The sequence below is a fragment of the Pseudomonas sp. TE12508 genome (assembly GCF_056279485.1).
This window is the reverse complement of the sequence record NZ_JBWCCN010000017.1, coordinates 1-57671: the sequence shown is the minus strand read 5'-3', so window position 1 is coordinate 57671 and position 57671 is coordinate 1. Positions and strand designations below refer to the sequence as shown.

Here is a 57671-nt window from a genome sequence, read left to right as displayed (position 1 = left end):
ACGTGAAGGTGCCGTCCTGCTTGCCTGCCAGGTTGAAGATGTACAGATAGCCGACGGTTTTTTTCCCGGCGGAGCACTCGGTCAGGTTGCCGGTATCAAAAGCACAGACAGGGGTGCGGGTGCCGTCCACCTCGAAACCGTCCAGTGCGACATGGGCTGCACGGCCGTAGCCGACCTCCAGCACATACACCTTGATGTTTGGCCCTTTGTGGTCGCAACGGGTTTGCGCCTGGCCGTCCGCAATACTTTCAAATCCACAGGATGGCGATTCGACCTTGAGCACCTTCACCTGGCTCAACGGTTGAGCCATGGCTGCAGAGGCTGTTTGCGCTCCGATGAAACAGCTGAGCAGCAATCCAAATGCCGCAATCACACGCTTATTAATGCAATACATATCTACCCCCCTCCCTCCCCCAAAAAAACAGCGCGCAGTATGGCGCAGTTCCCTTTTGTGCAAAACATCGACGACGATCGCAGCCATAAGCAGCCATAGCCCCACGCTGCTGGTATGATGCGCGGCTTTTTCCGACCCACAGAAAATACCCAGGCGCCTGCAGCGGCCTGTGCTTTGCTGTTGAGGTCGATACATTCACGGCGCCGGGCGCGCCACGGGGAGCAGACATGCTGGAAAGGCTGTTTCAACTCAAGGCACACAACACCAACGTGCGGACCGAGATTCTGGCGGGCGTTACGACTTTTTTGGCCATGGCCTACATTCTGTTCGTCAACCCGAGCATCCTCGGCGAGACCGGCATGGACAAAGGTGCGGTGTTTGTCGCCACCTGTCTGGCAGCCGCCATCGGCTCGGCGACCATGGGCCTGATCGCCAACTACCCGATCGCCCTCGCGCCGGGCATGGGCCTGAATGCCTTCTTCACCTACACCGTGGTCCTGCACATGGGCCACACCTGGCAAGTGGCGTTGGGCGCGGTGTTCATCTCGGCGGTGATGTTTTTCCTGCTGTCGATCTTCCGCATCCGTGAATGGATCATCAACAGCATCCCGCTGGCGCTACGCTCGGCGATTGCCGCCGGTATCGGCCTGTTCCTGGCCCTGATCGCCCTGCACAACGCCGGCATCGTGGTCAGCAACCCGGCGACCATGGTCGGCCTCGGCGACTTGAAGCAACCGGCACCGATTCTCGCGACCCTTGGTTTTGCCCTGATCGTTGCCCTCGAAGCCCTGAAAGTGCGCGGTGCTGTGCTGATCGGCATTCTGTCGGTGACCATTGTCTCCATCCTGTTGGGCTTCACCCCGTTCGGTGGCGTGATGTCGATGCCGCCGTCGCTGGCGCCGACCTTCCTGCAACTGGACATCAAAGGTGCTCTGGACATCGGTCTGGTCAGCGTGATCTTCGCCTTCCTGTTCGTCGACCTGTTCGACAACTCCGGCACCCTGATCGGCGTCGCCAAGCGCGCCGGCCTGATGGGCAAGGACGGCCACATGCCGAAAATGGGCCGCGCCCTGATCGCCGACAGCACCGCGGCCATGGCCGGTTCCTTGCTGGGTACGTCGACCACCACCAGTTACATCGAATCCGCAGCCGGCGTGAGTGCCGGTGGCCGCACCGGCCTGACCGCCATCGTGGTCGCTATTCTGTTCCTGCTGGCGCTGTTCTTCTCGCCATTGGCGGCCAGCGTTCCAGCCTTCGCCACCGCACCTGCGTTGCTGTTCGTCGCCGTACTGATGACATCCGGCCTGGCGGAAATAGACTGGGACGACATCACCGTCGCCGCACCGGTCGTGGTCACCGCCCTGGCCATGCCATTCACTTATTCCATCGCCAACGGCATCGCCTTCGGTTTCATCTCCTGGACAGCCATCAAGTTGCTGTCCGGTCGCGGCCGTGAGTTGAATTCGGCGCTGGTGATTCTGTCGATTCTGTTCGTGATCAAGTTGGGTTGGTTCAACGCATGACTTTTGATTCCCAGGCCTACGCCGTTCAGCTCGAAGAAAAGGTCACGCGCCTGCGTGATCTGCTGGCTCCGTTCGATGCACCCGAACCTGCGGTGTTCGATTCGCCGCTGAAAAACTTTCGCCTGCGTGCCGAGTTCCGCCTGTGGCGCGAAGCCGGTGAGCGCCACTACGCAATGTTTTCCCAGGAAGACAAACGCACGCCGATCCTGATCGAAGAATTCCCGATCGCAAGCCTGCGCATCAACCAGTTGATGCCGCAACTCAAGGCGGCGTGGCAAGCGAGTGCGGCCCTGAGCCACAAGTTGTTTCAGGTGGAGTTCCTCACCACCCTGGCTGGCGATGCGATGATTACTCTGTGCTATCACCGCCCGCTGGACGAGCACTGGCACGCAGCGGCGTCGAAACTGGCAGCCGACCTGAATGTCAGCATCATCGGTCGCTCGAAAGGCAAACGCGAAGTGATCGGTCACGATTACGTGGTCGAGAAACTCGAAGTAGGCGGCCGCACCTTCAGCTATCGCCAGCCGGAAGGCGCGTTCACCCAACCCAACGGCACGGTGAACCAGAAGATGCTCAACTGGGCGTATGACGCCCTCGGCGATCGCTCCGACGATTTGCTGGAGCTGTATTGCGGTAACGGCAACTTCACCCTGCCGCTTGCGACCCGCGTGCGCAAAGTGCTGGCCACCGAAATCAGCAAGACCTCGGTCAATGCAGCGCTCAGCAACCTGAGCGAAAACGCAGTGGATAACGTCACGCTGGTGCGTTTGTCTGCCGAAGAACTGACCGAAGCACTGAACGAAGTTCGTCCGTTCCGCCGCCTGCACGGCATCGACCTCAAGAGCTACGAATTCGGTAGCGTGTTCGTCGACCCGCCCCGCGCCGGCATGGACCCGGACACTTGCGAACTGACCCGACGCTTCGACAATATCCTCTACATTTCCTGCAACCCGGAAACCCTCGCGGCAAACATCGCCCAACTGCACGACACCCACCGCATTACCCAATGCGCGATGTTCGACCAGTTTCCGTGGACCCATCACATGGAATCCGGGGTGTTGTTGACCCGTCGTTGATCGCAGCCTCCATATACAAATCAGCCGTCCACTGGACGGCTTTTTTGTGGGCGATCAAAGCGCCGCATCGCCTGGCCGGTGCTGAACTCGGCACTGGCAGGTGAAACACCCTGTATTTATGTGCCCTCATTTGATAAACATAGCCTTCAAACACTTCATTTGATTCCCGGTGTAATCAATCATGCAGCGACATTTCGACGATCTTCAATTAGGCAGCATCGAACTGTTTTGCCTGGCCGCCGAAGCCGGCAGCTTTACCGCAGCAGCTCTAGTGGCGGGTGTGACGCCGGCCGCGGTCAGTCGCTCGGTGTCGCGCATGGAAGAACGCTTGGGCGTGCGGCTGTTTGCGCGTACCACCCGCAGCGTCAAGCTGACCGACAGTGGCCGGCGTTACTTCGAGGAATGTCGCGAGGCTCTCGCACAACTGGTCGAGGCCCAGCGCGAGGTGATGGGGCAGCAGCAAGAACCTTCTGGCACTTTGCGCATCAGCATTCCCACGACCTATGCCCATCATCGAATCCTGCCCTTGCTGCCTGCGTTTCGGACGCGCTTTCCCGCCGTGAAAGTCGAGGCACACATCAGCAATCGCAACATCGATTTCGTCGGCGAAGGCTATGACATGGCAATCCGTGTGCGGGCCATTCCCGACTCCGGGCTGATTGCACGGCCGTTGGAGGACGCCGCGCTGGTGATGATTGCCAGCCCTGATTACCTGAAGCGCGCCGGCACCCCGCAGACCCTGGATGACTTGGCTCAGCACGAATGCATCCAGTACGAACTGCCCAGCAGTGGACGGCGGATTGCCTGGCTGTTCAACGACAACGATATGTCGCTGGAGATTCTTGCCGAGGGCAACTACTGCTGTTCCGATGACGTATTGGGCGGCGTGACGCTGGCAAAAAGCGGTGCCGGAATCTTTCAAACCTATCGCTTCATCGTCGAAAAGGAACTGGCGGACGGTTCGCTGGTGGAAGTGCTCAAGCCCTATGGCGGACGCTCCCGCCCTTTCACTCTGCTGTATCCGCAAAGCCGCCATGTGCCGTTGCGGCTAAGAGCGTTTATCGATTTTCTGGTTGAGCATCTGCCTCGCTGAAAAGATCGCACCTGCAGGAGCTGCCGAAGGCTGCGATCTTTTTGCGCATGTCCGATCACCGCCCAAATAATCCAGGTCCGACGTCCTCTTCAATTGACCTTATTAACCAGTTAGTACAATTTCTCCTCACAGGCTGAAACCCTCGGCCAATGCCAAAAATAATATGTGGAGAGACCCGATGTCCCCTATCGTTCTGGTGCTCAACGGCCCGAACCTGAACCTGCTGGGCACCCGTGAACCGGCGACTTACGGCCACGAAACCCTGGCGGACATTTCAGCGCTGTGCGGTCGCGCTGCCGAAGAGTTCGGCCTGACAGTGGAGTTTCGCCAGACCAACCATGAAGGCGAACTGCTCGACTGGATTCACGCCGCCCGTGGCCGCTGCGCCGGGATCGTCATCAACCCGGCCGCCTGGACTCACACCTCGGTCGCCATTCGTGACGCCCTGGTCGCCAGCGAACTGCCGGTGATCGAAGTGCATCTGTCCAACGTCCATGCCCGTGAACCCTTCCGGCATCACTCCTTTGTTTCGTCCATCGCCACTGCGGTCATGTGCGGTTTCGGCAGCCACGGCTATCGTTTGGCGCTGGAGCATTTCAGCCATCGTTTGGAAGGTTAAGCGTCATGACACAGAACACCGTGGTATTGGCCGGGCTGATCGGTGCCGGCATCCAGGCTTCCCGCACTCCCGCGCTGCACGAGCATGAAGGTGACGCTCAGGGTTTGCGTTACCTGTATCGGTTGATCGATCTGGATCAATTGAAGCTCGACAGCAGTGCCCTGCCCGACCTGCTGATGGCCGCCGAACGGATGAATTTCACCGGGCTGAACATCACCTTCCCGTGCAAGCAGACGATCATTCCGTTGCTGGACGAATTGTCGCCGGAAGCCCGCGGTATTGGCGCGGTGAACACGGTGGTACTGAAGGACGGTAAACGCATCGGCCACAACACCGATTGCCTGGGTTTTGCCGAAGGCTTTCGCCGTGGCTTGCAGGGCGTTGCTCTTGAGCGCGTCGTACAAATGGGCGCTGGTGGCGCAGGCGCGGCAGTGGCCCACGCGCTATTGAGCGAAGGCGTACAGCTGCTGAGCATTTTCGATGTGGATCAAAGTCGCGCTCAGTCGTTGGCGAACAACCTCAATCAGCATTTTGGTTTTGGTCGCGCCGTGGCTGGTCATGACTTGCCAGGCACGTTGGGTCAGGCAGACGGCTTGGTGAATACCACGCCGATGGGCATGAAAAAACTGCCGGGCATGCCAGTACCGGTAGAGCTGCTTCGGGCGCAGTTGTGGGTTGCGGAGATCGTCTACTTCCCGCTGGAAACCGAACTGCTGCGCAACGCTCGCGCGCTGGGTTGCCGAACTCTGGATGGCGGCAACATGGCGGTGTTTCAGGCGGTGAAGGCGTTTGAACTGTTCAGCGGCGTGGTGCCGGATGCTCAGCGGATGCTGGCGCATTTTCAGAGCATGAATGGTTGAGGAAATTGAGGGCTGCTTCGCAGCCCAACGGGGCGATGCGGCGTTCCGACAAGCCCCCTCGCCACAGCTCAGGCCTGCAGATATCGCAAAACCGACTCGCAAATCATCTCCCGATGACGCTGCTTGATGCTTTCGTCCGGCAAGTCGATCTGAAAGATCTCACCAAAGGTATGACGATTCGATACGCGATAGAAGCAAAACGAGCTGATCAGCAGATGCACATCCAATGGATCGAGGTCGGTGCGGAATACACCTTCTTCGCAGCCGCGACGCAAAATCTCGCCCAGTGAATCGAGGATGGTGTTGTTCATCGCCTTGATCGCATCGGAGCGCTTCACATACTCGGCGTTGTGAATGTTCTCGATGCTGACGATACGCACGAAATCGACGTTGCGATCATGATGATCGAAGGTGAACTCCACCAACCGTCGAATCGCTTCCACCGGCGCCAGTTCGGCCAGGTGCAGACGGTTCTCGGTGCTGCGGATATCCCCGTAGAGTTTCTCCAGCACCTCGACGTAGAGCTGTTCCTTACTGCCAAAGTAGTAATAGATCATGCGTTTTGAGGTGTGGATGCGTTCGGCAATTGCATCGACGCGCGCACCGGAAAGCCCCTGCTGAACGAACTCGACAATGGCCTCTTGAAGAATGTTCTCGCGGGTCTTTTCCGGGTTGTTCTTGCGACTCTTGCGAGGCTCGGCAATTGGCGTTTCGGGCGCTACGGAGAGTTCTGTAATTATTGTCATTGCGGGCTCACGGCCATCACTGCACAAGCTGGCGATTATGGGCTGCCGCGCACAGTGAAGGAAGCCGCGAGGCAGCAGTTATGTATCCGTGTTTACGATTTTCCTACAACTTTGCCTGACGTACGCCACCACTTCGCGATTTAGCCATCGCCGCCAGTCGCACCGCGACGTTGGCCGCGCCGTAACCCGCGTAGCCATTTTTGCGCTGGATGATTTCAAAGAAGAAACGCCCTTCGAACGGCTCGGTGTACACATGAAACAGCTCGCCGCCCTGAGCATCGCGGTCGTAAAGCACGTTGAAATAGGCCAGTTCGCTGAGGAACTCATCGTCGAAATCGAACCGCGCGGCGAGGTCATCGTAGTAGTTGAGCGGGATATCCAGCAGCGGTACGCCCGCCTCCTTGGCGCGGCTGACTTCGGCAAAGATGTCGTCGCAATCGAAAGCGATGTGATGCACGCCGGAACCGCGATAACTCGACAGCGCGTGTGAGATGGCGGTGTTGCGGTTCTCGGAAATGTTCAGCGGCAGGCGGATCGAACTGCAACGGCTGCGCAATGCGCGGCTCTTCACCAAACCATACGGATCAGGCAGCACCACTTCATCGTCGGCTTCGAAATCCAGCAGGCTTTTATAGAACAGCACCCAACTGTCGAGGCTGTCGGCGGGCAGCGCCATCGCCATGTGATCGATACGCCTGAGGCCACCGCTGGCCACGGCCGTCGGTTGCAGGTTGAAGTCGGTGCCGTAGACGTCAGCGTTCTGGTCCACCAGGTAAATCAGACTGCCGTCCGGCGCTCGCACCGCTGCCAGTTCCAGCTCATTGGGGCCAACGAGGCCGCGATAGGGCTGGCCTTTGTAAGCCACAGCACGGGCCAGCGCACTGGCGCTGTCCTTGACCCGCACGGCGGTGGCGCACAGCGACGGACCATGGGACTCGAAAAAACTGTGAGCGAAAGAATAAGGCTCGGAGTTGAGGATCAGGTTGATATCGCCCTGACGCAACAGGCTGACACTCTTGGAACGGTGCTGCCCGGCCTTGACGAAACCCAGCCGCTCCAGCCAATGGGTCAGCTTGGCGCCGAGGCTTTCGTCCACGGCGAACTCAAGAAACTCGATGCCGTTGTATTCGCTGGCGCTTGGGGTGTCGAACAGAATGTCGCGATTGGCCGCTGGCGTATATTCCTGCTCCAGACGCTGCCGGGTTTTCTCTTCCAGGTACAGCAACGAACGCAAACCGTCGGCGGCGTTGGCCCGTGGCGGTGCGGCACGGAAGCCGTCGTTGAAGATCTCCAGCGACAGCGGGCCGGTGTAGCCACTTTTGATGATCGGCGCGAGAAAGCCCGGCAGATCGAATTCGCCCTGGCCCGGGAAGCAACGGAAATGTCGGCTCCACTCCAGCACGTCCATGGCCAGGATCGGCGCGTCGGCCATTTGCACGAAGAAGATTTTGTCACCGGGAATCTCGGCGATGGCGCTCGGATCGCCCTTGAGCGACAACGTATGAAAACTGTCCAGCAATACGCCGAGGCTCGGATGATCGGCCTGGCGCACGATCTTCCACACCTGCTGATACGTGTTCACGTGTCGGCCCCACGCCAGCGCTTCGTAGCCGATCCGCAAACCACGAGCGCCGGCCCGTTCGGCGAGCAGGCGCAAGTCATCGACCAGGATCTGCTCATCACCGATGGAGTCGGCCGAGGCGTTGCTGCACACCAGCACCAGGTCGGTGCCCAGTTCCTGCATCAAATCGAACTTGCGCTCGGCCCGTTCCAGATTGCGCGGCAGGCGATCGCGGCGGCAACCTTCGAAATCCCGAAAGGGTTGAAACAGCGTGATGGCGATCCCGAGATCGGCGCACATCTGCCTGATTTCCCGAGGGCTGCCGTCGTAGTAGAGAAGGTCGTTTTCGAAAATTTCCACCCCGTCAAAACCGGCGGCGGCGATGGCTTCAAGTTTTTCCGGCAGGGTACCGCTCAAGGAAACGGTGGCAATGGAACGCTGCATGTGTCGACTCCCGGTGGTGGGGACATTCTTGTTGGGTAAATTATTGGCTTGACGAATCCACACAGCAATTCAAAGTGTACTACCCAGTTAGTTTTGCGGGCGATTATCGAACACAATGGCGGTTGGCGAATTGACGATTTTTCGTCCACTGCGCAACATCGACTACACATTGAGTCCGGTCACGACCCATGGACTCGGTTACCAAAGACCCTGAACACCACATAAAAATTTCAAAAAACGGGTACACGCTCATGCGCTCATTCAACGCCTTGTTTGCTTGCTCCACCGCCCTCGCACCTCGCCTGGCATCCATCCGAAGCTTGCGCCCCCTCGGCCGAACCGTGCCGCTCGCTGAATAAAACGTTGTCGTCACCTGACGAGAACACCTCAGCCGATCAATCTCACCCGCGCCCGTCGCCATCGATTGATCACGCGCCCTTGAAGTCCCGACAAGCCTCGCTTGTCAGTCATTGAACGGATGGCATACATGTTTCCTTCTCAAAGCTCTCGCGTGGCTTCGGCCCAAAGCGTCGCCACTGGCGGCATCGGCGACAAAATCCGCGGCGCCATGGCCGTCGGCAAAACCCGTTGGGGAATGCTGGCACTGGTATTTTTCGCCACCACCCTGAACTACATCGACCGCGCCGCCCTGGGCGTGATGCAACCGATCCTGGCCAAGGAAATGAGCTGGACGGCGATGGACTACGCCAACATCAACTTCTGGTTTCAGGTCGGCTACGCCATCGGCTTTGTGCTGCAGGGCCGGTTGATCGACCGGGTCGGCGTGAAACGCGTGTTCTTCTGCGCGGTGCTGCTCTGGAGCCTGGCCACCGGTGCTCACGGGCTGGCCACTTCGGCGGTGGGCTTTATGGTCTGCCGGTTCATTCTCGGCCTGACTGAGGCGGCGAATTACCCGGCCTGCGTGAAAACCACCCGGTTGTGGTTCCCCGCTGGCGAGCGCGCCGTGGCCACCGGCATCTTCAACGCCGGGACCAACGTCGGTGCGATGTTCACGCCGATGCTGCTGCCGCTGATCCTCCACGCCTGGGGCTGGCAAGCCGCGTTTCTGTGCATGGCGGCACTGGGCGGCATCTGGTTGCTGTTCTGGGGTCTGAAGTACTTCAACCCGGAAGATCATCCGAGCGTCAAGCAATCGGAACTGGACTACATCCAGAAGGAAGTCGAGCCGGAACAATCCCGCGTACCGTTCTCGCGAATCCTGCGCATGCGTGGCACCTGGGCCTTCGCCCTCGCCTACTCGATCACCGCGCCGGTGTTCTGGTTCTACCTGTACTGGCTGCCGCCGTTCCTCAATCAGCAATACAACCTGGGGATCAACGTGACCCAGATGGGTATCCCGCTGATCATCATCTACCTCACGGCTGACTTCGGCAGTGTCGGCGGCGGGATTCTGTCCTCGTTCCTGATCGGTCGCGGGATCAACCCGATCAAGGCGCGATTGATGTCCATGTTCCTGTTCGCCTGCTGCATTATCGGCGTGGTCATGGCCGCCGGCTCAAGCAACCTGTGGCTCGCGGTGTTCGCCATCTCCCTGGCCATCGGTGCGCACCAGGCCTGGACCGCGAATATCTGGAGCCTGGTAATGGACTACACGCCCAAGCACATGATGAGCACGGTTTTCGGCTTCGGCGGGATGTGCGCGGCAATCGGCGGGATGTTCATGACCCAGTTGGTCGGCCACATTCTGACGGTCACCAACAACAACTACACCGTACTGTTCACCATAATTCCGGCGATGTACTTCATCGCGCTGACCTGGATGTACTTCATGGCACCGCGCAAAATCCCTACCGTCACCGCGTAAACTCCCTTCCCCCGGCAGGCCTGATTCCAGGCCTGCCGCCCTCCTCTTGTCGACGCCGTTGTTGCCACGCCGCTGCCAACCCGCTGCAGCAAATCACCACGATCCCGATCACCGTAGTCAGGGTCGGCGTGTGGGAAAACAGCCACCAGCCCAGCAAACCTGCAAAGACAATCTGGCAATAGCCGAACGGCGCCAACAACGCGGGCGCGGCGTGACGGAAAGCCTGGGTCAGAAACAGATGCGCCGTCATTCCACACGCCCCCAGCGCCACCATCAAAAACCCATGCCCCACGCTTGGGACTTGCCAAAAGAACGGCACCAGCGCACTCATCACCAACGTATTGCAGAGCCCGGCGAAAAAATTGCTGGTGGTCGGACTATCGATTTCACTGAGCTTGCGGGTGAGCAATTGATAGAAGCAGAAAAACAGCGCTGAGCAGAACGGCAGCAACACCGCAGGCGTGAACAGTTCGCCGCCGGGATGGACGATGATCAACACCCCGATGAACCCGCAAATCACCGCCAGCCATTGCCCGCGCGTCACCTGTTCACCGAGCAGTGGCACCGACAATGCCGTCACCAATACCGGTGCAAGAAAATTCACAGCCGTGGCTTCGGCCAACGGGATGAACAACAGCGCACCGGTAAACAGCAGGCTGGTTCCCAATAAGCACAACGCCCGCATCAACTGCAGCAACGGCCGTTTGGTGCGCAGGACGCGCAACCCGGATTGCGGGAGAAAAATCCCGGCCATCAACAAGGTGTGAATCACGTAGCGAGCCCAGACCACCATAAAGACCGGATAAAACCCGCAGAGGTACTTCGACAAGGCGTCATGGCTGGAAAACAGAAAGGTGGCGACCACCACCAGCAGGATGCCTTTGAAAGGATGATTGACGCCGCAGAGCGGGGTGCTGATAGACGACGTCAAGGCGAGGTTCTCTTCTGGCGGGATAATTCCAATAATTTAGAACCCGGTTCCAGATTCTTATAGTCACACCGACTGAAAGTGTGCGAACAGCGCACGGTTTTTTATCGACTTCCGGATCGATGGGGCAAGCGCTATCAGCTAAAGAGCTCCGACGCCTGACTCGCTGCCGAAAGCTCTTGGGCAAACGCCAACAACGTCGGTGCCAATTCATGCAGTCGCGCTCCCGGCATCCGCGCGCTCGGTCCGGCAATGCTGAGCACGCCGATCACTCGCCCCTGCAATGGATGACGGATAACCGCAGCAATCGCCGACGTGCCTACCGCCGAACTTTCCTCGACCCAGGCATAGCCCTGCTCCCGCGCCAGGCGCAGCCGCTCCAGCAGTTCGATGTTGGAGCGTGGCGCATTGGGCCCCAGGCCCTCGGGCTTCTCGATTGCCTGGCGCTCAACCAGCGACAACGCTTCGGCATCGCTCATGCAGGCCAGCCACGCATGCCCGGAAGCGGTATAGAACAGCGGCGCATCGCGCCCCATGTCCGGGTCGTAACGCAGGCCGGAACGGGCTCCCTGGGATTTGGCGATCCAGGTCTGGCGCTCGCCTTCGATCACCCCCAGACGCACCAGCTCGCCGGTCTCCCGGGCCAGCCTATCCAGCACTGGCTGGACAATGTCCGCACCACTGCCGGACAAGTATCGAAAGCCCATGGCGACCAGTTTGGTCGATAAGTGATAACGCAGGTTTTGCGGATTCTGCCGCACATACCCCAGACGAATCAGCTCGGCGAGCAGACGGTGGGTCGCGCTCTTGGGAATGTCCAGTTGCTCGGCCAGGGTCTGCATCGGCAAACCTTGAGGTTCACCGGTAAGGCTTTCCAGCACGCTGAAAACACGTTCGATCTGACTGCCTGCCATGGGGGATTCCAAAACGAAATTTGACTGATTCTAAAAGACAACTCGAAGGAAGCAAAATCTGGAACCTGTCCGGCAGCAGTCTTGACCGAACCTGCAGTACCCGTCCGTCCATGAAACCGCTAATGTCGTCACTTAGGAGAACCCCTGACGCCAAGGGCTGTCAGACGACCGGACTGGCGCCATACCTACTCACCGGCAACACTCATCACCATGCGCCTTCATCAGGTAAAAAAGAGGATCCCCCATGCTTTGGAAAAAAGGCCGACGCAGCGACAACGTGGTCGATGCCCGTGGCGATGATGTCGGTGGTGGGGGCGGTGGAATGCGCTTCGGTGGAGGCAAGGGCCTGAGCCTGACGGCAATCCTGTTGATCGTCGGGATTGGCTGGATCACCGGCCAGGACCCGCTGCAGATCCTCGGCCAACTGACCGGACAAATGAGCGAACAGTCAGCCCCGGCCCCCACCCAAACCCGCAAGGCGCCACCGGCCAATGATGAAGGGGCCGAATTCGTGCGCTCGATCCTCGGCGATACCGAAGACACCTGGCGCCAGATTTTCCAGCAGGCCGATCGGCAATATAAAGACCCGACCCTGGTGCTGTTCAGCAACCGCGTCAACTCGGCCTGCGGCCTGGCGACTTCAGCAACCGGTCCCTTCTATTGCCCGGCTGACCAGAAGGTCTACTTGGACATGAGTTTCTTTCAGGAGATGTCCCAGCGCTTTTCCGCCGCTGGCGACTTCGCCCAGGCCTACGTAATCGCTCACGAAATCGGACACCACGTGCAGACCCTGCTCGGCGTTTCAGCGAAAATCCAGACCGCTCGCCAACAGGGCCGGCAGATGGAAGGCGACAATGGTTTGCTGGTGCGTCAGGAACTGCAGGCCGATTGTCTGGCCGGCGTCTGGGCCAACAATGCGCAAAAACGTCTGAACTGGCTGGAACCCGGTGACATCGAAGAAGCCTTGAACGCCGCCAACGCCATCGGCGACGATCGCTTGCAACAGCAAGGTCAGGGCCGCGTGGTGCCGGATTCCTTCACCCACGGCACTTCGGCCCAGCGAGTGCGCTGGTTCAAGGCCGGATTCGCACAGGGCCAGGTCAGCCAGTGCGACACCTTTGCCGCGAAGAATCTGTGATGCGTAAGTGGCTGCTGGTTCTGTTAATCACCTGCGCAAGCACCCAGGCTGCCGAGCAAGGGGTCAAGGCGATCAGTTCCGGGCGCTTGCTGTTGAGCGCCGGGGAAATCGCGGTGAGCATGGGCCCGACACCGGAAAAAATCGAACGTGTGGTGATCATCGTCCATGGTCGATTACGCGATGCTGAAACCTATCGCCAAAGCGCCGAACGCGCTACCGAGCAGGCCGGGCAAAGCGCGAACACCTTGGTACTCGCCCCGCAGTTTCTCAACGAAACCGACGTCGCGAGCCATGCGGTACCTGACAGCGTTTTACGCTGGCAAGGCAATGACTGGATGGCCGGCGGTTTATCCACCGCGCCGTTTACGCTGAGCGCCTATGCGGCGCTCGACGAAATCATCGCTCGCTTGGGTGATCGGCGACAGTTTCCGGACGTGAAGCAAATCGTCATCGCCGGTCACTCCGGCGGCGCTCAGGTGGTTCAGCGTTATGCCTTGCTGGGTCACCCTCAGCCAGCCCTCGACGCGGAGGGCGTGAAAGTGCGCTATGTGATCGCCAATCCTTCGTCGTATGCCTACTTCAATGAGCAACGGCCAGTGGCGTTCAGTCACGCGGGGTGTCCGAATTTCAATCGCTGGAAGTACGGGCTGGCCGATCTTCCCGCCTATGCCGATGGGCAAACACCTGCGCAACTTGAAGAAAACTATGTCAAACGTGACATCGTTTACTTACTCGGGCAGCAGGACGTCGACCCGAATCATCCGGCGCTGGATAAAAGTTGCGAGGCCAAAGCCCAGGGTGCTTCTCGATTGATTCGTGGGCGCAACTATTTCAATTATCTGAAACGGCGCCATCCGCAAGGGTTGAGTCAGCAGCTCATTGAAGTGCCTGGGGTCGGGCACAATGGGGATGGGATGTTTACCTCGCCTGAGGGGCAGAAGGTGTTGTTCGGACAGTGAGTTTTGCGGTGTCTGATCTGACGCCATCGCGAGCAGGCTCGCTCCCACAGTGGATCTGCGTCGGATGCAAATCAAAATGTGGGAGCGAGCCTGCTCGCGATGGGGCCTTCAAGCCAACAACATTTCTCGTAACACCACGCAATCGGCAGCATGCCAATCAGCCAATTCCGGCCAAGGATTATCCGGCAGATTCACCAACACCGTCCGCGTTCCCGCCGCCCGGCCGCAATCCAGATCGAAGCGGTAATCACCAACCATCACCATTTCGCTCGCCGGCACCTTCCAGGCTTCGGCCAGTTTCAGCAACCCACCAGGATGCGGCTTGGGCGGTGCTTCATCGCGGCCCAGTACATCCTCTTCCGCAAAGCAGTCGGCCAGGCCGATAGCCTCTAGCGTGACATGCGCCAGCTCACGAGCATTGCGCGTGAGAATGCCCAGGCGATAACCGCGCCCGGCCAACTCACGCACCAGTTCCACCGCGCCCGGCGCCGGTTTCGAACCCAACGCCAGATCCCGCTCGTGCTCCAGCAGCCACGCGTGTTTGGCCGCTGCTTCATCGGCCGGCAGCGCAGCGAGGTGGGTCAGGATGTCGTGTTCGGCGGGAATCGCCAACGCCACGCGAATCGCCGCGAAGTCATGCACCGCCACCGTCAGGGTGCCGTCCATGTCGAACACCCAGTGCCGCACCTCAGCCAGGCTCATGCCCAATCCTTGCGATGACGAATCAAGCCTTCCTGAGTGACCGAAGCTACCAGTTGCCCGGCACGGTTGAACACGCTGCCCCGGGAGAATCCGCGCGAGTTGCCGGCCCACGGGCTGTCCATGGCGTACAGCAACCAGTCATCGGCGCGCAGGTCGGCATGGAACCACAAGGCGTGATCGAGGCTGGCGACCTGCATGTCTTTCTGCCAGACCGATTTGCCGTGGGGCAGCATCGAGGTGGTCAGCAGACCGAAGTCCGACGCGTAGGCCAGCAGGTATTTGTGCAGCGCCGGGGTGTCAGCCAACGCACCGTCGGCGCGGAACCAGACGTATTTGACAGGATCGGCAGGCTGCGGGTTGTAGGGGTCTTTTTCGGTCACCGGCCGGACTTCGATCGGTTTCGGGCACAGCAGTTTTTCGCGCATGTGTTCAGGGATCAGGTGCGCGCGCTGTTGGGTGAGTTCCAGCTCCGACGGCAAGTTTTCCGGGCCGACCACTTGCGGCATCTCAGTCTGGTGCTGGAAGCCTTCTTCGTCGTACTGGAACGAGGCACTGCAGGTGAAAATCGGATTGCCCTTCTGGATCGCCGTCACCCGGCGTGTGCTGAAACTGCCGCCATCGCGCACCCGATCGACCTGATACACCACCGGCAATTTGGCATCGCCCGGGCGCAGAAAATAACCGTGCATCGAATGCACATGGCGCGCCGGCTCGACTGTCTGACTGGCCGCCGACAGGGACTGGCCGAGTACCTGACCGCCGAACAACTGACGAAACCCCAGGTCCTGGCTGCGGCCACGGAACAGGTTTTCTTCAATCGGTTCCAGGGTCAGCAGGTCTACCAGATCTTCCAACACTTGGCTCATTCAGACTCTCCTCACACAACGCAATGCCGCGCAGTCTTGGCTGCGGCGGTCGATTCAGTTTATGGCCCGCTTCAACATGAGGGCCATTGTAAACGTCCGCGCCTGCTTATCCATGCAAGGTTTGCAGCCATTGCTCACGGGTGATGCGGTACAGCACGTGCGGGCGCAGCGGATGATCGGCTGCAAGCCGCGGGTGCTCGAAGTCATCGGCGGGGGCATGGTGCATGCCGATCGCTTGCATGACTTTCTCGGATGGCAGATTGGTCTTGGTGGTGAATGCCACGACCTCTTGCAGCGCCAACCGATCAAACCCGCAGCGCAGAGCGGTCCACGCCGCTTCACCGGCATAGCCCAGGCCCCAATGCTCGCGCGCCAGACGCCAGCCGATTTCGATGGCCGGCGTAAATGGCGCATCGAAGCCGACCACACCCAGCCCGGTAAACCCGATGAACGCCCCGGTGTCCTTGCGCTCCAGTGCCCAGAGGCCGAAACCATGCTCGGCAAAATGCCCGCGAATCCGCCCGATCAACGAGGCACTTTCCAGTCGACTCAAGGGTGCCGGAAAATAACGCATCACTTGTGGATCGGCGCACATCGCCGCAAACGCCGGCAAATCCTCATCACGCCACTGCCGTAACAACAGTCGTGCGCTTTCGAGTTCCAGTATCGGCTCCATCGTGCCTCCTCCCCCGTTTCCATGCCGCAAGTCTACATCGCTGGTAGGATCGTTCACTCATTCCTACATGCCTTCCTGTATAAATCCGCCATGCCCCTGCCACTGATCTACCACGAAGACTACAGCCCCGAGTTCCCGGCGGATCACCGCTTCCCCATGGACAAGTTTCGCCTGCTGCGCGATCACCTGGTGGACAGTGGGCTGACCCGCGACACTGATTTGCTGCGCCCGGACCTCTGCCCGCCAGAGATTCTCGCCCTCGCCCATGACCCTGCGTATATCGAACGCTACATGGGCGGCGAATTGTCCCGCGAAGATCAACGACGCCTCGGCTTGCCCTGGAGCGAAGCACTGGCCCGGCGCACGGTGCGAGCGGTCGGCGGTTCGCTGCTGGCGGCCGAACAGGCACTGGAACATGGTTTGGCTTGTCACTTGGCCGGCGGCACTCACCACGCGCATTACGATCATCCCGCCGGGTTATGCGATTATGCTGACAAAATATGTAAACAAACCCAATTAGAAGAGAGGAAATAGCACCCTCAGAGAGTCAAGGTTTCGAAAAGCGGAAATAAACGCTCGAAACGCGCCGAGATGTTTACAAAAATGCACCACACCAAGCATTCAGGCAGTTGAATTTATGTTGATACCGCTGGCGGATGGGGTGGGCTTACTAGTCTTTTGCAAGACCCATCGCATCGGATTGGACCTGCATGCTTTGTTACAAAGATCGGCCATATCCAAAGCTTACTGAATCGCGTCACATCACTAGTCGTAATAGGCGATTGAACGATACGATTATTGGGATGGTGCCACCTAAAAATGCACGCCAGCGCCATTGGTTTCCAAGCCGGTAAAGGATGGCCAACAAGGAGAGAATATGAATCAGGCTTGGCCCTTCGTCGGCGCCCGCTGGTGGAAGTTCGATTTCCACACCCACACCCCGGCATCAAAGGATACGAATGCTTGGCAAGCCGCGATTGGGACTCCCGATGAATTGACGCCGCAGAAATGGCTACTCAAGTACATGGCTGCAGGAATCGATTGTGTGGCAGTCACTGATCACAATAGTGGCGAGTGGGTTGACCGACTCAAGGCCGCATACGCCGAAATGAAGCGTCAGGCCGATGCTGATAACGCGCCTGATGGTTTTCGCGAACTCCACGTATTCCCTGGTGTAGAGATCTCCGTTCAGGGCGGCTTCCATCTGCTGGCCATCTTCGATCCGTCTGCTTCCAGCCAAACTATCAGTGATTTGCTCGCAAAAGTGGATTATGCGGGTACCCGTGGCGACAGTGATGGCGTAACACGCGAGGGTGCAGCCAAGGTGATCGAACGTGTTATCGCAGAAGGTGGGATAGCGATTCCTGCCCATGTGGAAGGTGACAAAGGGCTGCTGCAAGTCGAGTCGGGTACACGCAAATGTCTGCTGGATACCAATACCGTCAAGCAGGTTCTACAGGAGCCGGGCATCCTAGCGTTGGAATGGACAGCGGGAAGCACCTCGTATCCCATAGTGCTAGAAGAACTGAAGCTTCGCTTTGCCAGTGTGGTTGGAAGTGACTGCCATAGCTTCAAAGGCTCAGCGGTTCCTGGCTCGCGCTTTACTTGGATCAAGATGGCCAAACCTACTGTCGAAGGACTGCGCCTGGCGCTACTGGACGGGCAGGAGGTTTCGGTTCGCCGTAACGACCAAAGCAATGGATTCGCACCCTTTAATACGCCCGAGCATTTCATAGAATCTATTGAGATTCGTAATGCTCGGTATATGGGGCGCGGCAAAGCGGGCGCCTGCTTGCCACTCAACCCCTATTTCAATGCACTAATCGGTGGTCGGGGTACAGGAAAATCCACCATCGTGCATGCCCTTCGCTTGGCATACCGAAGGGAAAAGGAACTGTCTCTGGCATCGGAGGCCGGACAGACCTTTAACAAATTCAACGCTGTCGCCAAGACCAAAAATGATAATGGCGGTTTACTTGACGATACGGTTGTACATGTAAAGATTCATCGGAGCGGTTCGCCGTATCGCCTCACGTGGCGCAAAGACGATCACGAGATCAGGGTGGAAGAATGGAATGTACTTACTTGCGATTTCACTCCCTCGGACAGTCAGGTTGTTAATGAGCAGCGGTTCCCGGTAAGACTCTTTAGTCAGGGACAAATCGCTGCGCTAGCTGGGGACAGTCAGCAAGCTTTGCTAAAGGTCATCGATGATGCTGCTGACATCCGTCTGCAGCGAACAGGACTTGATGAAGCAAAAAGCGCGTTTCTCGCGTCTCGAGCACGGATGCGAGAACTGGAGGGAAGGCTATCTAGCCTTGAATCTGTGACGCTCGCATTGCACGACCTACAGCGAAAGCTTGACCGCTTCGAAGGTGCTGACCACACGGTGGTATTGAAAAATTACCAGCGAACCAACCAACAAAGCCGCGAGCTTGAGCGCCATTTTGAAGCGGTAACTGAGCTTGCCGCTCAATTAAAAACCGTCGCGGCTAGCTTACAGCCTGAACATTTAGATACACAGCTCTTTGATGCCAATAATGACAGCCCAGCGCTAGCGTTTCTGCAGACGCTAAAAGACGTCATCGACAAAACGAGGCAGGACGTTTTGGACTCCGCCTCAAATTTAGCAACCCTTGGGCAATCCATTAAGGGGGATCTAGAATCCTCGGATTGGTTTACTCGAGTCGCGATTGCCAAAGAAGCCTACGATCAGCTTAAGGCGAATCTGCAGCAGCAGGGAGTCAAAGATCCCAGCGAATATGGACGCTTGGTTCAAGAAAAACAGCGGCTCGAAACCGAGCTGAGGAATTTGGACACTCTCAAGACGCTACACGCTGAGCTACGTAAAACAGCGATGTCACAACTGGAGGAAGTTCAGTCGGCGCGCCGAGCAATCAGTGCTCAACGCAGCGCGTTTCTGCATGCCACACTTCACGACAATCCCTACGTGCGAATCGAGCTCACACCTTATGGCCGGGATTCGCAGGGAATCGAACGATCGCTTCGCGAAGCGCTTGGTGTTCCAGACGGTAAGTATGCAGAAGACATTTACCAGGAGCAGGAAGGTTCGTCTGCGAAGGGTCTCATAGCGGATCTGATGGTCGTGGCCGAGCTTCTCGGCGATACGCCAAGCTTGGAAGAATCGTTGAAGACTTTGAAGGCACGATTGACGCAGGCATGTCGTGGCAAGGCTGAATTTGGAGGGTGGTTCAATAAGTTTTTGAAAGCTGAAACTGATCGAAGACCCGAGTATATGGATCACTTGCTATGCTGGTTCCCTGAGGACGGTCTGCAGGTGGAATACAGTCGGAAAGGTAACGGTCGGGATTTCCAGTCCATTGGACAAGCTTCTGCGGGACAGCGCGCGGCAGCAATGCTGGCCTTTTTGCTGGCACATGGCGGTGAGCCGTTAGTGCTCGACCAGCCCGAGGACGACCTCGATAATCATCTTATCTACGGACTGGTAGTCCAGCAGATTCGCTCTAACAAGCAGCGCCGCCAGCTAATTATCGTGACTCACAATCCTAACATCGTGGTAAACGGAGATGCCGAACTTATCCATGTCCTGGACTTTAACCATCAGTGCCATGTGAAGCAGACAGGTTCTCTGCAGGAACAGGACATGCGCCAAGAGGTATGCCAGGTGATGGAGGGCGGCGCAGAGGCATTTGAGCGACGCTATCAGCGCCTAGGTGGTGAGGTTTGATCAGCGCGTGATTTAGTGAAGCTCGACGAACAACTCTGAAAACGGGTCGGATGATTAACAGAGAATAACTGCGCCAGAAGCTCCGTTTTCCTTCGAACCGTTTTCTGCTTTGGACAACGAGCTGAGTTGCGAAAAAATAACGTCTCCGTGGGCTGGCTGATAAATGCGATGCTTATACGGATAGTTAATTCCGGTATCCAGAAAAATTAAGGTAGTCAAGTGGAGGCTTGGCTTACAACCTCAAATCCATTCATTTCGGCGTATTGATGCCACCGAAGCCGATAAATTCTTTCATTTAGTAGCGCGACATCGTCCCGATGGTGTTCGCTCCCCTCATCAAGGCCTATCCCAAAAGAAACTCCACCAATATCGGTTAAAACATACCGATTGTGTAATTTCTCCCCATTTGCGAGCTCTCTAATTGACTTGAATGTAACATTACACCGAGTTACCAACACTGGTTCTTCAGCGATCAGTTTTGCCTTCAAGAATGCAGGAGTTGCCATGTTTGCCTTATCACCACTAAAAAGCACTTCCAGTGTTGGCGCAGGACCCGGCCTTCTTGCCAAGGCGGTGTTAAGAAAATGAATCAAAGGCTGCCACTTTGTAGGCTGCGTATTGAAATAAGGATCCACAAAAACAATCGTCGTTGCTAATCGAAGAATGTTTGCAACCGCTGCTGCCATATCAGAAGCAACTCTCTTTACTAGCAACTGATTTGGGTAAGTGATTTCGCCATCGAACAGCTGCTCTAATCTCAGTGTAGGTAAAGTTCCATGATTCAATGCGCTCACCACGTGATCAAATGCGACGCGTACATTTTCACTTTCAACACTTTTCAACCAATCACTGCCGTCATACTCAGACTCCCTTTTCACCCTCGGTGTCTCGCTTAAAAATCGCACAAGCTCTTCAAGTCTTTGTTTCTCCGATTCATGCGCTCCATCAGGCTGAAGCCTAAATACCTGCTTTCGGATATTTTTTAATTTTGGGTAATCACTGATGACCTGAGGAGCCCCTAGAGAAAAGAGCTCCAAGAATTGACGGTAATTTCGACGGGATAGAGCAACTTCATTGAGTAAACAAGGTTCAACCACAAATTCGTATAGCATTACATTAGCTCCCTACGACGCTCACCAAAAAAGCCCTTAGGCCAGCGTTGTATAAATTCACCGTCCTCATCAATCTCAATCCGGCGAACAACGACCTCCCCATCCGGAGCTTCCAGATAGATAACAGCGATATCCGATGGCTTTACTTCTTGCAAACTGTTTCTAAGTTCTTTATCAGTAGTCTCGCGAATACGTCGTAGTATCCTGAGCATCAAGTGCTCGCTATGTGTCTCAATCAAAAAAGTTGGCCTGCGGCCAGGATCAACTTCCAACTGTGTGAAGAGATCACCAACTTCAACCTGAAAAGCTGGGTGAATGTGAAGCTCGGGTTGTTCAATCGCAACTAAGCCATCGGTGACGTAGTGAGCAGCCGTGACAACGGGAATTATTTGTGAAATACCGCAACCAACTTGATTGGGCGCTAGGGTGATACATTTTTTTTGATCGTACAACACCGCAGCTTCAGAGAATTTCATATCATCAAAATCCGAATCCGGCTTGCCTGATTTTATTGAGTTATTCAACTGCTCCTTCATCTGATCAAGATCATGGCTCTTGTCGGACTTCACCTCTACATAGGTTTTTTTGACTACAGATGCCAACGCATATCCACTATCAAAACCATTTTTTCCGGATAACCAGCGATTTACAGGCTCATTAAGCTCAGCGTTACAACGATGTAGCAAATCCCATGCTGCGGTTCCGTCGATCCAACTTGACTGCACAGGATGAGGGTTTGGAACAAATGAGCTTCCAGGAATAGTTCTAAGAGGACCAATACAGACGCTTTTACGAAGCATCTCTAGCACTTTGTCCAAAGGTGATACAAATATTTGTGTTAAAACACGATGACAAACTAACTTATTAAGATACTCGTCCCCTTCGCGCGTATTTTCAACAGAACGAAGAGGCTCCACGATGTTCGTTTCAAGTATGTGGCCATGTGGCGGTATGGCACCATAAAAAGTCTTGACCGATATGGCCTTACATTCGTGCTCGATATTCTCGATATTTACCGAGCCTTCGACAAAGGGAGTGTTTGTGTCTATTTCGAAGTGAAAAGCCGAGTGCCAACCGCTAGCTTCTTCAAGGTAATCACCATTTGCCTTCTGCTCTTCAGACAGCTGACTAGGATGCACGGACGTCCCGTCTTCAAAGCTCCTAATGACCCAATCTTCATGATTGGAAGGAAAAAGTAGTGGGTGGGTGAAGTTCAATGCGGTAATCGCTGCTTGTTTGAGCCCTTTATCCGCCTCTATTTGCCCCGCAAAAATGCCATTCAATGCCACTGTATAACGCTTCACATAAGCTTTATTCATTAAGAATGACCAAGCCACTTCAAGCTCAATAGCGAATGTTTCCGTGTCATCCGCAACATTTGGCATGTCCAACTTATCGAGGTAGCCAGGAACCCAATCAGCAAAGGTTTCGTATTCTTTACCTATTGTATTGCCAACCTCGCATTCAAGTTTTAGTGTTATGCTTTTTTTGAGATCTTTACCATTGACCAAAGACGCAAACCCACCAATATCACGCTCCCCCAAAGCGTCAATTCTAACTGGATCGCAGTGGCCCTTCTCCAAAATTTGCTGGATATAAAAAATGGCCATCAACACACTACTTTTGCCAACACTGTTTGGTCCAAACAACAGAGTTATTGGCGAAAAATCGATAACCTGCTCAGATCCAAAAGAACGAAAGTTAGAAAGTGATAACTTCTTAATACGCATATGTAACTTACACCCCTCTATGAAAACTCACTTAACTTCGTAATTCCCGACAACACCATTACTTATAGAACGATATAAAAACAACTCCCTCGCCCTCTTTGCATTCGAAGCGCCACGGATGTAAGGCTGCAAGATTGGTAGCAGAGACCGAAAATTTTCTTGCAAAGTAGACTGCCGAACGAGACGAGCCTCCGCTGCATCAGCGTGCCTTTGCAAATCTGATTGCAGTTGACGATGAATGCGCTGACAAAGTGGTGAATCATCGGAATTAAGAGAAGATTCGAATATACGATGACATCCATGTAGATGATAACTCATGCTTTATAGTTGGCCAGCAAAAGCTCGTTGATTAAGGGACGCGAACAAGCGCTGGAACTCCACAAGTTGGTTCCTAGCTGTCTTAGTCGAATTCCTACTCTTTGAAACAATTTCAAAATATTTATTTTGCACAACCATAGGAGGGATCCGCAGCTCTATAGATTTCACATCCTGCTGGTTAATACTTGACTGATTTACGGCATCTTTGCATGAAGTAAGAATTTGGCCTTTTACGTATGGCGTGCAGAGCTGGTCAACTACAAAGCTTGGTATTGCTATTCTTTCATCCACCTTGAAATTCATCATATTTGATTCAAATACTGTCGGCTCATTTAGGCCCTCAATCAAGGCGCACTTACCTAAGTATTCTCTGCTGTTGACTCGATTAATAACTATGGATTTGTCGCACAATGCATATTTTTCCACTTCGCCACTTGACAACCTAACCCTCTTTAGATTGTTTTGATCTTCAAGTACTCCGTTGTAAAATCCGTCAATTCGGAGGATTCTCGTACCCTCACCATATTCACTCGAATGTTTATAGAGTCCGTTGGAGGGGCCGCTAGTTATCAAGTCACCTAGGCAAAATGTATCCCACCCTTTCGGATTACTCACCGGATCGCCGAATATTTTTAGAAATACACTTCGGAGGAATTGGTCGGCTAGATCGATGGTTTGCTGACGCCTGTAACGTAGGTCGTCGGCTTTATCCAAGATAGCTACGATGCGCTGTTGTTCGGCAAGGCTCGGAATGGGGATTTCGTGTTCCCAAAGTACATTCATGGATACCCGTGGCATCTTAGCACCTGCTACCTGCGCGCTGACCCAACTTACAAACTTGTCTGACCGAAGGTAATATGCTAAATATTTACGATCCAAGCGATCAGGATCAGGAATCATCGGCACTAACTCTGTAGTTGCGATCCCTTGTTTCTCGGGCACAACGACTTTGTTCAAATACGGTCTAAGCTTCGAGTACAAAACATGTCGTTCATCAAACCATTGTGTTGAGTTTCCGGCTTCGCTAACAGGAGCTATTATCTCATCGAGGATTCGACCTGTTTGAGGCTCAATCTGATCCAGATTTAAGTGCCATACCAGTTCAGAATCGTCTGTGACCTTCTTTTTTAGAGACCTCGCAGGTGCAACATCAGCTAGTTTTGCGGTGGAAAATTTCAAAGCATCCCCTCCAACTCTTCCATATCCTGCTGAATAACGCTTTCTAACGCCTTCAGCTTAGTTAGGATCACCTTGGGTGTATCGTACTCTTCGGCCACATGTATCTGCTCCCTGTAACGGTTAAGAGACAGGTCGTATTTGTTCTCAGCAATTTCGCTCCTGCTGATCCAGAATTGCTGGGAGGTGCGATCGTTCTGGACGCTCACTGCTAGTGACTTGTCACGGGTTTTAAAACTATTAATTAGATCAGGTAAATTATCTATGTTGATGCGCTGGCGCTTGTCATCCAAAGAAAATCCATCGGCCTGTACATCGTAGAACCAGACATGATCTGTCTCGCCACCTTTAGTGAAAATTAGAATGGCTGTGGAAACTCCAGCATAAGGTTTAAATACGCCGCTGGGTAAGCTAATTACCGCTTCAAGTTGATTATCTTCGATCAGGTGCTTGCGCAACTGCTGGTGCGCGTTGCTAGAGCCGAATAGTACGCCGTCGGGGATGATAGTGGCGCTGCGTCCACCAACTTTGAGCATACGCAAGATAAGAGCGACAAATAGCAGCTCGGTTTTTTTTGTTTTGACCACCCGAAGGAGTGCCGGATCGACATCCTCTTCATCAAGACTACCTTTGAATGGCGGGTTGGCGAGAATAACGTCGAAGCTCTCTTTAGCTGCTCTAGGGAAGCGCTCGACAAAACGCTGGCTAAGAGTGTCCTGGTAATGGATGTCAGGTTCGGCAACACCGTGCATCACGAGGTTCATAGCGGCGATGCGCAGCATGGTGGCGTCAAAATCGAAGCCGTGGAACATGTCGCTATCGACATGCTTACGGTGCTCATGCAGCAGGTCACCGCTGTAGATTTTTTGCTCTACCAATTCACCCTTATCATTGATTATCGTTTCGGTGATCAAGCTTTCAGGGGAGCTGTATTTTTGCAGCAGGTATTCATAACTGCTCGCGAGGAAGCCAGCAGTACCGCAGGCCGGATCCGCGATTCTGTCAGTGGCGACAGGATCGAGCATCTCCACCATAGCGCGGATGATATGGCGCGGAGTACGAAACTGACCGTTAATACCTGCGGTAGTGAGCTTCGAAAGCAGATACTCGTATAAATCGCCCTTCACATCCGAGCTATCCAGGGGGAGTTCGCTGATCATGTTGACCGCTTTCACAAGCAGGGTAGGCTTTTGAATCATAAGCTGGGCATCTTTCATAAACTCAGCAAAAAGGGTGCCCTCGCCAGCCAGATCCTTAAAGTGGGGAAATACTTCGTCCTTGACTAGTTTGTACATTTGCTCTGCGGGCAAATGACGGAAGCGCTCCCAACGCATTTCCTGTTCCAAGTTTTTGAAGCGACGGTTAAAAGGTCTGCCTGTACGTTCGGTACGTTTTTCGTCGCGGCGCTCGTTCATATCCAGCATGCGCGCGTACATCAGGAAGGTGATCTGTTCGATTACAGTCAGCGGGTTGGCGATGCCGCCCGTCCAAAACTCTTCCCAGAGCTTGTCTATTTTACTTTTCAGTTCGCCGGTGATCATCGAGGGGTCTCTTAGCTACAGATAATTAATCAGGTGCGCACGGTGCGCTGTGTTGCACTGCGGCGGTGGCCTATCGCTATGCCGAAGCGCTCCACCAGTGCCACGAGCGCATTGGCATGACGCGGCTCGGTAAATATGCCGTCAAGTCCCTCGGTATGGATCGTAGTAAAGGGCTGGTCATACAGCTGCTCGATTCGGATGGTACCGAATTTACAAAGATGGATCTTCAGCAGAGCGATAAAGCGCTGCTGGCGGGCGTTGAGGCTGACATGATTGGCTTGCACGAACTCAGTAAAAGCATTTTCGATGGCGTGGACGTTCAACCCAATTAAAGTACGCAGTAATTGGTCGAGGGGAGCGCTAGAGTCGGGAAAAAACTCTTTCAGCGTTTCCAAATCCAACATGGGGTTCTGCACGTGTACAAGGGCATTGAGCTGGGCGAGTTCAGCCTCAGTCACAGGCTCACCATTGCGGATTTTGACCAGTACCGGATCAGTATCGAATAGAGGTGACAAGGTAGCCTCTACCTGCTGGCGGAAGATCTGGTAGTCAACAGTGACGATACGCGTCTGGCGGTCTGAGGTTTGGAGCTCAGCTGTGTCTTCCTTGATGTCCAATACAGGCAATTCACTGGAGATAGGACGGCTTCCGCTTTTATCGCGCAGGTGGATAATACCTCGGAGAGCCAGACGCTGCTGCTCCAGTTCCTGGAAACTCACATCCTGCCAAAAAGCATCTTTCTGGATCGACTTGATCGCCTCTGCTTTGGCCCGCACGGGGTTGAGGTGCATAGAAAGCTGTCTGACTTTGTCTAATACGGGATGTTTTGCGACATCAATCTGTGAGGGGCTTGTCAGGTTAATCAGTTGTAATTCAGTAAGCTGTTGATCCCAGTGCAAGGCTTCACTCTGACCTTTAATGTTGCGCCACTGCATCAGCGGGGAGATTTCGTTGCGTAACAGGCTACGGGTATCAGGGGTGAATTGCTGAAGCTTTTTGGTATCCCCCAGCTGCGCCTTTAGCTGCCACTTGTCCCGTACAGCAATGCAGCGGTCGTCGAGGGCGTCGATATCCTCTTTAATAAGGGTGATCGTGTGATGGAAAAGATCCATCTCCGCGCGCTTCAAGGCGTTTTCCGCTAGATCGAGTCGGGTGTCAAACAGCTTCTCACACAGGGATTTACTCGGGCGGCCCTCGTCATCGGCCGGATCCATTTCGAAATAATCGAAGTTACCCCAGTGGTCGAAGATCAGGAAATGGCTCTTATGCAGGCCGGGGCCATATAGATTTTCACATAGACGGGTGCCGCGTCCCACCATTTGCCAAAACTTCACCTTGGATTTGATTGGTTTGGCGAATACAAGATTCACGACCGCTGGGACGTCGATGCCGGTGTCTAGCATGTCCACCGAGATTGCAACAGTGACCTCATCGGTGGGTTTTTCGCCAGATCCCTTAAAATCGTCAATTAGCTCTTCGGCACGCTCGTACTTGGAATGAATCACACGGCAAAAATTACCACCGTATTGGGGATACATCTCGCTGAAAAGAGTGGCAAGTAATTCGGCGTGCTGGATACTACGGGCGAAGACAATGGTCTTGCCTGGCAGTTGACCGTCGATGTCGCGCAATCCGCGCTCCATCAGATTCCGCAGGATGGAGCGATTGGTGTCCTTGTTAAACACTGCTTTATCAATGTCAGGGGCGCTGAAATCAAGTTCGTTCGGATCGAGGCCTTGATCCTCTAGCTCAGCGAGCTGCTCGTCGTTGAGTGCGGTACCCTTGATTCCTTCACGTAGGAACTGGGTGGTATGGGTCACCACGCGAAACGGCGCGAGATTGCCATCTTCCACAGCTTGCTCCAATGGATAACTCGCAGTCGGCATTTTGTAGTCACAGCCGAAAAGGCGGCAGGTGGAACGACTGACCATTTCTACAGGAGTGGCTGTTAGACCAACCTGGCGGGCATCGAAGTATTTGAACAGGTCGCCGTAGACGTTATAGACCGAACGGTGAGATTCATCAGCTATGATGAGATCGAAGTATCCAACATCGAATTTCTCATAAATACCCATCATCCCGGGATAAGTGGCGATGTAAATACGGGCGTTATGCTGATCCTGCTTCTTACTGCGACCAACCACGTAGAGAGGTTCTTTGACGAATTCGCTGTAAGCATTCTTGGCCTGCTTCCGCAACTCTTTACGATCGCACAGGAACAGCACCCGCTTTGCCCAGCCGGCATCAAGAAGGCGTTTTGTGAGTGCAATCGACACGCGAGTCTTACCTGTGCCTGTGGCCTGAACCACAAGCGCCTTGCGATGACCTTCGCTGAAACGCTCACTGATACGAGTGATTGCCTCCATCTGGTAAAGACGACCGGCGATGGCGGTGTCGATAGGGGTGTTATTGAGGTCCTTACGTTGACGGCGCTGATTAATCAAATATTGCAAGCTGTCTTTACTGTAGTAGCCATAGAGCTTGCGTGGCACGGTGTCGAGCACATCGTCCCAAATCCAGACGTCATAACCGTTTGTGTAAAAGATAACCGGACGCTGGTTATGCTTCTTTTCCAGCGAGTCAGCATAACGTTTGCCTTGCTGGCGTCCCTTCTCCGCATTTTCACGGGCGCGCTTGGCCTCTACCACCGCTAGCGGCTTGCCGTCGTCATCCCACAGAACATAATCGCAGTAGCCTAGACCGCTGGCCGTATCTTGGCCATCCAGCTCGTGTTCGACTGTAACTTGTTCGGTATCTACACCATTGGCACCTACATCCCAACCCGCGAGACGCAGTTCGCTATCTATCAGGCGACGGCGGGTTTCGGCTTCCTTAAAATCAAGGGTGTTAGTCGCTTTGATACTGCCGGAAGTGAAAGCCTGAACCTTGGTTTTATCGAACGCTACCTTGAGTTTGGCAGCCTGTTGCAGCGCTTCCTGCTCTGATTGCTGAGCGGTTACCAGTTCCTTCAAGGCACTTTCGAGCTGAATATTTTGTGCGACGATCTGTTCCTGCAGTGCTTTGTTCTTTTTGTTGAACCCTGCCTTTGCGGCGCCTGACGCAGTCGGAATCTGAGGGGGCTGAAAATCAGGGCATTGGTCGCGAACGCCTGCACCTTGGGCGATGAATAGCCAACAGGCTAGGTGATACGCTTCCTGAACTAGCCATACCGAGGTATTCGCTGAAACGCTCCCTTCATGCGCGGCCTTGTTGCCATGAATCCGAATCGCATGGAGCTTATCGAGAATTACCTTTGGCACAACTGCGGTAAAGCTACTGTTGGTAAGTCGATCCATAAAAGTTGCGTTGGGCTCAGCGGGCAACCTCAGATCGATGTAGATGAAGCCAACCAGTTTCTCTACAAAGCAGCGCAGCTTTACTAGCGAGCTCTGGGGATCGAGGTACGCGTAAGTCTCAGCGAAGCCGCCAAGATCCGACAAAGCAGGCCAATTTGTTCTGAGATGTTCAAAGTTTATGGACTTCATGCCTTTCTGCCCGTGGTGACTTCCTGATGGTTAATTTATTGTGCCAGCTTTTGGCTTACCAATGCCTCAAGTCTCTGTGATGCCGAGCTGCTTGATCCAATTACCCAACGTTCAGAGTCTAGCCAGATCTTTAGCTTTGGCCTTTTAATGAGTTTAGCTCCAAGGTTGCGGCTTCGAGCTCGGAAAAGTAGTCTCTTCTAGCTATGTCACTCTGAGATTTACGCCATTCTCGAAAGCTGCTTGTCATGTCAATGATTTCTTCTTCTAATTTATCGAGAAAGTATTGGGTGCTGCGTTTAGGCCAAGTAGGGGGTCTGCGGTATAGTTGAGCTTCCAATAAGGCCAAAGGTGAATCAGGGGGTGACAATACCGAAGCTGTATCAATTTCTGGGACAACTATAGCGTCTGTTGTATAAATCACCTGACTGTCCAAAAGGGTTGAGGCGAGATTGCGCGGGCTCAACGATTCGAATCGGACTCTAGAGCGTAAGCGATATGGCCAATTCCCCGGGGAGTCAGATACCTTAATGGAGCCTTCATTTTCTATAGAGAAGCTAACGCCTCTTACTCGTCCCTCAGTGAAAGTCTCACCTGAGCATCGGAAGTTATATAGTGGCGTGTGATCGCCGCGCTCATACGACTGAACCGCTAATCCAGGAAGAATCTCTAGGTAGCCAACGACCCAGCCTTTCGGATTCCAGCCTAGTGTAAGAAATATAGACTCGACAGAATGAACGACCCCTTCTACGTCAGATTTGGTTTCTACAATAGTGCAGCGGGCTCGAGCACTGGAGTGGCTTATCGTAAATAAATAGACTGAAGGCCAGTATGAAGTTGATGGCGAACAGGATGTGTCCTGCTCCCAAACACCCGAATTAAACAGACTTTCACCGAAGGACGCGGACACGCTGTAGGCTTCACGGAAGTATTGCTTGAGCTGATGGCGCTCAACGATGACAGCTAGCTTCGCTTTGAGCAATTCCCATACGGCTTGAGCGGGTGAGAACGCACTTTCATCAATTTCGTCTTCAGCGCTGAAATAGTTAGAGCCTTCCGTGAGCTTTAGAATGGCATCGTGTCGAGCCATATTCATCAGGTTTGCAGCAGCTAGTGCAAGCTTAAGATATGGGGCTGGGCTCGCACATAACCTCGTTTTAGCTGCCCGCTTGCTTTTACCATCCGACAAAATGCAGTAAGCATTCAGGCTGTTAGCAGGGGCCTCAGGGAAGTGGGGCACTCCTGAAGCGACAACAATTTCACTCTTCTTTATGCCGCTGCTTTTTGCCGATGTCAGCAGAGTGCCCAAATTGCGAGCAAAGGTCTGCCTTTCGGTTTCAGGCATATGCTTCCTATAGCTACCGATCTTCTTCTCGATCGTGGTCGCGAGATACACGTCGCTCTTCGGCGGTAATTCAGCGTTGGAGGTCATGTATCCGCATCCCTAGGAAAAGTTAAAACCGACGCGCGAAAGGTTGTTGCGCACGTATGTACCGCGCTCTGCTCGCACGTGCCCTGGAGGTCTTCAAGGTCATGGGGGTTTGAAGTCGCAGCCAAACCTCCCCGTGCTCATCCCGCTCAAATCCCGTGATCCGCCACACGCAGCCGAAATCGGCGCCTTTCAAATGGACCAGCATACCGACTGTCAGTGCGTGTAGGGGAATCGGGGTTCCTTCGTTCAATCGTCTGCGCATCTTCATCTCCTGTGCAGTTGACGTTGCAGGAGGAATTCTGGACGCGCGGAGAAAAACTATCTCTAAGCAAAGATTAGATTCTATTAAAAATTTACATAGTTTTTTTAGCCACAATTACGTAAGTTTTTTGGCGGTAGTTCCATAGGTTTCGGTAGCCCGTGCCAGGTGCCCGCCGGCAGCTTAGGCAGCCACGGGGGATGCCGCGACAGGTGTTAACTCAGGCGAAGCGATGGCCACCATGGACCGACTTGCCCGGGAGATGCCGGGGTATAGGCTACGTATGGATAGGCTTGTCGTATAAGGAAAAGCTCTCCAGTGGCCATCCTTCGCATCATTTCACTGGTGATCGCCAGCGCTGCAGGGGCTGCCAGCCAACGCGCGATTGTCATCTGCCGAGCGGCCGCATTTGGCCGATATCTGCCTATCGCAGGATTGATTATTTTTACGCGTCATCGCTAGGGTTTCCGGCTGTGACCGGGAATGCAGCGGTAAACGTCCGGCTGCAATCATGAGCTTGATCCCATCGGCGCGGACAGCTGGAGAATCGTGCTTGATCAAGCAGTTTGGCAATTTTTATGGCTCAAGACGATATTTTGCTGATAGCAGAGCACAACAGCATGATGGCGCGAATGACCAAGTCCGGGTTTATCACGAAGGCACGATTTGTCCCACCAGTTGAAGCCTTGCAAGAACGCCAGAGAGCAGTTTGCAGAGAACCCAGTCTAGGTTTTTATCAACGGGCAGGGCAGTGACTCTCCACGACCGGGTGGCCAGTGCCATCAAGGAAGCATAGGCACAAGCTTGGTCAGTCCATAACCAAGCAATACGCCGATGCATATCAGGTCGATGACCAATGCTAGGGGGTAAAACAACACCTCGCGCCAAGGCCCGTAGGGATACTTCAGTTGCTCGATGGACCTGGCTAGTAGTTCCTCGTTGAACCTGGCTTGTATGACGCGTTGTTGCTCATAGAACAGTTTGATCTGCTCTTTATGCTGTTCAAGCTCGGATTTCGTCATGATCCTGCTCCTTAGGGGACGGAGGCATGTAGCGTTTAAACCCCTGTGGGCTTTTTCGACAGATGACATCTCCACCTATGCCACTGCGACTGCCCATCAGTGACCCACCACGCGGCAAACCGCCTCAAGGGTGCGATCGTCTCTTTCTCTGACGATGCCGAGAGAGAAGCGTCCTTTTTTCTGCTTCTGTTCGTCTGCTATGACCAGTAGAGCAAAGGCACGCTTAATCGCTTCGGCTTTGGTAATACCATTGCGCGCTGCAATGTCGTTGAGGGCATCGTCGATCTCTTCTGACAGGATAAGAGAGAGCCTGGGCATGGCATTACTCCTTAGCAACGGGTCGGATGTTGTACCGCAATTTGCAGTGTGCACCTTAAAACCGAGGTCAGGTGGGGTGGCGGACGATTCGCTTCGCCAAGACCTGCGGGTTGTTGGCTTGAGTGTTCAGTGGATCAGGCTGGCACATACTGTCCGCTTCTGGCCGTTTTTTTTGCCCTTCACGCACTGAGGAAGGCAGCCAACTGCCTAAGCAGATGCAGATGCAGATGCAGATGCAGATGCGGATGCGGAAGTGATCCGCCACGGCTAAGTGTGTTCCGGGACACACTTAAACGGCAGCGCATAATGGAGTTTCGTTAAATGTCCCCTCACAAAAAAACACTCGGTGGACTTTTTTGCGCCTGCTGGACACCAGCCCTCAGGAGGCTGGCCTACCATTGCCATAGTGAATGGTTTTACGCGCACTTAGCCCTTGTCGTTCATTGCCAAAGGACTGCTTTTGAATGTCCGTGACCTACCTGCCGCTGGAGGCCTGGAACAAACACTGGAAACTTGACGGCGTACTGTTGCGCTGTCGATTGTGTGGGAGCGCCCAGGGCCTCACGGACGCCGGTGCTTTTAGTCATGCGCTCGGCTGTAAAGCGCGGAGCTTGAAAGCCCAATACCCTAGTCGGGAACTGGCTTCCATCCTGCACCAGAAAATCCAATCAGGGTTGTTTTGATGCGCGCAGGGATTCAAGACGGGCGTGATAGGACGGGTAGCTGAAAGTTTGAAAGGAAATGCGATAAGTGAGGATAGGGATAGCGAGGAAGACCAAAGCTTGGGTGAAAAGGTAAAAGCAGGCGAGCCGCTGATGGAACAAGCGGTGCAAGCATTACGCCGATACCATGAAGCGCAAGAGACTGGGCCTGCCGAAGAAGTGAAGAAGCTGCGCCTCGAAGCGGAAACATTCATGACGGCGGTGTCGGTGTATCAGCTTCGGGTGTCCCGCTCAAAGCGGATTGCATAGTCGTATATGGTCACTCCAAAGGATGATCAGGGCCATGGCACCGCCGATGACCACGAACATCCCTGCAACGATGGTCACCGGGCACCAGAACAATTCCCAGGCCGTGAGCTTGCTGGGTTCGGCAGTTGTACCGCTGGATTCAGTCGCCGACAAGCTGGTTCCGGCACCGACAAGCCGCATGGTCTCGGCCCTCACCCTGACAATGTCAGCGTGAATCTTTTCGAGTTCCGCCTGGGTCAGCATGGTGTCCACCTCCGGGGTAAGCAGCGATCATAGCTTGCGTGGTGGTGCAGTTGTGTTCCTTCGCGTAAGCCTCGATTCTGCGCCATTTTCTGGCCTTTCTCGATGGTTTTACCCGCTTCGCGTGTTCCCTTGTCCAGCACTCGCGCTTCGGTTTTCCGGTTCGGTTTTCTGTTCCTTGAGCCCTTCACGGCGTAACGGCTGTTTCTCAGTGCAGCCGCGTTCGGGTTGTTCTTCGGCTGGCGAAGCCAGCCGATAGGACGTCCGTGTCGATTGACCTGTTAGCGGGCAATCGGCAGTTCCCGCGCCTTGGCCTTGGCGGTCCGCCGGAGTTCCGAGAGCTTCGGATGGAATGCATGCCGCCTATTCTGATCAAGGTTGAGCGGGAGGGAAAGTGTGGAAATCATGTGTTCCTCCAACAACCAGGGCGCTGGGTGCGGGCACCAGGCGACGAAGGCGTTTTCTTCAAGCCACTCCGACAGTTTCATCTCACCCGAACTGAATGTCATTCGGAATCCGCTCCCAACGCGGCGCAACTCGATTCCGAGTTCTTCAGCAAGAAGGCAGCCAAGAGTGAGTCGGAGAGTGGAGCCCTCCGCGTTGCCGCGGAAGTGGTATCGAACGCGATGAAGCAAGCTTTGCTTGGACGGGGGTTTGCCGTTGGCAGGAGGAAGGCGAGGAGAAATGCCGGTGTAGAGGAGCGTGAGGTCCTGGTAGGTGTGGCACCCGCTCGTCGGAACTCCAGGCGGAATGCAACGGAAATACCAGGCATAGGCACCAGGCTCCCTTGGCACGGGGCAAGGGCGGGTGAGCACTTCAGAGCGAGTCCATAAGCGACTCGGGTTCAGCAGTGAGGTAGCTTCTTGCACGCCGCTTGACTCCCTAACGCCCACTGAATGGAGGGGTTAGGCGTCAGCGTGCTCGGACGAGCACCTCACCGTTCCCTGTCTAGCTAGCTTAGACGTGGTTGCAGCAAACGCGATTTTGCCCGTAGGGAAGCACTAAAAAGATTACGGCAAGCCCTACTGCCTTTTAGATTCGAAAGCAGCATCGGCAAGGCTGTCCATTTGCCAGCGCTGGGTCTAACGTCCGCTCATGGCCGATTGCTGCCCATCCTGAAAGACTGCAATCGGCCGATTCTGTTGAAAAAGTCGGCCATGGATTCCACGGCCGAAAAGTACGCGCTTGAGATTGAGATCTTTACTTTGAACAGAGGAATCCGGGCTCAGATTTCGCGTAGCTGCGAGCAAAAAAGGCGTTTTCAGCAGTCAGTACGCGGGCAGTCTGGAAGGACCGACTTTTTCAACACAATCGGCCAGAAGCGGTCATTGCACCACAATGGTATCGTCCACTTCTTTTCTAAGACTCCTGAGAAATCATGAATAGAGCTAAGTCCTCAATCTGGGCCGTTGCTCCCGCATTAGGCATCCCTGAATCACCAGCTCTTCTGGTTGAATCGGGCAACCTTTGGCTCGCTTACTTCCAGGCTTTGAACGAAAGCCTTGCGGTTGTGCGTTTTACCGGGCTCATTGATCATCGTCTTATGCCTATAGGGGACGAGGGGTTAGGACGCCACCCCTATGTGCTGGCGGGCCTTCAGCCTTACTCGTTCAACGAACTTATTGGCTCAGAAGAAACCGTCAGCCGCCCATATTCAAGTGCTAGACATTGGGTCGTTACGTTTAAAGACGAGACTCTTGATGTGATTGCACGAACTGGCGAGGTTATAGCCTCGGGATTAACCCTGGCATCACCACTTGAGGCCTTGCTCTCGCTTCAAATCCCACGAGCTACAAACAGTTTTCTCAACGACTGACGTCTGCTTGGGGTTGGTTTCAGCCAGGCATGGTAGGCGGAAATCGGCCAAATGCGGTCGTTCAGCGTCTACGAAATTAGGGGCGATTCACACCTTGCGTGGTAGTAGTATTGTGCAGGCTCGCCCCCCATTGCATACAACGGGATCGCGCACCTGGCCGGCCAGTTGGCCAACAATCATGATGGCGACATTCGGATGCAAACTGCCGGAACCCTGGCAAGAATTGATGTACTGCTGGCCGAGACAGGCATCGACAAATCCAGGATTCTGCCAGTGACCATTTACCTCAAAGACATCGACGCCGACTTCGCCGGCCTCAACGAGGTGTGGGAAGCCTGGGTGACAGGAGGACAAGGACCAGCTCGGGCCTGTGTCGAAGCTGCGATGTTCAAACCCAGTCTGCTGGTGGAAATGTCCGTGATAGCTGTCAGGGCTGACGCATGTCGGTCACTGCATAACCCCAAGGCACCCTGCACGGGCGCGCTCTCTCTCGTACCAACGTTTAAGTACCGGGCATACGTCTTGCGTGAGTAGCTCGCTGCGGGCTTTCCAGCGCAGAACGGCAGGCGATTGGCGCCCCCCCCTAGATGGTTGAGCCCGCCACCATAATCAGAGGCTGGTGGGCTCTCGCGGGCAATTTGGTGATTGCGCCAAGAACTGACCTGTTGCATTCGGGTTTGAAATCCAAGTTCAACCCCACCGCTAATACACTTGATCGCGAAACGCTCTAAGCCTTTTTAAATCATAGGATAGATTCCTACATAGGCAGAATTAAGCGGGCTACTCATTAGCACTCATCAGAAGCGGGGGCTGCTATGACCACCGGTGACATGGATATACCGGAAATCCCGGGAGACTTCCCAAGTATTCTGGAGGAAGCTTCCCGCATCGTACTCATCATCAGGCTCGATGATTTTAAGAAAAGCGGCGACGGGAATATCCTCAAGAACTGGGAGCAAAGTTGGACCGATGAACTTAAGACGGCTCAGCCGGGCCACGAGTTCTTTGGTATGAAAGTCGTTCACGTCGACAACACAGCGGATACTGCAACCCTACAATTGCGCCTAACCGATTATCCCGTTCCGCATATGCCCGGGCTTAAGATTGGTGAAGCAAGCGTCGACCTGGTCGTGGCCCGATGGGTCAATCTCACAACGGACACTAAGCCTCCGATTCAGGTGCTGAAAGTCGATGGCTTTTCGCTAGATATTGAGCTCAGCAAGACGAAGAATCAGACGATCCGGTTGGGCTACGCGCAGGATGACAACGTCGCCAACCAATCCCGAATCGTATTGGTTAGCATCAAGTGGGACGCACCTAAATTTAGCCTGTTCGGTCTTCTCGGAAAGACAAACCAGGGCGGGCTTCTGATCGACGTCCAAGGTGAATCGCCAGTCGCGATCCCGCTTGGAGCGACAGGAGTAGGACTGAAAGGGATCGGCCTTCTCTATGGAGAGCATTTTGCCCCGGCACTCGACGGCGCCGTGGCGGGCAATGCGATGGAGCACCTGGCGAAGGCCGACGCAGGAAGTTACGCCGATTGGGCTGAGAATCCCAAAGATCTCCACACATGGCTCGCCGTGCCGGAGGACATCCGTGTCTACGGCATATCCGCTCTCCTTGTGGACATGGCGAGTGGAGGCAAACTCGTACAGATGAAGCAGTACGGGCTCGCAAATGTGAGTTATGGGCCAACCATCATTTTTCGCGGCGAAACGTGGGTTCTCGATAACTTCGACGCCGGCGAAACTGTCGGTGTCATTGATCTTCGGTCGCAATCCATTTTCGGGCGAGCTACACAGCGGTTTGAGATCCCTTGGATCGGGGACGCACTTAAACTCCAGGGTAGCCTTGAAATCAGTGCATCACTCCTCAACCAAAAACGGACCTATGTTGCTATTGGCGGGTACGATATGTACGGCTGCAGCGTAAAGGTGCTCGACATCCTGAAGCTGGCCGGCGGCGTCCGCATCGTTCCGAGTCAAGGCATCGCCGTACGAGCTACAGGTCCGATCCGAGCGGAATTGGGGGTTAGCGGCTTCAACGGCGGCTACCAACTGTGGTTCGATATTGAAGGTGGCGTAGGGTGGAGCCCCATCACTCTTGAAGCAAAGTTGACGATTGGCGGCAGCCTATGGTTAGAGGCGCTTGGACATAGGCTTGGCCTTGGCGCCTGGCTGATCACCGAACTCTATCTCAAAAAGCCGTTCATCTTCAAAATGGGCGTCGATTTCGTGATCAGCTATTGGTTCGCGACCATCCATATTCTGGTGGATATCTGGAATTTTGAGGAGATGGAACCGGCTATACCAGTGCCCACGCTAAAAAGCGCAATTGATGGTCCGCTCGCGATAATGCATCCGCCGAGCGGCTATGTTGGGCAGCTCGATCCAGCTGCGCCCAAGGTCTGGCCGGACACGATGTTCGTGCTTGACTTCCTGCGACGCGCTGGCGAAAGCGATATAGTGGTCAATCCGGCCGACAGTCATGTGGTCGACGCTGGGATCGACGTGTACCACCGGTTCACGACCCTGATGATCGAACGCAAGGATCCATCAGGGGATTTCTCCGAAGAGACCAACGTACGCGCCAGCTGGCTACTCAATGCCGTCGACGGGGCAACGGTTCCTTCCAGCCGGCTCGCAATTCCCTGCAATGATCCGCTCGGCTGGCTACAGCGCTTTGATTATGCGCAACCCAGCACCAGCCGGCGGCAGGAGACTTTCCGACTTCAGACCTTTGGCATGGGACCGACCAGGCCCTATCTAGCACAGCCTGGAGGGCAGGCGATCGCCCGCTTCGAGGATGTGACGGTCTCGGCTACGGCAACCTTCTGGCTTGTACCCGTTCCATGGGCGGACGGCTACCAGCGCGCGCTGAACCTGCGCCAGTTTGCAGTCGAATTCTCGACCCCGCTTGCAGATGGCAGCGGCCGCGCTCTGCTCGCAGTAGAAAAGTGCGAACTCCGCTTCCTTTCACCCCTGGACCGAGCACCTTATGTGGGCATCAGAAATGGCACCGACCAAGCCCCCACGTTGCTCCGTCCGGTGAGCAACGATCAGGGCGAATGGTCCATAACAATCGAGCGCACCGCCCCCGAAGCCCAGCTGCCACTCCTCGTTAACAGCGAATGGCCAAACCTGATCTCCGCGATTGGCTATTGCGCCAGTGAAAATATCGCTACACACATTCCCGCTACCCAAGTGCTGGCGCCTGGGCATTATCGGCTCAGCGTAGCCGGCGTGAGTAAGGCGAGCTTCCGCGGACACGACGCGCGTGACCAGAGTCCATGGGCTGTAGTGCGGGAGTTCGATGTCGTTCCGCCGCCGCTTCGGCCCTATCTGCGTTATGCCACATTCGGCGATGAGCGGATCTTCGGACTCGACGTGGGCGGATGGAATCCAAATCCCGCCGGTCACGGCTTCGGCCATTATCCTGATCATTTCCGCCAGGTCCGCGCGTCGGTCGGCTACCTGCATATGATCTACCCCGACCTTTTCGTCCGCACCGACGACAATGCGTCCATTGAAAAGGTACATGTGGATAGTTGCAAACAGGAAACGCCTGCCGGAAGTAAGACCAGCGGCGAGTGGCGTGTTGAAACCGGGCAGCTGAGCGTCTTTGAGGATGAGTTGACCTTGCAGATTCGCCCCGATCAACTCAAAGGAATTCACGACATCAAGATTAAGCGGTCTCAGGATGCTGATGCAAATGACGTAGTCGACCAATGGACCTACCGCGTATCAGGCTACCGCTCTCCGTCGGCGCATCTCTCAACCGCGTCCTCTCTCGTACGCGCAATTGGACCTTTCGGCAGCCGACGCCTGCCGGCTACAACAGCGCCCGACCCCGCCGGGCTTGACGTCGATGCAGTCCGCCCTGCGCAGATCGGCGTAGGCTGGACCCTACCCAAATCGATCGCGTCTTTAGTGGGCGTCGAAAGCAGTCAGGCCGGTCTATCTTTCCTGCGCCTGCTCGAATGGTGCCGGGTCTTCACAGGCACTTGCTATCCCTTGGCCGAGGGCCCGTTTGCCCGCCCCACTCCTTCCGACCTCTGCATCTTGATGGACCAGGCCACTGCACCAGTCGCGCTACTAATACGCACTTCCGAGCCGTGCGACTGGCGGCGTATCGAGGTAACCGCGGTCACAGCCTATACCGGCGGTACAGCAGCCCGTCGCTTTACACTCAAGATCCTCCCTTCACCTGACGGCTGCCAATGCGCGTTGTTGTTTCTTGCTGAAGGCGTGCCCGTCCGTATCCCCAAAGGAGAATTGTTGCTGCGCATCCGTTTCCGGCTCGAATGTGATCCGCTACCACGCCTGACACTAGCCGCCGATTTTAAAAAGACCTTCGAGGAGGTCGTCACGGTACTTGATCAACAAGTCGGCAAAATCTGGTGGGAGAAGTAGAAATGACCACGCATCTTCTTTGCAACGAGCCGGATCCTGCACGTTGTGCTCCCGCGTTTCGACTCCAGGCGTCATCTTGGATCGATTCCACAAACTTCGGGTTGCGGACGGTCCTCGCCGATCCCCCTGCCGGCATACGACTCCGTTGGAGCTGCCCGTTTATGGCGGCACCGCCAGCCGAGCGCCTCGGCAAACCAGTAGCGTTCGTGGTCGAGCGCGCTGGCCCGTTATCGCGTGAAGCGATGTTAGAGTTCGATCCAAGGGTTGGCCACCGCTCACGCAGCCCCACTCCTTCGAGGCTGTGGCAGCAACTAGAACCTATCGACGAAAGGACATTTCGGGTGCGCGGACCGAATTGTATTGGGGTCAGCGCGGTCTCCTTCGCCCTGCCGCTCGGTGGGACCACCACCACCGTGACCCTGATTGACGTCAATGGAGTAGCGCAAATCGTTGCAGACGTCAGTCCAGGCGAAGATTTCCACTTCGATTGGGCCGACGTGAAAATCGTGTCTTTCTCGACAGACACTCGTGTACCGGAGGTGCTCGGCCTCAACCTTAGCGGCATCAATATCGATTTGAGCTACGAGTTCAAGCCGATCGCCGAGATCGCGGCTGCTATTTGGCCACGCTTGACACTCGACGAGGCTGCCGAGCGGGTGACTAATGCTGCGGGCCTGCCTTTCCTCTCGCTGGAGCACGGGGTGTGGGACGAGCTCCGCGCACTCGGGAGCAGCGTCGAGCAGGCAATCGACGCAGAAGCCGAGGCCCCCAGTGCGATCACGGGGCTGGCGCTAATCGCGGCCACCCAGTTCGAGGCGGCTGCGTTAATGGGGTGGGGTTTTGTCGACGGTGACCATGCGTTAATGCCCAGTCTCGACACAATCTGGGGGCCGTTGCTAACAGCGCCGAGCGACGAGATTTACGTCTATCGCGTGCAAGCCCGGTTGCAGCCCGCGGTCGGCGACGCCGTAGTTGCCTACAGTAGCTGGGCGTTCGCACTCACCTCGCTCGCCCCAACGCTGATCAAGCCCCGCTGCACAGTCGCGTCGTTGCCGGTATCGCGCGCCGAACTCACCAATGCGGTGCGCCCTGGTCCGGCGCCTGATAAACCTGAGGTATATGCTCTGCCCGCTTTGGGAGTGACATGCACAGGGCAGTGGATACTGGCGTCAGATCCCTATATGGTCGACTGCGTCGTAACCCGCCCTCTCGCCGAGGACAGCGCGATCACCGGCCAGCCATACGTCCCAGCCGGCAGCTTCTTGAGCGGGCCCAACAGGTCGCCGCGGACCCTGCGCGGCAACAGCTTGATTGAGCAACGCGAGCATCGCTTCGACATTCCCTACTTCGACAGCGACGTCTGCTGCGAAGCTGAGGCTTGGGACTTCTGGGACCGGCGCCTGGCTGGCGGATCGGCCAAGATGATCCAACCGCTCATTGACTATACCGGGACTGCGTTGCCGCTCCACACCGCCCAGTGCCTTGCGCCGGACATGCCCTCCGGGGCTGTGGTCAACCTCGCCCTCGACCAGACGCTCGGCTGGGTCGCGGATCCACTTGCCGTCTACTCCGGCGCCACGATTGCCCTTTTCATGCGCAACCCGAGCCTCACACCAGCCGAAGACGACGTGGAGTTGGGGCCTCCCAGCCCAACGTCAGAAGGACAATGGTCGGCCGATATTCGCAGCCCCCTCGCGCAAGAAGAGTTGGAACGATACCTCGGCGGCACGCTCGCGACTGGTGCGTTCACCGCACGGGTCCTATCGATGGGCAACGTGCAAGGTGGTCTGACCCGCTGCACGTTTGAGGTGACGACGAGCTGCGCAGGCGCCAACCTCTACCGCTGTCCGGCTGGCTGGCTGGCTGCGCAGCTCCTGGAAGATCCAAATTCCGAGCGACTCTGGACTCAACTGGTCGAGACGATCCCAGTTCTGCCAACAGGCACCCCTGAGCGCTACACAATCACGACCGCTCTCCCGAACCTCATAGCGTCGACAACACTGTACTTCGCCACGCAGCTGAAGTTTACATTCGAAGGTAAGGGTTACCACAGCAAGCTGACAACGCCTCTCCCGGCACCCTACATCCATCACGCGCCGCCAGCTCCGCCAGACTGCCTGGGCACCCAGCAACTCGCCACCGACTATTATGGGCGCGTGCTGGTGCGCATCGAAGCGGATGTCTGCCATCCGTTTGAACCCCGCTACCATATGCGGGTGACGGTTGCGGCCGATTGCACAGAAGCGCCGCCGGCCCCTGATGCAGTAATAGAGGAACCCGCGCCAGCCACCCCTGGTAAGGCTGACCCGGTCCTTCAGAAGTTTCAGAAGGATAAATCGGAAGGCATCTTCGGCGCACAGTCACCTTACGAGGGTGCCATCTTGTTCGATGCATTTAGCCGGCTTGGCTCATTTGCTGAGGACGATCGCTACATGGTCGGCGTTTGCAACGTTCGAACAGCGGACAGCTGCGAATCACCACCATCGTTACACATCAATATTCTGCAAAGGATTGATGATTCTGAAGACCCCTTCCCTCGGTAACCGCCTGATGATTGCTGGCCCAAACCTCCGTGGCTAAAATTGAGCGATGCTGTGCCCTCTCGGAGCCGACGGACACTCTCATTCTAGCGAATACACTTCCGCGACCCAATACCACTGAGGCTCGCTAGCCTGGCCAGGTGTTGGCGCTGGTGCGATTCTGACCCAGGCTACCGGAATTCATTGCCCCACCCGACTACTCAAAAAATGATGACCTTACGGGCGATTTCGGAGACAGCATGTGGGTCAGTCAAAATCAGCAACCTGAGTCAAAATCGCACCAGCGCCAACACTGAATTACCCCAGCGTAGTAAATGTCCGCTTTTGGCCGTTTTCAGCCGCTTACGAAAGGCAGAAACCGCTAAGCAGCGGCCAGCGAGCCGCTGCTATGCTGAGTCGAATCCCGTCAGCACGGCTCAACGGGCATGGTTCGTATGCTTTTTTGAAGGACGTGCTCACGTGTCTGCCGACGCAGCAGGCAAATGACATTGCCGAGCTGCTGCCGCATAACATGAATGGACGCCTGATTAACATACGTAGGGTAGGTAGACGTTTACAGACAGTACAACCCAAGGACTATCTCAGGACTACCTGGCATGGGCGATTCTTTCTGGAGCAGGTTCGGCGTCGAACTGATATTGATGACGTTCACCGTATTTTTTTGTTATGCGATGTACCACATGCATGTGACCTATCAGCGCCGCAACAAAAAACAAATCGACGAAGCGTTTCGCAAAGCCATGGCGCAGCACGGTATTGAAAATGTGGAAATCCGACAGGATCACACAACGTTAGGGGTTCGTAGCGAAGTCGGGAAAATGCTGTTCGATGTCCACAGGATTCTTCACTGCCCGCCGGATCGCTGGTTTGTCTATATCCATGTCGAGGACACAAATCCAGTGCTTATGCCGATTTCAGAGCAGCGAGCAATGGCTTCCCTCAACAGCCAGGGGGAAATTGAATAGGCTGATGAGGACGTTGGCTCCCTGTTCAGGAGGTGCCGAAAGTACACCTTGGCGAGCGGCTGCTTTGGATTGCAGCCCTTCGTGACGGGCAGAAATCGGCCGTCCTGCTACCCTCTTTACCTAGTCGGGCCTGCTGTCACCCCTGTCGCGTTACCCTTTGATAGATCTCGCGCTTACTGCGACAAGGAACGCGACATGGCATGTCCACCGAATGAGAGAGTGTCAGGATATCGCCATGAAAGTTCGATGCCCTAGCTGTGATTATATCGCAGACAAGCTTCCGCCAAGCCTTAGGTGTCCTAAATGCGACGATTTTTCCCACAACTGGCTGATTTATGATTGGGAAAGCTTTGCTTCAATGAAGCGTCGACATATTAGATATAACCTGTTCATTATTGGCATAGTTCTAATTAATTTACTTGTGGCGATCACCTTGAAATCAACAAATGCGTTTCAATGGTTGTTCAGCTTGTTATTTATTCCAGCCATTATCAGTTTGTTTTATTGTCGAAAGCAGCTTGAAAGTGAATCGGAGTATGAGGGACATAGAGGCAAGGCTTTACTTTTCTGGCTTTTCTATTTCGGGGGTATCTAAAGCGGCTAACAAGTCGTCAGTGCGATTGCATTCTATCTGGCCGGTGTTGGGCGTGCTCGCCCTGACCACTCTATAGTTCGCGCAATAGGGCCAGTCGCTCATGAACCGTGGCAGGTGCCTGCCAGCAGTGAATGGCCGTAAAGGGTCGTTTTCAGCCGGTCGTGACAGGCGGAAATCGGCCAAAAGCAGCCAGTTGCGATCGGCTGCAAACGGTCAGCGACTTGCTGCTTGGCCATGGCAGAGTTCAATTACGTGTTGGCGACCTCCGGCCCAGCAAGTTAGAAAACTCAAATAAAATCCACACCCAAAACGTCAAAGAGAGCAGAAAATACGCAACGCTCCCACCAGTTATCAATAATCGATTTCCCGACATCGTCTTAAGCACATGATATGAGTAACGTAGATCACTACTTGGCAACACTTGAAACAGCGGGACCAACAAAAGCAGTAGCATGAACCCAACGCTCAAAACCCTTACAAGATAGCTTTTACTCTCAATAGGTTGTAAAGCATGCATGTGAAGACGAGTCAATGACATCACAATAGCAGCAACCCATGACAAAATAATCGCCATAGAAAAACTAACCATTATTACCAATGGATACCTTGAGCCTTCACTAATGCTCCCAATATCCTTGTAACAAACCAAAATCATCTGCTGGACCAGCAACCACCCCCCCTCAGCCGTATCGGGCACAAGGGCGCTGACCATTACCAGTAAAAGGAGAAGCAACACAATCACCAGTTTTGCCTGCCCTATGCTAAAAACTGGAAAAAAAATACTTGTCCTGCTGCGTCCATAGCCGTCATCGGACATAACCTAACCTCAGTTGATACCTGTGTATTTTGATCGAGATATGCTAATGCGAGTTTAGACCAGAAAATGCCGGTAAATTAGAAACGCTTAGATCAAAATACTATCGCGCATGTCGGGACGAAGACCTGCCGCTCGCCAAATTGTAGAGCTAATGGATTGCACTATTGCACGTATCGAGAGTTGGCATCGAAAATAAGCGAGCAAACTTACAAGAGCGACTCTACGAATGACCGCTTCGGGTCCAGGCTGTGTGAAAACGTTTTAGAGCAGGTTTGACAGTCAGAACCGGAACAAAAAACGCGCGCCTATGCAAATTTCAGGTCTGCTGATTAACCAAACGCCAGCAGATTTTACGTAGCAACCCAGACTTCAAAACGGCGCATGCGTTTTCACACAGCCTGGGTCGTTTTCAGCCGGTCGCGATAGGCAGGAATCGGCCAGAAGCAGTCATTCAGCGCGCTTACAAGAGGAAGGACGATTCAGTTTCCCAGTCAGCAGACCTTGCTGCGATACCAGACAGCAGTACGCTCATTATCAGCTTGGGATTTTCGAATTTCGAACTGCCGTGATTCGTGCAGGGCGTGCCTCCAGCTGCTGCAACCGTAGCGCTTGGGCGTCTGCTCTGGATAGGCACTACCAATCCAGCGGATGGCTGCTTCCAGTCGAGTCCAGCTACCTTGGGCAAGCTTGGTTTCTGCTTCACGTAAACAGCGGCATATCCCACTGCTAGGCCAATTGACTGAACCATCCACCCGGATACCGTCGATGAGCACATCTGAAAATGCTTGGCTCTGCATAAACGAAGCCATTTCAGCTCGTGCCTCATCCATGGATTTGGCCCAACATTGCAGATTTAGGTAATGCCGATTGATGGTTTCGTAGCTTTCCTCCAGAAAACCATCCGCTGCCTGGCAGCCTGATTCAGACCAGAGATCAAAACGCTCAAGGAAGTGGTGAACCAGTTCATTGCGCAGGTCGACCAGCTCTTTGAGGGCGACCTTCGTTGCCTCATAGCGCTCGGCTGGCATTTCCAGCTGGTATCGATAGCTGAACCAAATCTGGTCATCAGTATCGGTTTCCGTCTGTGATTCTTCCTCATCTGGGGGCGGCTGCATCAGAAAGCTTTCGGTCAGCATCCCTACCAACGTGCCCATGGTCTTTTTCTGGGCACATGCAATCTTCTGCTCACTGATGGTATGCAGCCGATCCGCAGGACCGTTCAGCTCGCCATGCGCGACTATGACTTTCAGCTGCCGTTCGTATTGTTGCAAACGCAACAGGCAGCGCCCGAGCTTGCGCTGCACTATACGTTGAAGATCAGGTACATCATCCGAGGGGATGGTGGTGTTTTCATCCACGAATAACGACTCAGGCATAAGTGGGTAGGGCTGGAGCGATTCACTGCAATACGCTTGCCCTGCGAGGAGGGCTTGCAGCGCGTAAATCGGGCGCTTTTCAAGCTCAGTGTAGGTTGAACCAATCCGTTCGGAGTTTTTCAACAGAATCGGTCGACAGCTGCCGCTAGCGAGTGACGGCTTTGAGTTGTGGATTCAACCGGCCGATAGTAGCCGGTGACAGCTTCACCAGTTGACCATACTCCAATCATTGCAGGTTCCATTTGGGGGCACTATCGCTGCTATGCTTGGGCTTTCTCGAAAGGAATCGACATGCCAAGCGATTATTCACTGTCGGATGTACTGGAAAGGCTTTTCGAGAACCAGCAGGCCCTGGAGGCGGCCATTATGGAGTTGACCCTGCTGATTGAGGAGCAAGGGGCACAGGAAGTGGGAGGAAATGTCCGTGGTGCACTGTGGACCATGGGTGAAAACGCCGGCCATATCAAACAAGGCCTGGCTCGATTGAAGAAATTGGACATCGGTTAACCGACTGCACACCAAGGGCCCGTCGATCCAACCCCCAGATTTCTAGCCTCTAGCCCACGTTGTCGGCGTGCCAGCTGATCTCCGGAATCTTATACTGAATCTGAGCAACTGATGTCTGACCTGGGCTGAGTAGGGCAAAACATTCCGGAGTGGGGGCGGCTAACAAGGGTTCTGACTCACTCTGGGCCAAAAGCGGACGATCACGAACGGAAGTGCTTAGGCCATAACCGGCCATAGACACACTGCCGACGACTTCGTAACCTTGGAGGTAGGTCTTGTCGCTTTTTCTCTTTTGCCCAGATCGTGTTTCTAGCGCGCGACTCAATTGGCTCAAGGAGGCGCCAGGAAAAGAAACTTTATGCGATACAAGTGTCGAAAACTTTATCCGACATGTATCGCCTGCTTTGAAACATACCTTCTTGGAGCTAATGTGGCACCACTTGAACAGTTAAAGATAATAAACAACATCATTGATGATATTAATTCTATTCTTTCGCGCCATAGCATTAGCAAAACGATAACGCTTTCGGACGTCACGATAACCGACAGAACCGTATCTGACCTCGTAAAGCCAAATGGAGTGCTCTCAGAGGCAATTATCAACCATCTTTGGCCTAGTATCTCTTCCGAAGTTGTCTATCACTACACGTCCACAAAGTCCGCGGAAGCCATCTTGAATTCAGGGACTTTTCGCCTTACCAATATCGAAAAAAGGCATAGCGAAGGCGAGATAGATACATTCTGCAAAACTCACAACCTTACAGGCTATCTAGAGCTTACCGATAATGGCATCCCTAGATACAGAAGCCTGTTGATGTCAAATACGTATTATGCATCATTCACTGGCTCCGACCTAACTGAGGAGCGCGAGGAATACTTCTGGAGAACGTTCGCTTCTTGCGAGGGCGTCAGACTCAAGCTTGAAGTAACTGCGTCCAACCCAAATTTTCGCAAGATCAGATACGAAGCCAAGGCCGGAATACCCATTCCTCTGATTTCTGATCTAACCAATACCATCCGGAAAAAATACGAACGAGAGTTTATCCTCAAAGGGATATCAAGGCTCTGCTCGTTCTATTTGTCTGGCGAAAATTATGGGATTGAAAATGAGTATCGGGCACTTTATCGAACGTGGGATGGGTTCGGCCCTCAACCGATAGGCTGCGGCCCCAACAGTTACCTTGAGCTGCCGCTAAACTCCATGAGCGAGAGTGGATATCGGATTGACGTGTTGGAAGTCCAATCACGCGTGAAGCCCAGTATGCCTAACTCATTCTTGTTTACCCAAAGGAAGCCATAATAATTCATTCACCCGTATGCATCGCAAAGAAGTTAACCATGGCTTGCAACGAAACCAAAATGCGCTGTATTGATGAGAGGTTTCGTTCAAATAGTTGGGCGATCTGCTGGAGAGAATCGCCTATCGGCGAATCGGCAGATCCCACGGCGCGACAAGCATTTGCTTTGGTTTGCATTGGGCTCATCAACTGCCGTTTTTAGGTTCAATGGTTGTCCGAGAAGAGGATAGCGTCCCTCAAGCAGGCTGCAACCATCGCAAGGTCAGGCTCGATCCAGTCAAAGTCCGGGGCAGGAACCAATCGCTTGGGTACGCCACGATCCGCAAGATGGCGGATGAGGTCCTGCGAATCTCGAACGACGACCGGGTTGTTGTGCGCCTCAATGAAGAGGGCCAAGGGTATCCGGACAGTTTTGTCGTCCGCGATGTCCTGGGGCAGTTTCGCAATGTATTGCGTCATCAACGAATCGGTCAGGGGTATTGCCCCCAACAAGTCGTCGTCGGTATCAGAGACCAGCGCGACATACCCTTTACGAAGTTGGCTCGACAAATCCTCTGTCCGGCCGCTGAACGTAATGCAGGTCCTTTTGGAAGCCCTTTCGACAGTGGTGGCAAGGTCGTTCCATTTACGGGCAACCGTGGCCCTCGGATCGACTAACTTGATGCCGACGAATTCCACCATGGACAAATCGAGATTCCAGTCCAACTCTTCGGGTCTTCGCGTTTTCCGCTCACGCAAGTGTGAAGAAAACTCTTCCTTAGTCCATCCGGTGACTTCGCGAATGTGTGCTTCGACTTCTTCAGCAAATCCAATGTTACCGGTGAGTCCCCAGTGCGTTCCGAGGTGACATAACTTGCATAGACACATGATGCGGGAGAGCTTCTGCGTCTTGGTACTCGCATCGAACGACCAACGTTCATGCGCTTCAGGCCGTCGCTCCGATGAACAAATCTCGCATTTCCCGTCCACCCGGTCCCTCACGTACTGACTGATCGCCTTCCAATGCGCTTGCGACATCGAGGTCCGGAGGTTCTTGAACCAAGCGCTCGGAGGAAGCGTGTCTACATAAAAAACGTTGCCGCCGAACGACCGATCCTCGCCGGGCAGGCAGTCGCCGTACTTCGTCAGGTCAAGTGTTTGAGCTTTCATAGTCGGGGTAATCATCCCTTCGATTTGTAAGCACTAAGTTCGGCCGTCACCCTTGAACGAGGTGCTGGTGACATCGATCGTTGAGCCGTTGGACGCTGAAGGACTCCATCTGGTCGAGTGTAGTCGCTCGCTTCGCGCCGTGTTCGACCCATTGCTGTCGGTGGCGACAGACAGCAATTGGCCGATTCTTGCCTGACATGAGAGCAGAAAACGGCCAACCCATGTCTTATCCACTCACGTGGCCGAAACGATGTACTTCGGGAGGATGGTCCATGCGTGTGTATGACTCTGCACCTTGGAGACATGATGGATTGTTCTAAAAAGGTGCTGCTGGCCCTGGCGATGCCGGAACTTCATCATCGGGGGCGCTGTGGGTGTTGGTGTGCGTGCGGGGTTCCCATAATCGTCATAAGCCTTGAGCTAGGCTGATGTGGTCACTACTGAATTTGCCAATCACCCTCAAGAAGCTCATGCATGGAAGACATTCCAAACGCCTCAGCCACCACTGCTGATTCGTCGGAGGACACCATTACTCGGGAGTCTCTCTACGAACAGGCTTGGTCTACACCCATGACCAAAATAGCTGAGCGGTATGGCGTTTCCTCCAGTTACCTAGCACGCATTTTTACCAACCTTAATATACCCCGCCCTCCGGTGGGATATTGGGCCCAAGTGGCTGTGGGGAAGCGTAAAACGCCGCCGGTACTCCCTGATGCCCAACCAGGTGCGCTCGTTGCCTGGAGCAGGAATGGAGTGCCCGAGCAAATCTCCCGATCTCTTCCAAAAGCCCCTGTAAAGAGCCGCGGTAAGCTGGCTGATCGTTTTGCACTACTTCCTCGTCGGCATCCGCTATTGATAGACATCGAGGAGCATTTTAAGAAAGCCCACGAAACAGATGAAGGTTACCTTCGTCCATCGAAACGCTCCATGGCAGACCTGATAGTAAGCCGCTCTGGAGTAAGCCATGCCGTCGACTTTGCTAATCAGTTGTACTTGGCGCTGATGAAGAAAAGTCTCGCGGTCGCGCTATCAGATCCTACGACTCACATGGGACGTGAGTCCGTGGACCATCGGGAGAAAGCATCAAATAGATACGTCCACCCTGCCCTTTGGCAGCCACAGCGTCCAACGGTGACTTACGTCGGGACGGTAGTATTTGGTCTGTCCATCTATGAGATCAGCGAATACGTTCACGTGAAGCGGCCAGACAAGAAATACATCCGAATGACGTCGCTGCCGGTGAGTAAGCGACATTCCGATTTTCCAGATGGATGGATGATGAGCGCCGATATGCCAAGCGGCAGACTCTGCTTGCAGGTGTACTCCCCGTACTACGGTGTGGAGTGGGTTCAGCGCTGGATTGAAGACAAGCCTGGTGATTTGGTCGGCAAAATCCCGAGCATCATAAAGGCGCTGATCGCCGAGGCTCCGATGCTGGCTGCCAAGGTTGAGATCCAACGAGTGCGGAACGAGCAGGAACGACAGCGGCACAAGTTAGAGATGGAAGAGTGGAGACGTAAGGAAGAGGAAAAGCGCCGGCTCAAGGCGATCCAGGACAGCCGCGATCGACTCGAATCGGTTATTCAGACCTGGGCAAAAGTGAACAGCATTCGGGTTTTCTTCGACGACATCGCCCAAAAAGCGGAGCTTCTCGAATCAGGAGAGCGGCAAGCTGTATTAGATCGCTTAGCCCAAGCGAAGGATCTGATCGGTGATTTCGACGCGCTCAAGCATTTTGAGGGTTGGGATCCACCAGAACTCTAGGAGTTTCCATCACTGGTTGGTACGCGGGAGTTTTGTGCCGTTCGCGCGTGAAAAATCTTTCGAGATCCTTCCGTGTTGATCGACGACTTTTCGACTCGAAAATCCCTCATCAATAAAGCACACCAGAGAAATGGGTTCTACGCTCCACCTCCGAAGCCCCGGCACCCCAGAGTCAGGGCAAATCAGGAGAAAGCGAAGTGCATGGACTGACCCAGATCAACATTCAGAATTTTCGGGCGTGTAAAAACGTCTCTTTATCCCTAGGCAGCTTTACCCCTCTGGTGGGGCAAAATAACGTTGGCAAATCCACGGTGCTAGACGCAATCCGAATTGTCCTGGCGCCGAAAGCCTTCGCTAAAAATGATGCTTCTGACCCGGCGTTGCCAATAGTCCTCAGCGCCTGTATTTCTGGAATTACTCCGGAATTGATCGCGTTAATTCCAGAGCCAAGACACCGCCTAGCTATTGAACCCTATTGCGTTAATGGAGAGCTATGGATCCGCACCACCGGCACAGGCACCTCCAAGCCGGTTCAGGAGGTTTGGCAACCTGATGAGAAGGACGCCAATGGCATTCCTACAACCTGGCGCGCGTACCCGACAGGACTGCCGTCAGTTGTTTCTGCTCTGCTTCCTGAAGCTCTTCATATCCAAGCCATGGACGATGTGCCGGAGGATTTAGGAAAAGGAAAAGCTGGCAGCACTATTCGCGGGCTGCTCGATGAAATCATGACGCCAATCCTCACAGCACATGTCGAAGTCACGCAAGCCTTGGAAGCAGTTCGACGCATATTGACGGTTGATGGCGATCAGAGATCTCCTGTATTGGCAGGCTTTGACAATAGCGCTACCGCTGCCCTTGGAGAGTTCTTCCCAGGATTGCGCTTGGATTTAGATGTCCCCTCAATCGATGTAAAAGAATTCTTTAAATCGGGAGACCTACACGTTACCGACGAGGCGTCCGGTGACCGTCGACGATTTGATCAGGTGGGAAGTGGCGCACAACGAGCGATTCAGATGGCGCTCATTCGGTTACTGGCGGATTTGCGCCAAGCCACCGCCCAGGGAATTTCTAGGCGGATGCTGCTGATTGATGAGCCGGAACTTTTCTTACACCCACAAGGAGTCCGCAAGCTTCGAGAAGCGCTTAAACAACTTTCGGTGGCGGGCTTTCAGGTTGTGTTCACTACCCACTCTCCCCTAATGCTCAGCAGGGATAACGCTCCAGATACAGTCATCGTTCGTAGGCATCCCGTTGATGGCTCTGTCGTCCGCGCACAGTTACGCGAAGCTGTTGCTGCTGCAATGGAGGAAGCTCAGGCTCAATCGCGAACTCTTTTCGAGTTAGGCAACATTGCTGACATCTACTTCGCAGAGAAGGTAATTCTTTGTGAAGGTAAAACCGATCAGCGTCTGCTGCCGTTGGTGTACGAAAGGCTTTATGGATCGAGGCCAGAACTTGATCGCATCTGCTTTGTGGCGCTAGGCAGCTGCTCCAGCATCCCTAAAGGCGTTTCGGTGCTCTCAGCTATGGGTGTCACCTGTGGAGTAATTGCAGACTTGGATTTTGCTTTCACACACGCCAGGAGTGGTGCCGAGTCTTGGTTATCAAGAGACGGTGAGGATATGGCCAAAGTAAGAGACGTGTTGGCCAGAATTGGAGCAGAGCAAGGTGTGCCGCTGGGTGGGAACGGTCTGCCCGTCAATGCTGGTGGATTGAGAGCGGCGGATACCTGGGCGCTTTTCGCACAGGACGCGGATGGCCTCAAATTAGCGGAAGCAGTTCACCAAGAGCTTCTGGCCCGAACTACGTGGGTATGGCCTATCGGCTGTATCGAGGATGTATTCGGTATTCACGAAAAAGGCGAAGAAGCCATTCTTGAACAAGAGGATTTTCTACGTGGCGCTGATGGTGCATCAACTGAGGCAAGGGCGCCGTTGCTGAAGGCCTGCTTGGAATGGTTGAGAGCAATTTGATCGGCTAATGAGTAGATTTAAGGAGGCCACGTATCAGTGGCCTTACTAATAGAAGCATGCGCCCCCTGCTCGACCTGACCAATCATTTGCGTCAGATTTGACTAGCATGATTCGCGTACATGACGGGGCAGAAAACGACCCAGGCTGTGTGAAAACGTATGCCCCGTTTTGAAGTCTGCGTTGCTACGTAAAATCTGCCAGCGTTTGGTTAATCAGCAGGTCGTAAATTTACGTAGGAACGCGATTTTCGTTGCAGTCCTGACTGTCAAACCTGCTCCAAAAAAGTTTTCACACAGCCTGGACCCAAAGCTGACGGTGGCGACAGGCCGAATCCGACCAGTAACTGCCGGTAGGAGGAACGATGGTCAATCAGTAGCTATGCTTGGTTTGTTACCGAAATTGATCGAGTGGATTGGGCTTTTCGTCAACGGTGCATAACTCCCTTCAATGGTCACCAGGCCGTCTCAATGCCCGGACCATTCAGGGATGGCGAAAGAGATGGTGGGTATCCATCAAGCCCGTGAAGGCATTATCGCCCCACTTGATGTCTATTTAGAGTTGTGGTCAGAGGAGATATTTATGAAAAGGGAACGATCATCTACCTTCTACGCGCTACTCCATGATCTTGAGTACAAGATTGGCAACGAATGCTATAACGGAAATATACAAAACTACGGGCCTGGAGGTGAGTGGGAGGGCGAGGGAAGGGAGTTTCGATATCCAATGAGATTTATCAATAAAGACGGTGAAATTGAAAAATACAAAGGGCGTCTGCCCTATACAAAAAACTCTAACGGAGAACTGGCATACTGTGTCTTGGGGGAGGGACGATACTCGTCAGCACATTACGCTTTCGGCGCCAACGAACTACATATCCTTCGTGGCATCAGAAAGGCGCTAGAGAGCTTGGAAAGTCGCTTCAATCTTGACTTCGACGAACTGCTAATCGCAGAGAAGGCTAGAGCACAAAATGAGACGGGAAAAACAGGAGAATGATGCGTACGTAAAGATGCAGCCTAAACACGCCGCGTCTGCTCCACTCACCGGGCGCAGAGTTTCCGACCATGGCTTCATTTAAGACAGCCTGTGCTGCATGAGCCGCTTTAACTCGAACCTCCAGGCTGTTATTTAGGAGATGACCATGGTAACTCTCAATAAAATGATCACACCACCTCCCGCAAACTCCCGTGATATGCGTGCTTATATGCAGGCCATCCTGGAAGTTACCGGTCTGATGGCTGGTGAGTGCTTCGATATATCTCGCTTTATGGGTAATTACCGCACCCATCTTAAGGAGGGACGATTAGAGATGCATAGCGACGGCCAGTACTCTATAAGTAACGAGGGGCGACAGTATTTCGCCAGCCGTCTTACAAACGACCCCGCAGTAAAAGGGCAAGCTGTCAGTCGTGGAGAAGTTATCTCAATGGTGCGCCATATTACTGCGGCGAGTGCGGCGTCTGGCTGGCAGCAGTTTGAAGTTTCCTAGGTTGACGTGGCCAAATCTAACTTCAGGTTGGCAAATGTCTGATTTGGATCGGTTGCAGTCTTTCGTGACAAGTAGCAATCGGCCAAAAAGAGCCAGTCGCATGTGTCCGGATCGGTGAGTAAACTTGATCGTCTCGTTCACGGTTTATCTGTCGAGCTTCCGCCGTCGTTGAAAAAATCGTCCACTGCGACCATGCCGAAATTGTCAGTTAATTTGTTCTTGTCGTCTTCACTGAACATCGTTTGGGTACGTCTTTCCTGCTTAAGGCTGGCAACTGCCTGGAAAAAGCAGCGTTCACACAGATGTATCTCATAGCGCTCACCATCGTGGGCGGAGCCGTATCCCCAGTGGGCCTGCAAGATGGCGTATTGGAGGCTATGACCCTCGACGCGAGTGCTTTCGAGGCAGACATCGCACAGGATGTCGCTGACGATCTCAACTTCTTTCTTTTCTTTGATCTTCATCATCACCTCCCGTAGCCCTAAACAAACCCACCTAGGGAAGCATAGTAGATGCTGCACAACGACAAAACACTGCCCATGGGAAGCCGCATGCGCCGCCTTCTTTCCGGCTTAGTCCCCTTGCAGTCTCGGACCGTTGACTTATGGCTTAGCCAGCCGCGATCGGCCAAAAACAGCCAATCGGACTCGTTTAGGAAATCAGGGACGATTCAGAGCGAATAAACGCCTTCAACGCTTTATCATTGTCCTGGTGCCCTCATGGAGATCAATGGCACGTCTGGTGTTGTTTTCGAGGCTGGAAGTTGAGGAGGCCTGAAGGGCCCCCTCAACGAGGCGTCAGCTCAGGCAGAGAGAAAAATTAACATCGTGCCCGGGATTAGTAGACCACTACACTCACAAGCGTGACTGGACTGATCCTTGAGTTCTTGGTCGAAAGCGGATGCGAAATACAAAACTTCACTCAGCTCCACGACACTTTTCGGCAACAGATGATCTCTGGCGAGGCCGTTCTTGCAGGAGATAAAAACTCAGTTACAGGAAGTGGCTCATGTTTAAGATCAACCCTACCCAAAACCGTATTGCACCGCTGGAAATAAAACGCTTTGGGGAGCTGGGCTTCACTGAGCGCAGGCATTTGCAAGAGTGGCTGGAAAACTGCCCACAGGCACTGGCCCAGGGCGATGGTGAGGAACTACTGATCATTCAAAAGGAGTTTGACGGCTTCGATGATACCCGCGAACGCCTCGACCTTTTAGCCCTTGATAAGGAGGGAAACCTAGTCATTATCGAGAACAAGCTGGACGACTCTGGGCGTGACGTTATTTGGCAGGCGCTAAAATATGCCAGCTACTGCGCCAATCTGAGTAAGGCTCAGGTGATTGACATATACCAACGCTACTTAAATCAGAAAGCACGTGAGTTCGGCCGGCCAGCGGCCAGTGCTGCTGACAACCTGATCGAGTTTCTGGAGATCGACGGACTGGAAGCTGCACAGATCAACCGGATAAAGACACAGCGGTTGATCCTTGTCGCCGCTCGTTATCGCAAAGAAATTACTAATACGGTGCTGTGGCTCAGTCAGTTTGGAATCGCCTGCCAGTGTTTCAAAGTGACGCCCTATCAGTCTGGTGACGAACTGTTCCTCAATTGTGAGCAGATTATCCCCACGCCTGAATCTTCCGATTTTATGATCGGAATGGTGGCCAAGGAGGATGAGGAAAAAAGCGTCGACAGCGAACAGAAACATCGTCACACCCTGCGGCAGGACTTCTGGGAGCAAGCGCTGGAAGCCTTCAGTCAGAGTAATTGCTCTGTGTACAACAACATCAGCCCAACGAAGGATCACTGGCTCAGCGCCGGTTCAGGTCTGAGCGGTATGCCATATCAGCTTATCTTCGGTAAGAACGAAATACGGGTCAATCTTAGCCTACAAAACAGTCAGGCCGCTGCTAACAGCTTTGTGTTCGAGCGCTTGGAAGCACAGAGAGATGGGATTGAAGCGGCGTTTGGACATAATCTTGTTTGGTTGCCGATGCCCAACAAAAAAGCCTGTCGTATCCAGTACGCCAAAGACGTTGATGGGTACGACAAATCGAACTGGCCGGAGATGATCCAGTGGATGATTCAGCACATGACTCGACTGGAGCAGGCAATGCGCGAACCGCTGAAGATGATTAACAAGCAGCTGAAGCAGAAGAGCTTATCTGCTGATGACATGCTGGAAAGTGCGGCAGACTGAGTCGCTCCTGATTTCGTAGCGCTTTTGCGCCGACTCCTGTCTGTCACCTCCGGCAGGAACCGGCCAAAAGCAGTCATTGGCACACCTGGTCAAAGTGAAACAAGACTCGTGCGTGTACTCCGCGAAAAAAGAAGGCAACATTCACTTCCCCCTCTTACCCAACTCTTGAGCAATGGAGCTTCGCGTCAGTATGGAAATTCAAGAGATCAGACAACGCTTGGCCAGGCCGGCCACAAAATTCGTCGCTGGCGGATTTCGACCTACCAAAGAGACTGAGGAAAGCTGGCTTGGAAAAGTAATTCTTTTCCGGCCAGATGAAGTCATACCAAGAAACAAAGCCGGAGATGAGCTGCATCCGTATGCACAGTTTCACCTACCAAGCCTGCCATTTAACAGCCCGGTTCTTAAAGGGGTTCGTACACTTACACTGTTCGTTTCTGATCCCTTTCCAGAGCAGTTCGAGCCGATGGGTAACAACTGGCTTATCAGAGAGTATGGGGCTGACGATGTGCTTATCCGTAAGGAGCTGTCGGTAGCGGGCTCGTACATCAAGCCCTTTCCCTTGAAGGCTGAATTGGTGGCAGAGGACTTTCCTCTATGGGATGGAGGCGGAATACCGGCGAACATTGAAGCCGAAATACTCAGGCTTGAGCGGACAGGTGAGATACAGAGCTATTACGATCTTATGACTCACACATACGAACACAAGATCGGTGGATACCCCTCATTCTGCCAGTCTGGCGTTGACCCGGGTGATGATTTTGAGTTCGTGTTCCAGATATCGTCAGACCCAAAAATAAACTTGAATGTGGTGGACGGCGGAAGCCTGATGTTCTGGAAAAATAACACCACTGGCACATGGGCTATTTACTATGACTTCTACTAATCGTCATGATTAAGCGCCCAAGATTAATTGAGATCCATCCACTTCGTAGTCGGCTCACACACCGGCTTCGACAGCAGGTCTCTAAGAGGTCTGCTCTGCCCCCAAATGCGACCGTACCCTTTGCACCATCTTCTCCGACTGACTGCAATGGGTCCAGGTTGTGCGAAAACGCATGGAACGTTTTGTAGCCTGCGTTGCTACATTAAATCTATCGGCTGTTCACGCTAGTAGCGTGGTCTCAAACCAAT

The 57671-nt window shown here is 54.2% G+C and carries 46 protein-coding genes and 3 pseudogenes (1 of these 49 running past the window's edge); 26 read left to right on the top strand and 23 right to left on the bottom strand.

Annotated features, from left to right (window positions below; translation table 11 throughout):
* A protein-coding gene (locus ACZ9IM_RS22535; RefSeq protein WP_427626818.1) for a DUF4879 domain-containing protein crosses the window boundary here: on the bottom strand, nt 1–394 show its 5' portion. 62 nt of this gene lie to the left of the window's left edge; 394 of the gene's 456 nt are visible here — the first part of the coding sequence; the start codon lies at nt 392–394; its stop codon lies beyond the left edge, outside the window.
* Nucleotides 395–621: 227 nt separating this feature from the next.
* Between ACZ9IM_RS22535 and ACZ9IM_RS22530 the strand changes: the two genes are divergently transcribed.
* From ACZ9IM_RS22530 to ACZ9IM_RS22510, 5 genes are all read left to right on the top strand, one after another.
* Entirely contained in the window at nt 622–1917 is a 1296-nt protein-coding gene (locus ACZ9IM_RS22530; RefSeq protein ID WP_007895297.1) for an NCS2 family permease, read from the top strand.
* On the top strand, nt 1914–2993 hold the full coding sequence (trmA, locus tag ACZ9IM_RS22525) for a tRNA (uridine(54)-C5)-methyltransferase TrmA (RefSeq protein WP_008070012.1): 1080 nt from the start codon (nt 1914–1916) through the stop codon (nt 2991–2993). The genes ACZ9IM_RS22530 and trmA overlap by 4 nt, the downstream gene beginning before the upstream one ends.
* A 181-nt stretch (nt 2994–3174) precedes the next feature.
* A complete protein-coding gene (locus ACZ9IM_RS22520) occupies nt 3175–4086 on the top strand; it encodes a LysR family transcriptional regulator (RefSeq protein WP_476225005.1) in 912 nt (303 codons plus the stop codon).
* Nucleotides 4087–4264: 178 nt separating this feature from the next.
* Entirely contained in the window at nt 4265–4705 is a 441-nt protein-coding gene (gene aroQ / locus ACZ9IM_RS22515) for a type II 3-dehydroquinate dehydratase (RefSeq protein WP_008070016.1), read from the top strand.
* Nucleotides 4706–4710: 5 nt separating this feature from the next.
* Nucleotides 4711–5565, top strand: coding sequence for a shikimate dehydrogenase (locus tag ACZ9IM_RS22510; RefSeq protein ID WP_008070017.1), 855 nt, complete (start codon nt 4711–4713; stop codon nt 5563–5565).
* A gap of 68 nt (nt 5566–5633) precedes the next feature.
* On the opposite strand, the gene ACZ9IM_RS22505 is transcribed toward ACZ9IM_RS22510, so the two are convergent.
* The gene (locus ACZ9IM_RS22505; protein ID WP_476225004.1) at nt 5634–6311 is read right to left on the bottom strand and encodes a TetR/AcrR family transcriptional regulator; all 678 of its coding nucleotides are present in this window, start codon (nt 6309–6311) and stop codon (nt 5634–5636) included.
* Nucleotides 6312–6414: 103 nt separating this feature from the next.
* Nucleotides 6415–8316: a 3-dehydroshikimate dehydratase QuiC gene (gene quiC / locus ACZ9IM_RS22500; protein WP_476225003.1), complete on the bottom strand. Its 1902-nt coding sequence runs from the start codon at nt 8314–8316 to the stop codon at nt 6415–6417.
* Between the two features lie 487 nt (nt 8317–8803).
* On the opposite strand from quiC, the gene ACZ9IM_RS22495 reads away from it, so the two are divergent.
* Entirely contained in the window at nt 8804–10141 is a 1338-nt protein-coding gene (locus ACZ9IM_RS22495) for an MFS transporter (protein ID WP_476225002.1), read from the top strand.
* Here the strand turns inward: ACZ9IM_RS22495 and ACZ9IM_RS22490 are convergent.
* Together ACZ9IM_RS22490 and ACZ9IM_RS22485 are read right to left on the bottom strand one after the other, a co-directional pair.
* The gene (locus tag ACZ9IM_RS22490) at nt 10131–11072 is read right to left on the bottom strand and encodes a DMT family transporter (RefSeq protein ID WP_476225001.1); all 942 of its coding nucleotides are present in this window, start codon (nt 11070–11072) and stop codon (nt 10131–10133) included. The two genes, ACZ9IM_RS22495 and ACZ9IM_RS22490, sit on opposite strands and share 11 nt — an antisense overlap.
* Nucleotides 11073–11206: 134 nt before the next feature.
* Nucleotides 11207–11983 carry an IclR family transcriptional regulator gene (locus ACZ9IM_RS22485; protein WP_476225000.1) on the bottom strand — a complete coding sequence of 259 codons (777 nt, stop codon included), beginning with the start codon at nt 11981–11983 and terminating at the stop codon, nt 11207–11209.
* Between the two features lie 244 nt (nt 11984–12227).
* Here ACZ9IM_RS22485 and ypfJ point away from each other — a divergent pair, with 244 nt between their 5' ends.
* Together ypfJ and ACZ9IM_RS22475 are read left to right on the top strand one after the other, a co-directional pair.
* Complete coding sequence (gene ypfJ, locus ACZ9IM_RS22480; protein WP_063342447.1) at nt 12228–13121, top strand: KPN_02809 family neutral zinc metallopeptidase; 894 nt, start codon at nt 12228–12230, stop codon at nt 13119–13121.
* The gene (locus ACZ9IM_RS22475; protein WP_427626762.1) at nt 13121–14080 is read left to right on the top strand and encodes an alpha/beta fold hydrolase; all 960 of its coding nucleotides are present in this window, start codon (nt 13121–13123) and stop codon (nt 14078–14080) included. The genes ypfJ and ACZ9IM_RS22475 overlap by 1 nt, the downstream gene beginning before the upstream one ends.
* Before the next feature lie 108 nt (nt 14081–14188).
* On the opposite strand, the gene ACZ9IM_RS22470 is transcribed toward ACZ9IM_RS22475, so the two are convergent.
* From ACZ9IM_RS22470 to ACZ9IM_RS22460, 3 genes are all read right to left on the bottom strand, one after another.
* Nucleotides 14189–14782 carry an HAD family hydrolase gene (locus tag ACZ9IM_RS22470; RefSeq protein WP_427626760.1) on the bottom strand — a complete coding sequence of 198 codons (594 nt, stop codon included), beginning with the start codon at nt 14780–14782 and terminating at the stop codon, nt 14189–14191.
* Complete coding sequence (gene tesB / locus ACZ9IM_RS22465) at nt 14779–15648, bottom strand: acyl-CoA thioesterase II (RefSeq protein ID WP_038981425.1); 870 nt, start codon at nt 15646–15648, stop codon at nt 14779–14781. The genes ACZ9IM_RS22470 and tesB overlap by 4 nt, the downstream gene beginning before the upstream one ends.
* Nucleotides 15649–15754: 106 nt before the next feature.
* Nucleotides 15755–16324, bottom strand: a complete 570-nt coding sequence (locus tag ACZ9IM_RS22460; protein WP_123498613.1) for a GNAT family N-acetyltransferase — start codon at nt 16322–16324, stop codon at nt 15755–15757.
* A gap of 90 nt (nt 16325–16414) precedes the next feature.
* Between ACZ9IM_RS22460 and ACZ9IM_RS22455 the strand changes: the two are divergent.
* Nucleotides 16415–16819: pseudogene (locus ACZ9IM_RS22455) on the top strand (arginase family protein); the annotation flags it as partial.
* Nucleotides 16820–17201: 382 nt separating this feature from the next.
* The gene (locus tag ACZ9IM_RS22450; protein WP_476224998.1) at nt 17202–20033 is read left to right on the top strand and encodes a TrlF family AAA-like ATPase; all 2832 of its coding nucleotides are present in this window, start codon (nt 17202–17204) and stop codon (nt 20031–20033) included.
* 215 nt (nt 20034–20248) lie between these two features.
* Here ACZ9IM_RS22450 and ACZ9IM_RS22445 read toward each other — a convergent pair whose 3' ends face one another.
* From ACZ9IM_RS22445 to ACZ9IM_RS22410, 8 genes are all read right to left on the bottom strand, one after another.
* Nucleotides 20249–21145, bottom strand: a complete 897-nt coding sequence (locus ACZ9IM_RS22445; RefSeq protein ID WP_476224997.1) for a hypothetical protein — start codon at nt 21143–21145, stop codon at nt 20249–20251.
* Nucleotides 21145–22875, bottom strand: a complete 1731-nt coding sequence (locus ACZ9IM_RS22440) for a DUF3696 domain-containing protein (RefSeq protein WP_476224996.1) — start codon at nt 22873–22875, stop codon at nt 21145–21147. The genes ACZ9IM_RS22445 and ACZ9IM_RS22440 overlap by 1 nt, the downstream gene beginning before the upstream one ends.
* Before the next feature lie 321 nt (nt 22876–23196).
* Nucleotides 23197–24372: a restriction endonuclease subunit S gene (locus ACZ9IM_RS22435; protein WP_476224995.1), complete on the bottom strand. Its 1176-nt coding sequence runs from the start codon at nt 24370–24372 to the stop codon at nt 23197–23199.
* A complete protein-coding gene (locus ACZ9IM_RS22430; protein WP_476224994.1) occupies nt 24369–25910 on the bottom strand; it encodes a type I restriction-modification system subunit M in 1542 nt (513 codons plus the stop codon). The genes ACZ9IM_RS22435 and ACZ9IM_RS22430 overlap by 4 nt, the downstream gene beginning before the upstream one ends.
* Nucleotides 25911–25939: 29 nt before the next feature.
* Entirely contained in the window at nt 25940–29395 is a 3456-nt protein-coding gene (locus ACZ9IM_RS22425) for a DEAD/DEAH box helicase family protein (protein ID WP_476224993.1), read from the bottom strand.
* 130 nt (nt 29396–29525) lie between these two features.
* Nucleotides 29526–30824 carry a hypothetical protein gene (locus tag ACZ9IM_RS22420; RefSeq protein WP_476224992.1) on the bottom strand — a complete coding sequence of 433 codons (1299 nt, stop codon included), beginning with the start codon at nt 30822–30824 and terminating at the stop codon, nt 29526–29528.
* 1041 nt (nt 30825–31865) lie between these two features.
* Nucleotides 31866–32105, bottom strand: a complete 240-nt coding sequence (locus ACZ9IM_RS22415; RefSeq protein WP_476224991.1) for a hypothetical protein — start codon at nt 32103–32105, stop codon at nt 31866–31868.
* A 96-nt stretch (nt 32106–32201) separates the two neighbouring features.
* A complete protein-coding gene (locus tag ACZ9IM_RS22410; RefSeq protein ID WP_476224990.1) occupies nt 32202–32423 on the bottom strand; it encodes a hypothetical protein in 222 nt (73 codons plus the stop codon).
* Nucleotides 32424–32887: 464 nt separating this feature from the next.
* Here ACZ9IM_RS22410 and ACZ9IM_RS22405 point away from each other — a divergent pair, with 464 nt between their 5' ends.
* Both ACZ9IM_RS22405 and ACZ9IM_RS22400 read left to right on the top strand, forming a co-directional pair.
* Nucleotides 32888–33106, top strand: coding sequence for a hypothetical protein (locus ACZ9IM_RS22405; RefSeq protein ID WP_476224989.1), 219 nt, complete (start codon nt 32888–32890; stop codon nt 33104–33106).
* A 99-nt stretch (nt 33107–33205) separates the two neighbouring features.
* Complete coding sequence (locus tag ACZ9IM_RS22400) at nt 33206–33394, top strand: hypothetical protein (RefSeq protein WP_476224988.1); 189 nt, start codon at nt 33206–33208, stop codon at nt 33392–33394.
* Here the strand turns inward: ACZ9IM_RS22400 and ACZ9IM_RS22395 are convergent.
* Both ACZ9IM_RS22395 and ACZ9IM_RS22390 read right to left on the bottom strand, forming a co-directional pair.
* The gene (locus ACZ9IM_RS22395; protein ID WP_476224987.1) at nt 33377–33637 is read right to left on the bottom strand and encodes a hypothetical protein; all 261 of its coding nucleotides are present in this window, start codon (nt 33635–33637) and stop codon (nt 33377–33379) included. The two genes, ACZ9IM_RS22400 and ACZ9IM_RS22395, sit on opposite strands and share 18 nt — an antisense overlap.
* 278 nt (nt 33638–33915) lie before the next feature.
* Nucleotides 33916–34428: a GIY-YIG nuclease family protein gene (locus ACZ9IM_RS22390; protein WP_476225046.1), complete on the bottom strand. Its 513-nt coding sequence runs from the start codon at nt 34426–34428 to the stop codon at nt 33916–33918.
* A 584-nt stretch (nt 34429–35012) separates the two neighbouring features.
* Here ACZ9IM_RS22390 and ACZ9IM_RS22385 point away from each other — a divergent pair.
* From ACZ9IM_RS22385 to ACZ9IM_RS22360, 6 genes and pseudogenes are all read left to right on the top strand, one after another.
* Nucleotides 35013–35450 carry a hypothetical protein gene (locus tag ACZ9IM_RS22385; RefSeq protein ID WP_476224986.1) on the top strand — a complete coding sequence of 146 codons (438 nt, stop codon included), beginning with the start codon at nt 35013–35015 and terminating at the stop codon, nt 35448–35450.
* A 129-nt stretch (nt 35451–35579) separates the two neighbouring features.
* Nucleotides 35580–35876: pseudogene (locus ACZ9IM_RS22380) on the top strand (RidA family protein); the annotation flags it as partial.
* A gap of 389 nt (nt 35877–36265) precedes the next feature.
* Complete coding sequence (locus ACZ9IM_RS22375; RefSeq protein ID WP_476224985.1) at nt 36266–39862, top strand: hypothetical protein; 3597 nt, start codon at nt 36266–36268, stop codon at nt 39860–39862.
* 161 nt (nt 39863–40023) lie between these two features.
* Nucleotides 40024–42405 carry a hypothetical protein gene (locus tag ACZ9IM_RS22370; RefSeq protein WP_476224984.1) on the top strand — a complete coding sequence of 794 codons (2382 nt, stop codon included), beginning with the start codon at nt 40024–40026 and terminating at the stop codon, nt 42403–42405.
* A gap of 358 nt (nt 42406–42763) precedes the next feature.
* Nucleotides 42764–42910, top strand: a pseudogene (locus ACZ9IM_RS22365) (transposase domain-containing protein); the annotation flags it as partial.
* Between the two features lie 88 nt (nt 42911–42998).
* Nucleotides 42999–43367 (top strand): hypothetical protein, encoded by a 369-nt coding sequence (locus ACZ9IM_RS22360; protein WP_476224983.1) that lies wholly within the window; start codon nt 42999–43001, stop codon nt 43365–43367.
* Nucleotides 43368–44206: 839 nt separating this feature from the next.
* Here ACZ9IM_RS22360 and ACZ9IM_RS22355 read toward each other — a convergent pair.
* Both ACZ9IM_RS22355 and ACZ9IM_RS22350 read right to left on the bottom strand, forming a co-directional pair.
* A complete protein-coding gene (locus ACZ9IM_RS22355) occupies nt 44207–44779 on the bottom strand; it encodes a hypothetical protein (protein ID WP_476224982.1) in 573 nt (190 codons plus the stop codon).
* A gap of 491 nt (nt 44780–45270) precedes the next feature.
* Nucleotides 45271–46278, bottom strand: a complete 1008-nt coding sequence (locus ACZ9IM_RS22350) for an OST-HTH/LOTUS domain-containing protein (RefSeq protein WP_476224981.1) — start codon at nt 46276–46278, stop codon at nt 45271–45273.
* 168 nt (nt 46279–46446) lie between these two features.
* On the opposite strand from ACZ9IM_RS22350, the gene ACZ9IM_RS22345 reads away from it, so the two are divergent.
* Entirely contained in the window at nt 46447–46662 is a 216-nt protein-coding gene (locus tag ACZ9IM_RS22345; protein ID WP_053184852.1) for a hypothetical protein, read from the top strand.
* A gap of 430 nt (nt 46663–47092) precedes the next feature.
* Nucleotides 47093–47962 carry a hypothetical protein gene (locus ACZ9IM_RS22340; protein WP_476224980.1) on the top strand — a complete coding sequence of 290 codons (870 nt, stop codon included), beginning with the start codon at nt 47093–47095 and terminating at the stop codon, nt 47960–47962.
* A 4-nt stretch (nt 47963–47966) separates the two neighbouring features.
* On the opposite strand, the gene ACZ9IM_RS22335 is transcribed toward ACZ9IM_RS22340, so the two are convergent.
* Nucleotides 47967–48137, bottom strand: a complete 171-nt coding sequence (locus ACZ9IM_RS22335; protein ID WP_476224979.1) for a hypothetical protein — start codon at nt 48135–48137, stop codon at nt 47967–47969.
* A 27-nt stretch (nt 48138–48164) separates the two neighbouring features.
* Nucleotides 48165–49109 carry a hypothetical protein gene (locus ACZ9IM_RS22330; protein ID WP_476224978.1) on the bottom strand — a complete coding sequence of 315 codons (945 nt, stop codon included), beginning with the start codon at nt 49107–49109 and terminating at the stop codon, nt 48165–48167.
* A gap of 474 nt (nt 49110–49583) precedes the next feature.
* Here ACZ9IM_RS22330 and ACZ9IM_RS22325 point away from each other — a divergent pair, with 474 nt between their 5' ends.
* The 4 genes from ACZ9IM_RS22325 (at nt 49584) to ACZ9IM_RS22310 (ending at nt 54338) form a co-directional block, all read left to right on the top strand.
* Nucleotides 49584–50873 carry a hypothetical protein gene (locus tag ACZ9IM_RS22325; RefSeq protein WP_476224977.1) on the top strand — a complete coding sequence of 430 codons (1290 nt, stop codon included), beginning with the start codon at nt 49584–49586 and terminating at the stop codon, nt 50871–50873.
* 197 nt (nt 50874–51070) lie between these two features.
* On the top strand, nt 51071–52849 hold the full coding sequence (locus ACZ9IM_RS22320) for an ATP-dependent nuclease (RefSeq protein ID WP_476224976.1): 1779 nt from the start codon (nt 51071–51073) through the stop codon (nt 52847–52849).
* Nucleotides 52850–53335: 486 nt separating this feature from the next.
* Entirely contained in the window at nt 53336–53845 is a 510-nt protein-coding gene (locus ACZ9IM_RS22315; RefSeq protein ID WP_476224975.1) for a hypothetical protein, read from the top strand.
* Nucleotides 53846–53990: 145 nt separating this feature from the next.
* The gene (locus ACZ9IM_RS22310; protein ID WP_476224974.1) at nt 53991–54338 is read left to right on the top strand and encodes a hypothetical protein; all 348 of its coding nucleotides are present in this window, start codon (nt 53991–53993) and stop codon (nt 54336–54338) included.
* Between the two features lie 137 nt (nt 54339–54475).
* Here the strand turns inward: ACZ9IM_RS22310 and ACZ9IM_RS22305 are convergent, their stop codons facing one another.
* Complete coding sequence (locus tag ACZ9IM_RS22305; protein WP_476224973.1) at nt 54476–54802, bottom strand: hypothetical protein; 327 nt, start codon at nt 54800–54802, stop codon at nt 54476–54478.
* A 544-nt stretch (nt 54803–55346) separates the two neighbouring features.
* Here ACZ9IM_RS22305 and ACZ9IM_RS22300 point away from each other — a divergent pair.
* Together ACZ9IM_RS22300 and ACZ9IM_RS22295 are read left to right on the top strand one after the other, a co-directional pair.
* Nucleotides 55347–56537, top strand: a complete 1191-nt coding sequence (locus tag ACZ9IM_RS22300) for a DUF4268 domain-containing protein (RefSeq protein ID WP_476224972.1) — start codon at nt 55347–55349, stop codon at nt 56535–56537.
* 190 nt (nt 56538–56727) lie between these two features.
* Complete coding sequence (locus tag ACZ9IM_RS22295) at nt 56728–57423, top strand: DUF1963 domain-containing protein (RefSeq protein ID WP_476224971.1); 696 nt, start codon at nt 56728–56730, stop codon at nt 57421–57423.
* Nucleotides 57424–57671 lie beyond the last annotated feature (248 nt).

What these genes read in the sequence shown, in the direction of transcription:
- ACZ9IM_RS22430 (WP_476224994.1), bottom strand. Translation starts at nt 25,910, where the DNA reads ATGATCACCGGCGAACTGAAAAGTAAAATAGACAAGCTCTGGGAAGAG.
- ACZ9IM_RS22410 (WP_476224990.1), bottom strand. Translation starts at nt 32,423, where the DNA reads ATGCCCAGGCTCTCTCTTATCCTGTCAGAAGAGATCGACGATGCCCTC.
- ACZ9IM_RS22325 (WP_476224977.1), top strand. Translation starts at nt 49,584, where the DNA reads ATGGAAGACATTCCAAACGCCTCAGCCACCACTGCTGATTCGTCGGAG.
- ACZ9IM_RS22355 (WP_476224982.1), bottom strand. Translation starts at nt 44,779, where the DNA reads ATGTCCGATGACGGCTATGGACGCAGCAGGACAAGTATTTTTTTTCCA.
- ACZ9IM_RS22495 (WP_476225002.1), top strand. Translation starts at nt 8,804, where the DNA reads ATGTTTCCTTCTCAAAGCTCTCGCGTGGCTTCGGCCCAAAGCGTCGCC.
- ACZ9IM_RS22295 (WP_476224971.1), top strand. Translation starts at nt 56,728, where the DNA reads ATGGAAATTCAAGAGATCAGACAACGCTTGGCCAGGCCGGCCACAAAA.
- ACZ9IM_RS22330 (WP_476224978.1), bottom strand. Translation starts at nt 49,109, where the DNA reads ATGAAAGCTCAAACACTTGACCTGACGAAGTACGGCGACTGCCTGCCC.
- tesB (WP_038981425.1), bottom strand. Translation starts at nt 15,648, where the DNA reads ATGAGCCAAGTGTTGGAAGATCTGGTAGACCTGCTGACCCTGGAACCG.
- ACZ9IM_RS22345 (WP_053184852.1), top strand. Translation starts at nt 46,447, where the DNA reads ATGCCAAGCGATTATTCACTGTCGGATGTACTGGAAAGGCTTTTCGAG.
- ACZ9IM_RS22485 (WP_476225000.1), bottom strand. Translation starts at nt 11,983, where the DNA reads ATGGCAGGCAGTCAGATCGAACGTGTTTTCAGCGTGCTGGAAAGCCTT.
- ACZ9IM_RS22460 (WP_123498613.1), bottom strand. Translation starts at nt 16,324, where the DNA reads ATGGAGCCGATACTGGAACTCGAAAGCGCACGACTGTTGTTACGGCAG.
- ACZ9IM_RS22300 (WP_476224972.1), top strand. Translation starts at nt 55,347, where the DNA reads ATGTTTAAGATCAACCCTACCCAAAACCGTATTGCACCGCTGGAAATA.
- ACZ9IM_RS22470 (WP_427626760.1), bottom strand. Translation starts at nt 14,782, where the DNA reads ATGAGCCTGGCTGAGGTGCGGCACTGGGTGTTCGACATGGACGGCACC.
- aroQ (WP_008070016.1), top strand. Translation starts at nt 4,265, where the DNA reads ATGTCCCCTATCGTTCTGGTGCTCAACGGCCCGAACCTGAACCTGCTG.
- ACZ9IM_RS22385 (WP_476224986.1), top strand. Translation starts at nt 35,013, where the DNA reads ATGAATAGAGCTAAGTCCTCAATCTGGGCCGTTGCTCCCGCATTAGGC.
- ACZ9IM_RS22520 (WP_476225005.1), top strand. Translation starts at nt 3,175, where the DNA reads ATGCAGCGACATTTCGACGATCTTCAATTAGGCAGCATCGAACTGTTT.
- ypfJ (WP_063342447.1), top strand. Translation starts at nt 12,228, where the DNA reads ATGCTTTGGAAAAAAGGCCGACGCAGCGACAACGTGGTCGATGCCCGT.
- ACZ9IM_RS22530 (WP_007895297.1), top strand. Translation starts at nt 622, where the DNA reads ATGCTGGAAAGGCTGTTTCAACTCAAGGCACACAACACCAACGTGCGG.
- ACZ9IM_RS22425 (WP_476224993.1), bottom strand. Translation starts at nt 29,395, where the DNA reads ATGAAGTCCATAAACTTTGAACATCTCAGAACAAATTGGCCTGCTTTG.
- ACZ9IM_RS22415 (WP_476224991.1), bottom strand. Translation starts at nt 32,105, where the DNA reads ATGACGAAATCCGAGCTTGAACAGCATAAAGAGCAGATCAAACTGTTC.
- trmA (WP_008070012.1), top strand. Translation starts at nt 1,914, where the DNA reads ATGACTTTTGATTCCCAGGCCTACGCCGTTCAGCTCGAAGAAAAGGTC.
- ACZ9IM_RS22315 (WP_476224975.1), top strand. Translation starts at nt 53,336, where the DNA reads ATGGCGAAAGAGATGGTGGGTATCCATCAAGCCCGTGAAGGCATTATC.
- ACZ9IM_RS22405 (WP_476224989.1), top strand. Translation starts at nt 32,888, where the DNA reads ATGTCCGTGACCTACCTGCCGCTGGAGGCCTGGAACAAACACTGGAAA.
- ACZ9IM_RS22510 (WP_008070017.1), top strand. Translation starts at nt 4,711, where the DNA reads ATGACACAGAACACCGTGGTATTGGCCGGGCTGATCGGTGCCGGCATC.
- ACZ9IM_RS22505 (WP_476225004.1), bottom strand. Translation starts at nt 6,311, where the DNA reads ATGACAATAATTACAGAACTCTCCGTAGCGCCCGAAACGCCAATTGCC.
- ACZ9IM_RS22360 (WP_476224983.1), top strand. Translation starts at nt 42,999, where the DNA reads ATGGGCGATTCTTTCTGGAGCAGGTTCGGCGTCGAACTGATATTGATG.
- ACZ9IM_RS22395 (WP_476224987.1), bottom strand. Translation starts at nt 33,637, where the DNA reads ATGCTGACCCAGGCGGAACTCGAAAAGATTCACGCTGACATTGTCAGG.
- ACZ9IM_RS22450 (WP_476224998.1), top strand. Translation starts at nt 17,202, where the DNA reads ATGAATCAGGCTTGGCCCTTCGTCGGCGCCCGCTGGTGGAAGTTCGAT.
- ACZ9IM_RS22335 (WP_476224979.1), bottom strand. Translation starts at nt 48,137, where the DNA reads ATGCAAACCAAAGCAAATGCTTGTCGCGCCGTGGGATCTGCCGATTCG.
- quiC (WP_476225003.1), bottom strand. Translation starts at nt 8,316, where the DNA reads ATGCAGCGTTCCATTGCCACCGTTTCCTTGAGCGGTACCCTGCCGGAA.
- ACZ9IM_RS22420 (WP_476224992.1), bottom strand. Translation starts at nt 30,824, where the DNA reads ATGACCTCCAACGCTGAATTACCGCCGAAGAGCGACGTGTATCTCGCG.
- ACZ9IM_RS22445 (WP_476224997.1), bottom strand. Translation starts at nt 21,145, where the DNA reads ATGCTATACGAATTTGTGGTTGAACCTTGTTTACTCAATGAAGTTGCT.
- ACZ9IM_RS22475 (WP_427626762.1), top strand. Translation starts at nt 13,121, where the DNA reads ATGCGTAAGTGGCTGCTGGTTCTGTTAATCACCTGCGCAAGCACCCAG.
- ACZ9IM_RS22305 (WP_476224973.1), bottom strand. Translation starts at nt 54,802, where the DNA reads ATGAAGATCAAAGAAAAGAAAGAAGTTGAGATCGTCAGCGACATCCTG.
- ACZ9IM_RS22370 (WP_476224984.1), top strand. Translation starts at nt 40,024, where the DNA reads ATGGCGGCACCGCCAGCCGAGCGCCTCGGCAAACCAGTAGCGTTCGTG.
- ACZ9IM_RS22440 (WP_476224996.1), bottom strand. Translation starts at nt 22,875, where the DNA reads ATGCGTATTAAGAAGTTATCACTTTCTAACTTTCGTTCTTTTGGATCT.
- ACZ9IM_RS22310 (WP_476224974.1), top strand. Translation starts at nt 53,991, where the DNA reads ATGGTAACTCTCAATAAAATGATCACACCACCTCCCGCAAACTCCCGT.
- ACZ9IM_RS22375 (WP_476224985.1), top strand. Translation starts at nt 36,266, where the DNA reads ATGACCACCGGTGACATGGATATACCGGAAATCCCGGGAGACTTCCCA.